At 70.4% G+C, this 54,376-nt stretch carries 55 protein-coding genes and 2 pseudogenes (1 of these 57 cut by a window edge); 33 read left to right on the top strand and 24 right to left on the bottom strand.

Going from position 1 to position 54,376, the window contains the following annotated elements; translation table 11 throughout:
* Together ACZ69Q_RS40515 and ACZ69Q_RS40510 are read right to left on the bottom strand one after the other, a co-directional pair.
* A protein-coding gene (locus tag ACZ69Q_RS40515) for a hypothetical protein (protein ID WP_471052599.1) crosses the window boundary here: on the bottom strand, positions 1–381 show its 5' portion. The gene continues 390 nt to the left of window position 1, outside the view; only the first 381 of its 771 coding nucleotides appear in the window; it begins with the start codon at positions 379–381; its stop codon lies beyond the left edge, outside the window.
* Positions 382–430: 49 nt separating this feature from the next.
* Positions 431–943 (bottom strand): annotated as a pseudogene (locus ACZ69Q_RS40510) (SigE family RNA polymerase sigma factor).
* Positions 944–1,077: 134 nt separating this feature from the next.
* On the opposite strand from ACZ69Q_RS40510, the gene ACZ69Q_RS40505 reads away from it, so the two are divergent.
* On the top strand, positions 1,078–1,491 hold the full coding sequence (locus tag ACZ69Q_RS40505; RefSeq protein ID WP_471052596.1) for a hypothetical protein: 414 nt from the start codon (positions 1,078–1,080) through the stop codon (positions 1,489–1,491).
* 37 nt (positions 1,492–1,528) lie between these two features.
* Here the strand turns inward: ACZ69Q_RS40505 and ACZ69Q_RS40500 are convergent, their stop codons facing one another.
* The gene (locus ACZ69Q_RS40500) at positions 1,529–3,232 is read right to left on the bottom strand and encodes a chitinase (RefSeq protein ID WP_471052593.1); all 1,704 of its coding nucleotides are present in this window, start codon (positions 3,230–3,232) and stop codon (positions 1,529–1,531) included.
* A gap of 275 nt (positions 3,233–3,507) precedes the next feature.
* Here ACZ69Q_RS40500 and ACZ69Q_RS40495 point away from each other — a divergent pair, with 275 nt between their 5' ends.
* The 14 genes from ACZ69Q_RS40495 (at position 3,508) to ACZ69Q_RS40430 (ending at position 14,732) form a co-directional block, all read left to right on the top strand.
* Positions 3,508–4,317 carry a hypothetical protein gene (locus tag ACZ69Q_RS40495; RefSeq protein ID WP_471052862.1) on the top strand — a complete coding sequence of 270 codons (810 nt, stop codon included), beginning with the start codon at positions 3,508–3,510 and terminating at the stop codon, positions 4,315–4,317.
* A gap of 60 nt (positions 4,318–4,377) precedes the next feature.
* Complete coding sequence (cpaB, locus tag ACZ69Q_RS40490) at positions 4,378–5,085, top strand: Flp pilus assembly protein CpaB (RefSeq protein WP_471052592.1); 708 nt, start codon at positions 4,378–4,380, stop codon at positions 5,083–5,085.
* A 9-nt stretch (positions 5,086–5,094) separates the two neighbouring features.
* Positions 5,095–6,363, top strand: a complete 1,269-nt coding sequence (locus ACZ69Q_RS40485; protein ID WP_471052590.1) for an AAA family ATPase — start codon at positions 5,095–5,097, stop codon at positions 6,361–6,363.
* Positions 6,364–6,413: 50 nt separating this feature from the next.
* Positions 6,414–6,734 (top strand): pilus assembly protein, encoded by a 321-nt coding sequence (locus tag ACZ69Q_RS40480; RefSeq protein WP_471052860.1) that lies wholly within the window; start codon positions 6,414–6,416, stop codon positions 6,732–6,734.
* A 1-nt stretch (position 6,735) separates the two neighbouring features.
* Positions 6,736–7,098 carry a TadE/TadG family type IV pilus assembly protein gene (locus ACZ69Q_RS40475; protein WP_471052587.1) on the top strand — a complete coding sequence of 121 codons (363 nt, stop codon included), beginning with the start codon at positions 6,736–6,738 and terminating at the stop codon, positions 7,096–7,098.
* An 11-nt stretch (positions 7,099–7,109) separates the two neighbouring features.
* Positions 7,110–8,447 carry a CpaF family protein gene (locus tag ACZ69Q_RS40470; protein ID WP_471052584.1) on the top strand — a complete coding sequence of 446 codons (1,338 nt, stop codon included), beginning with the start codon at positions 7,110–7,112 and terminating at the stop codon, positions 8,445–8,447.
* Between the two features lie 8 nt (positions 8,448–8,455).
* Positions 8,456–9,403: a type II secretion system F family protein gene (locus ACZ69Q_RS40465; protein WP_471052581.1), complete on the top strand. Its 948-nt coding sequence runs from the start codon at positions 8,456–8,458 to the stop codon at positions 9,401–9,403.
* Between the two features lie 16 nt (positions 9,404–9,419).
* Positions 9,420–10,313 carry a DUF5936 domain-containing protein gene (locus ACZ69Q_RS40460; RefSeq protein WP_471052578.1) on the top strand — a complete coding sequence of 298 codons (894 nt, stop codon included), beginning with the start codon at positions 9,420–9,422 and terminating at the stop codon, positions 10,311–10,313.
* Between the two features lie 20 nt (positions 10,314–10,333).
* Entirely contained in the window at positions 10,334–11,782 is a 1,449-nt protein-coding gene (locus ACZ69Q_RS40455) for a sensor histidine kinase (RefSeq protein ID WP_471052575.1), read from the top strand.
* Positions 11,779–12,528, top strand: a complete 750-nt coding sequence (locus ACZ69Q_RS40450) for a response regulator (protein WP_471052572.1) — start codon at positions 11,779–11,781, stop codon at positions 12,526–12,528. Before ACZ69Q_RS40455 ends, ACZ69Q_RS40450 begins: the two co-directional genes overlap by 4 nt.
* A gap of 133 nt (positions 12,529–12,661) precedes the next feature.
* On the top strand, positions 12,662–12,856 hold the full coding sequence (locus ACZ69Q_RS40445) for a Flp family type IVb pilin (RefSeq protein ID WP_471052569.1): 195 nt from the start codon (positions 12,662–12,664) through the stop codon (positions 12,854–12,856).
* On the top strand, positions 12,853–13,479 hold the full coding sequence (locus ACZ69Q_RS40440) for a pilus assembly protein TadG-related protein (RefSeq protein WP_471052567.1): 627 nt from the start codon (positions 12,853–12,855) through the stop codon (positions 13,477–13,479). Before ACZ69Q_RS40445 ends, ACZ69Q_RS40440 begins: the two co-directional genes overlap by 4 nt.
* Before the next feature lie 34 nt (positions 13,480–13,513).
* Positions 13,514–14,095, top strand: a complete 582-nt coding sequence (locus tag ACZ69Q_RS40435; RefSeq protein WP_471052564.1) for a hypothetical protein — start codon at positions 13,514–13,516, stop codon at positions 14,093–14,095.
* Between the two features lie 7 nt (positions 14,096–14,102).
* The gene (locus ACZ69Q_RS40430; protein WP_471052561.1) at positions 14,103–14,732 is read left to right on the top strand and encodes an OmpA family protein; all 630 of its coding nucleotides are present in this window, start codon (positions 14,103–14,105) and stop codon (positions 14,730–14,732) included.
* 52 nt (positions 14,733–14,784) lie between these two features.
* On the opposite strand, the gene ACZ69Q_RS40425 is transcribed toward ACZ69Q_RS40430, so the two are convergent.
* Entirely contained in the window at positions 14,785–15,150 is a 366-nt protein-coding gene (locus ACZ69Q_RS40425; RefSeq protein ID WP_471052559.1) for a DUF192 domain-containing protein, read from the bottom strand.
* A gap of 60 nt (positions 15,151–15,210) precedes the next feature.
* On the opposite strand from ACZ69Q_RS40425, the gene ACZ69Q_RS40420 reads away from it, so the two are divergent.
* Both ACZ69Q_RS40420 and ACZ69Q_RS40415 read left to right on the top strand, forming a co-directional pair.
* Positions 15,211–16,089 carry an LLM class flavin-dependent oxidoreductase gene (locus ACZ69Q_RS40420; protein WP_471052556.1) on the top strand — a complete coding sequence of 293 codons (879 nt, stop codon included), beginning with the start codon at positions 15,211–15,213 and terminating at the stop codon, positions 16,087–16,089.
* A 67-nt stretch (positions 16,090–16,156) separates the two neighbouring features.
* Positions 16,157–16,633, top strand: coding sequence for a GNAT family N-acetyltransferase (locus tag ACZ69Q_RS40415; protein ID WP_471052554.1), 477 nt, complete (start codon positions 16,157–16,159; stop codon positions 16,631–16,633).
* Here ACZ69Q_RS40415 and ACZ69Q_RS40410 read toward each other — a convergent pair.
* The gene (locus ACZ69Q_RS40410) at positions 16,618–17,115 is read right to left on the bottom strand and encodes a DinB family protein (protein ID WP_471052552.1); all 498 of its coding nucleotides are present in this window, start codon (positions 17,113–17,115) and stop codon (positions 16,618–16,620) included. The two genes, ACZ69Q_RS40415 and ACZ69Q_RS40410, sit on opposite strands and share 16 nt — an antisense overlap.
* 52 nt (positions 17,116–17,167) lie before the next feature.
* Between ACZ69Q_RS40410 and ACZ69Q_RS40405 the strand changes: the two genes are divergently transcribed.
* Positions 17,168–17,953 (top strand): class I SAM-dependent methyltransferase, encoded by a 786-nt coding sequence (locus ACZ69Q_RS40405; RefSeq protein ID WP_471052549.1) that lies wholly within the window; start codon positions 17,168–17,170, stop codon positions 17,951–17,953.
* 360 nt (positions 17,954–18,313) lie between these two features.
* Here the strand turns inward: ACZ69Q_RS40405 and ACZ69Q_RS40400 are convergent, their stop codons facing one another.
* Positions 18,314–19,501, bottom strand: a complete 1,188-nt coding sequence (locus ACZ69Q_RS40400; RefSeq protein WP_471052548.1) for a winged helix DNA-binding domain-containing protein — start codon at positions 19,499–19,501, stop codon at positions 18,314–18,316.
* A gap of 1,032 nt (positions 19,502–20,533) precedes the next feature.
* Between ACZ69Q_RS40400 and ACZ69Q_RS40395 the strand changes: the two genes are divergently transcribed.
* The 4 genes from ACZ69Q_RS40395 to ACZ69Q_RS40380 all read left to right on the top strand — a co-directional run bounded on the left by ACZ69Q_RS40395 (position 20,534) and on the right by ACZ69Q_RS40380 (position 25,673).
* On the top strand, positions 20,534–21,307 hold the full coding sequence (locus ACZ69Q_RS40395) for an isoprenyl transferase (protein ID WP_471052546.1): 774 nt from the start codon (positions 20,534–20,536) through the stop codon (positions 21,305–21,307).
* A 344-nt stretch (positions 21,308–21,651) separates the two neighbouring features.
* Positions 21,652–22,977, top strand: coding sequence for a PhoH family protein (locus ACZ69Q_RS40390; RefSeq protein ID WP_471052543.1), 1,326 nt, complete (start codon positions 21,652–21,654; stop codon positions 22,975–22,977).
* Between the two features lie 401 nt (positions 22,978–23,378).
* Positions 23,379–24,092 carry an aggregation-promoting factor C-terminal-like domain-containing protein gene (locus ACZ69Q_RS40385; RefSeq protein WP_471052540.1) on the top strand — a complete coding sequence of 238 codons (714 nt, stop codon included), beginning with the start codon at positions 23,379–23,381 and terminating at the stop codon, positions 24,090–24,092.
* A 138-nt stretch (positions 24,093–24,230) separates the two neighbouring features.
* On the top strand, positions 24,231–25,673 hold the full coding sequence (locus ACZ69Q_RS40380) for an AI-2E family transporter (protein WP_471052537.1): 1,443 nt from the start codon (positions 24,231–24,233) through the stop codon (positions 25,671–25,673).
* A gap of 24 nt (positions 25,674–25,697) precedes the next feature.
* On the opposite strand, the gene ACZ69Q_RS40375 is transcribed toward ACZ69Q_RS40380, so the two are convergent.
* Positions 25,698–26,237 carry an alkyl hydroperoxide reductase gene (locus tag ACZ69Q_RS40375; RefSeq protein ID WP_471052535.1) on the bottom strand — a complete coding sequence of 180 codons (540 nt, stop codon included), beginning with the start codon at positions 26,235–26,237 and terminating at the stop codon, positions 25,698–25,700.
* A 5-nt stretch (positions 26,238–26,242) separates the two neighbouring features.
* Entirely contained in the window at positions 26,243–26,797 is a 555-nt protein-coding gene (locus ACZ69Q_RS40370; protein WP_471052532.1) for a peroxiredoxin, read from the bottom strand.
* Between the two features lie 135 nt (positions 26,798–26,932).
* On the opposite strand from ACZ69Q_RS40370, the gene ACZ69Q_RS40365 reads away from it, so the two are divergent.
* From ACZ69Q_RS40365 to ACZ69Q_RS40350, 4 genes are all read left to right on the top strand, one after another.
* Positions 26,933–27,934 carry a LysR substrate-binding domain-containing protein gene (locus tag ACZ69Q_RS40365; RefSeq protein ID WP_471052529.1) on the top strand — a complete coding sequence of 334 codons (1,002 nt, stop codon included), beginning with the start codon at positions 26,933–26,935 and terminating at the stop codon, positions 27,932–27,934.
* 154 nt (positions 27,935–28,088) lie between these two features.
* On the top strand, positions 28,089–28,925 hold the full coding sequence (locus ACZ69Q_RS40360) for a MarR family transcriptional regulator (RefSeq protein WP_471052526.1): 837 nt from the start codon (positions 28,089–28,091) through the stop codon (positions 28,923–28,925).
* Positions 28,926–28,977: 52 nt separating this feature from the next.
* Positions 28,978–29,364, top strand: coding sequence for a roadblock/LC7 domain-containing protein (locus ACZ69Q_RS40355; RefSeq protein WP_471052524.1), 387 nt, complete (start codon positions 28,978–28,980; stop codon positions 29,362–29,364).
* 4 nt (positions 29,365–29,368) lie between these two features.
* Positions 29,369–29,797 (top strand): hypothetical protein, encoded by a 429-nt coding sequence (locus tag ACZ69Q_RS40350; protein ID WP_381458435.1) that lies wholly within the window; start codon positions 29,369–29,371, stop codon positions 29,795–29,797.
* Between the two features lie 61 nt (positions 29,798–29,858).
* On the opposite strand, the gene ACZ69Q_RS40345 is transcribed toward ACZ69Q_RS40350, so the two are convergent.
* From ACZ69Q_RS40345 to ACZ69Q_RS40325, 5 genes are all read right to left on the bottom strand, one after another.
* The gene (locus ACZ69Q_RS40345) at positions 29,859–32,192 is read right to left on the bottom strand and encodes an ABC transporter permease (protein ID WP_471052522.1); all 2,334 of its coding nucleotides are present in this window, start codon (positions 32,190–32,192) and stop codon (positions 29,859–29,861) included.
* Positions 32,189–32,878: an ABC transporter ATP-binding protein gene (locus ACZ69Q_RS40340; protein WP_471052518.1), complete on the bottom strand. Its 690-nt coding sequence runs from the start codon at positions 32,876–32,878 to the stop codon at positions 32,189–32,191. The genes ACZ69Q_RS40345 and ACZ69Q_RS40340 overlap by 4 nt, the downstream gene beginning before the upstream one ends.
* Positions 32,875–33,399 (bottom strand): PadR family transcriptional regulator, encoded by a 525-nt coding sequence (locus ACZ69Q_RS40335; RefSeq protein ID WP_471052515.1) that lies wholly within the window; start codon positions 33,397–33,399, stop codon positions 32,875–32,877. The genes ACZ69Q_RS40340 and ACZ69Q_RS40335 overlap by 4 nt, the downstream gene beginning before the upstream one ends.
* Before the next feature lie 105 nt (positions 33,400–33,504).
* Positions 33,505–33,750, bottom strand: coding sequence for a type II toxin-antitoxin system antitoxin (locus ACZ69Q_RS40330; RefSeq protein ID WP_471052512.1), 246 nt, complete (start codon positions 33,748–33,750; stop codon positions 33,505–33,507).
* On the bottom strand, positions 33,747–34,703 hold the full coding sequence (locus ACZ69Q_RS40325) for an SPFH domain-containing protein (RefSeq protein WP_471052510.1): 957 nt from the start codon (positions 34,701–34,703) through the stop codon (positions 33,747–33,749). The genes ACZ69Q_RS40330 and ACZ69Q_RS40325 overlap by 4 nt, the downstream gene beginning before the upstream one ends.
* A 267-nt stretch (positions 34,704–34,970) precedes the next feature.
* Between ACZ69Q_RS40325 and ACZ69Q_RS40320 the strand changes: the two genes are divergently transcribed.
* The gene (locus ACZ69Q_RS40320; RefSeq protein WP_471052507.1) at positions 34,971–37,373 is read left to right on the top strand and encodes a transglycosylase domain-containing protein; all 2,403 of its coding nucleotides are present in this window, start codon (positions 34,971–34,973) and stop codon (positions 37,371–37,373) included.
* Positions 37,374–37,457: 84 nt separating this feature from the next.
* Here the strand turns inward: ACZ69Q_RS40320 and ACZ69Q_RS40315 are convergent, their stop codons facing one another.
* The 4 genes from ACZ69Q_RS40315 to ACZ69Q_RS40300 all read right to left on the bottom strand — a co-directional run bounded on the left by ACZ69Q_RS40315 (position 37,458) and on the right by ACZ69Q_RS40300 (position 43,798).
* The gene (locus ACZ69Q_RS40315; RefSeq protein WP_471052857.1) at positions 37,458–39,587 is read right to left on the bottom strand and encodes a SpoIIE family protein phosphatase; all 2,130 of its coding nucleotides are present in this window, start codon (positions 39,585–39,587) and stop codon (positions 37,458–37,460) included.
* Positions 39,588–39,870: 283 nt separating this feature from the next.
* On the bottom strand, positions 39,871–40,566 hold the full coding sequence (fomD, locus tag ACZ69Q_RS40310; protein ID WP_471052504.1) for a cytidylyl-2-hydroxypropylphosphonate hydrolase: 696 nt from the start codon (positions 40,564–40,566) through the stop codon (positions 39,871–39,873).
* Between the two features lie 72 nt (positions 40,567–40,638).
* Positions 40,639–42,024 (bottom strand): class II fumarate hydratase, encoded by a 1,386-nt coding sequence (locus ACZ69Q_RS40305; RefSeq protein WP_471052501.1) that lies wholly within the window; start codon positions 42,022–42,024, stop codon positions 40,639–40,641.
* 106 nt (positions 42,025–42,130) lie between these two features.
* The gene (locus ACZ69Q_RS40300) at positions 42,131–43,798 is read right to left on the bottom strand and encodes a fumarate hydratase (RefSeq protein WP_471052498.1); all 1,668 of its coding nucleotides are present in this window, start codon (positions 43,796–43,798) and stop codon (positions 42,131–42,133) included.
* Positions 43,799–43,966: 168 nt separating this feature from the next.
* Here ACZ69Q_RS40300 and ACZ69Q_RS40295 point away from each other — a divergent pair, with 168 nt between their 5' ends.
* Together ACZ69Q_RS40295 and ACZ69Q_RS40290 are read left to right on the top strand one after the other, a co-directional pair.
* Positions 43,967–44,650, top strand: coding sequence for a DUF1707 SHOCT-like domain-containing protein (locus ACZ69Q_RS40295; RefSeq protein WP_471052495.1), 684 nt, complete (start codon positions 43,967–43,969; stop codon positions 44,648–44,650).
* 173 nt (positions 44,651–44,823) lie between these two features.
* A complete protein-coding gene (locus ACZ69Q_RS40290; protein ID WP_359096916.1) occupies positions 44,824–45,201 on the top strand; it encodes a WhiB family transcriptional regulator in 378 nt (125 codons plus the stop codon).
* 85 nt (positions 45,202–45,286) lie between these two features.
* Here the strand turns inward: ACZ69Q_RS40290 and glpX are convergent, their stop codons facing one another.
* On the bottom strand, positions 45,287–46,324 hold the full coding sequence (glpX, locus tag ACZ69Q_RS40285; protein ID WP_471052492.1) for a class II fructose-bisphosphatase: 1,038 nt from the start codon (positions 46,322–46,324) through the stop codon (positions 45,287–45,289).
* A 125-nt stretch (positions 46,325–46,449) separates the two neighbouring features.
* Between glpX and ACZ69Q_RS40280 the strand changes: the two genes are divergently transcribed.
* Positions 46,450–46,971 carry a DUF4245 domain-containing protein gene (locus ACZ69Q_RS40280; protein WP_471052489.1) on the top strand — a complete coding sequence of 174 codons (522 nt, stop codon included), beginning with the start codon at positions 46,450–46,452 and terminating at the stop codon, positions 46,969–46,971.
* A 65-nt stretch (positions 46,972–47,036) separates the two neighbouring features.
* On the opposite strand, the gene ACZ69Q_RS40275 is transcribed toward ACZ69Q_RS40280, so the two are convergent.
* The 4 genes from ACZ69Q_RS40275 to ACZ69Q_RS40260 all read right to left on the bottom strand — a co-directional run bounded on the left by ACZ69Q_RS40275 (position 47,037) and on the right by ACZ69Q_RS40260 (position 49,418).
* Positions 47,037–47,627, bottom strand: a complete 591-nt coding sequence (locus ACZ69Q_RS40275; protein ID WP_471052486.1) for a malonic semialdehyde reductase — start codon at positions 47,625–47,627, stop codon at positions 47,037–47,039.
* A gap of 175 nt (positions 47,628–47,802) precedes the next feature.
* Positions 47,803–48,048, bottom strand: a complete 246-nt coding sequence (locus ACZ69Q_RS40270) for an exodeoxyribonuclease VII small subunit (protein ID WP_471052485.1) — start codon at positions 48,046–48,048, stop codon at positions 47,803–47,805.
* Positions 48,049–48,057: 9 nt separating this feature from the next.
* Entirely contained in the window at positions 48,058–49,290 is a 1,233-nt protein-coding gene (gene xseA / locus ACZ69Q_RS40265; protein WP_471052483.1) for an exodeoxyribonuclease VII large subunit, read from the bottom strand.
* Positions 49,281–49,418, bottom strand: coding sequence for a hypothetical protein (locus tag ACZ69Q_RS40260; protein ID WP_471052481.1), 138 nt, complete (start codon positions 49,416–49,418; stop codon positions 49,281–49,283). Before ACZ69Q_RS40260 ends, xseA begins: the two co-directional genes overlap by 10 nt.
* A gap of 108 nt (positions 49,419–49,526) precedes the next feature.
* On the opposite strand from ACZ69Q_RS40260, the gene ACZ69Q_RS40255 reads away from it, so the two are divergent.
* Together ACZ69Q_RS40255 and ppgK are read left to right on the top strand one after the other, a co-directional pair.
* A complete protein-coding gene (locus ACZ69Q_RS40255) occupies positions 49,527–50,543 on the top strand; it encodes a 4-hydroxy-3-methylbut-2-enyl diphosphate reductase (RefSeq protein WP_471052478.1) in 1,017 nt (338 codons plus the stop codon).
* A 29-nt stretch (positions 50,544–50,572) separates the two neighbouring features.
* Positions 50,573–51,322 carry a polyphosphate--glucose phosphotransferase gene (ppgK, locus tag ACZ69Q_RS40250; protein ID WP_471052475.1) on the top strand — a complete coding sequence of 250 codons (750 nt, stop codon included), beginning with the start codon at positions 50,573–50,575 and terminating at the stop codon, positions 51,320–51,322.
* 378 nt (positions 51,323–51,700) lie between these two features.
* Here the strand turns inward: ppgK and ACZ69Q_RS40245 are convergent, their stop codons facing one another.
* Positions 51,701–52,048, bottom strand: a complete 348-nt coding sequence (locus ACZ69Q_RS40245; protein WP_471052473.1) for a DUF6542 domain-containing protein — start codon at positions 52,046–52,048, stop codon at positions 51,701–51,703.
* Positions 52,049–52,939: 891 nt separating this feature from the next.
* On the opposite strand from ACZ69Q_RS40245, the gene ychF reads away from it, so the two are divergent.
* Entirely contained in the window at positions 52,940–54,028 is a 1,089-nt protein-coding gene (gene ychF, locus ACZ69Q_RS40240; RefSeq protein WP_471052470.1) for a redox-regulated ATPase YchF, read from the top strand.
* 132 nt (positions 54,029–54,160) lie between these two features.
* Here the strand turns inward: ychF and ACZ69Q_RS40235 are convergent.
* Positions 54,161–54,376: pseudogene (locus ACZ69Q_RS40235) on the bottom strand (hypothetical protein); the annotation flags it as partial.

Below are 54,376 nucleotides of genomic sequence, written 5' to 3'. Positions count from 1 at the left end.
CGGGCCCTCGTCGGTGCCGCGGGCCTCCTGCGCGCTGAAGTCGCCCTTGGGGAGCAGCCCTTCGAGCGCCTCGATGAGCTCGCGGCCCGTCACCGGATTCGCGGTCGGCGTGCCCGACGGCTGCTCGGCCACGCTGGAACTCGACGGCCGCGGCGCGGGCGTGCCGCCCCAGGGCAGCAGCAGCGCCCCGCCCGCCCCGACCAGCGCGATGCCGGCCGCGCCGCCGGCCGTCGCGGCCCGGCGCCTTAGCCGCAGGCGGCGTCCCCGCACCTGGCCGGCGGCCGCGAGCGCGGCGCGGTCGCCGTCGAAGCGGTCGCCGAGGTCGTGCAGGGCGTGACCGAGCCGCCCCTCGAAGTGCTCCTCGTCGTGTTCCACAGGCATGGCAAACCACCGTTCGTCAGGTCGGGTCGTCGGGAAGGGGGCTGTGGGGTCAGGAGGCCGCGTACTCGCCGAGGTCCTCGCCGAGCAGCTCACGCAACCGTCCGAGCGCCCGGGTGCACCGCGTGCGCACCGCCGCGAAACTGGCGTTCATCGCGTCCGCGGTCTCCTCGACGGACCGGTCCTCCCATTACCGCAGGACGACCACGGCCCGGTCCTTGGCGGGCAGCCGGGCGAGCGCCCGGAGCAGGGTCAGCCGCAGCGGTACGTCACCGGGCCCGCCCTCGGCCGCGTGGTCGGGCAGCACGTCGGTGGCCCGTTCGGTGCTGCTGCGCCGCTGCTGACGGGCGAGGAAGGTCCGGGTGAGGACGGTCTGCGCATAGCCGGCGGGGTTCTCCGCCCGCGAGACGCGCGCCCAGCGGACGTAGAGCCGCCCCAGCGTCTCCTGCACCAGGTCCTCGGCGAGATGGGTGTCCCCGGCGGTCAGCAGACAGGCCGAGCGGTACAGGTGCCCGGCCCTGGCCACCGCGAACTGCGGGTAGTCGTCCGCGCGGGCCTGGCTCATGCGTCCCCCTGCTGCTCTGCGCCGGCTGTAGGTGAGGTCCTCACTTCACTGATGCGGTGGGGCAGGGAGAATGTTTCACCGCAGCACCGAGAAGTTCACCGCGAGCACGAGAACCAGGATCCAGGACCCGACGGATGACCCAGCAGCCACCCCCACCCGGCCCCGGCTTCGGCCCGCCCCCACCGCAGTACGCGCCCGCGCAGCCCCCGTACGCCCCCGCGCCGCCCGCGTACGCCCCGGTCCCGCCGCCAGGAGCTCCGGCACCGGCCGGCCCGGAGTTCCTGGCGGTCGACAAGCGCAACGCGGTCGTCGTCGACGCGTCCGGCGTCGTCTTCGAGATGGCCGGATTCACGATGGAGTTCCGCTGGCCGGAGATCCAGAGCGTCCACTACAAGGCGAGCCCGGACGGCAAGGCCCTGATGGTGGCCGTGGTGCACATGGACGGCCGGTTCCACGAGTGCGTGGTGGAGGCCAAGCCCCGGGCGAGGCTTCAGGAGTGGTTCCCGCAGCTCGCCTGGGTGCTCGGCCACTATCGTCCGATGGGATGAGGCCCCTGGCGCCTACGGCAGCGCGTGCACGCGGCGCCTACGGCAGCGCGTGCACGTGCGGCCCGACCGCGTTCGACCAGGCGTTGCCCGCCGTCGCGTCCCAGTTCGTCGACCAGGTCATCGCGCCCCTGAGGTCGGGATAGGTCCTGGACGGCTTGAACGAGCCGCAGTTGGTGCCCTTGGCCAGGCAGTCCAGGGCGTTGTTCACGACCGACGGCGCCACATACCCGCTGCCCGCGCCCCGGGTCGAGCCCGGCAGACCGAGGCCGACCTGGGACGGGGCAAGGCCGCCCTCGAGCTGGATGCAGGCCAGGGCGGTCAGGAAGTCCACCGAGCCCTGGCTGTAGACCTTGCCGTCACAGCCCAGCATCGAACCGCTGTTGTAGTACTGCATGTTGACGACCGTGAGGATGTCCTTGATGTTCAGGGCCGTCTGGAAGTACGAGTTCGACGTCGACTGCATGTCGATGGTCTGCGGCGCCATCGTGATGATCAGCGACGAGCCCGCCTTCGACGCCAGCGAGCGCAGGGCCTGCGTCATGTAGGTGGCGTTGAGGCCGTTCTCCAGGTCGATGTCGACGCCGTCGAAGCCGTACTCCTGCATCACCGCGTACACCGAGTTCGCGAAGTTCGCGGCCGACGTGGCGTCGTTCACGCTCACCGTGCCGCGCTCGCCGCCCACCGAGACGATGACCTTCTTGCCGGCGGCCTGCTTGGCCCTGATGTCCGCCTTGAACTGGTCGACGGTGTAGCCGCCGAGCCCCGCCGAGTCCAGGTTGAAGGTCACCGCGCCCGGCGTTCCGGTCGCGTCCGCGAAGGCGACCGCGATGATGTCGTACTGCGACTGCACGTCGGCGAGCTTCTGGACCGTGGCCCCGTTGTTGAAGTTCTGCCAGTAGCCGGTCACCGCGTGCCTGGGCAGCGCCGGACCCACCGGGCCCGCCGTGGTCGTGCCCGTGACCGTCGCCGACTTCGGCGACTCACCGGCCGCGTTGGTCGCCGTGACCTGGAAGGAGTACGAGGTGGAGGCCGCGAGCCCGGTCACGGTGGCGGAGGTGCCGGTCACCGCGGTCACCTTGGTGCCGTTGCGGTAGACGTTGTAGCCGGTCGCGCCCGAGACGGTGTTCCAGGCCAGGGAGACCGACGACGAGGACGTGCCCGACACCGCGAGCCCGCCCGGTGTGCCGGGGATCGTGGGGGTGGGGTCGGTGCCCCCGCCGCCGTCGGGGCCGAAGACCGACAGGTCGTCCGCGTAGTAGGCCGCCTGCCCGTACCAGCCGTGCGTGTACACCGTGACCGAGGTCGTCGAGGCGCCGGTGGTGAAGGTGGTCGAGAGCTGCTTCCAGGACGTCGAGTCCGGCGTCCAGGTCGATACGTCGGTCGTGCCCGTACCCGTGACGCCCAGGTAGGTGTAGCCGCCCTGCACCCAGGCGCTCAGCGTGTACGCCGAGTTGGGCTTGACGGCCACGGCCTGGGTGCACCGGGCATTGTCCTGCCCCGCCGGGGTCGCCTTCAGCGCGGTCGCGCCGCCGTGCACCGGGGAGGAGACGGTCGTGCCGCTGTTCGCGGAGCACGTCCAGTTGCTCAGGCCGGCCTCGAAGCCGGCGTTCTTGGCGTTGTTGACGTCCGCGGCGGACGCGTGGCCCGCGCCGAGGAAGGTCAGGGAGAGGGCGGAGGCGACGGCCGCCGCCCAGAGGCGTGCCGGTCGGCCGCGGCGCCCCTGTCGTCTAAGTATGAACATGTCAACCAAGTTGGTCCAGACCAATCCGGGTGTCAAGAGATTCCGGTAGTGGAGAATTGGTGTGCGCAACCTGCCCCGTTTTGGCGTGAGTTGTGCGAGCAGAGTTCCTTCCCGGCTACACAAACGCTGTTCTCCGGCCATCGAGCCGTGGATACAGTGCTGAGATAGTCACGCAATGAAGTCATCTCGGTGCACCGGAGTAACACGAGTGCACCGGACCGGGCGGGAACGGGGAGCGACGCGTGCCAACTGCCATTGCCGTGACCAGTGCCGACATGGCGCTGCCGGCGCAGGACGAGCGAACCGTGCCCGCCGTCGTGCTCCAGGACCTCGACCGCGAGCCGCTGGAACGGTCGCTGGCGGCCATGCAGACGCTCGTCGAGCAGCACGGCCATGTGATCGTCGTCTGCTCGACCGCCGTCTCCCGGGGCGTGCGGCAGCGGCTGCACACCGTACGTTCCCTGCTGGAGAGCGACCGGATCGCCGTGTTCCGTCCCGAACTGCCACCGCTGGGCCTGGCCGTCCTGGCCCGCCAGTTGCGCCAGCTCGCCTCCTGCGACCTCAGCCCCGGCGTCCTAGCCTCGGCCGGCCGGCTGCTCACGCACTACATACACGCAGGGGCGCTCCTCGGCTCCGTCACCCGGCTCGACCGTGTCCCCGTCGACCTCAAGTCGCACGCCAAGTCCTGGATGCCCGGCAGCCAGTTCGGCGTCCTCGCCCACCCGGTCCCGCATCTCGTGCGCATCGCCCCCGCCATCACCCTCCCCGGCCCGGAGTTCGGCACGTCGATGCTGGTCGCGCAGGGGCAGCTCCAGTCCGACTGGGTCACCGCGAACCTGGCCAAGTCCTGGAACGCGCAGGGCCTGCGCGAGGTCGTCCTGCCCGCCGAGTCGGCCACCTGGTGGGGGACCGCCAAGCTCATCGAGTTCTGCGCCTATCTGCCCGACCTGTCGGTGCTTTACCAGCTCGTCACCTCGGTACGGCAGAACTCCTGTCACTGGTGCGGCATCGACGTCATCGGCGACCGCTGCGTCTTCTGCTCCGCCACCCCGCCCACCCACGAGCAACCGGCCCGCGCAGGCTGACCGGACCCGAGCCCCACCCGACCGCCCCCGACCGATTCCCCCAATGAGGTTGCACGGTTCATGAACTCCCGTCAGCGCCGCGGCGTGATACTCCTGCTCCTGTCGATCGTCTGCGCCCTCGGCGCCTTCGCCGGTGTCCTGTCCGTCATCAACGACGTGAAGTCCAAGGTCGGCCCCGAGGTCACGGCGTACCAGCTCAAGAGAGACGTGGCCCCGTACACACCACTCGACGCGGACCAGTTCGAGAAGATCGAGATGCCCGAGCGGTGGCTGTCGAAGAACGCGGTCACCAGCCTCCGCGAGATCCAGGGCAAGATCGCCGTCACGACTCTCAAAGAAGGCTCGCTGCTCCAGAGCGACATGATCGTCGACCAGCCCGCCCTGCAGGCCGGTGAGCAGGAGCTCGCCATCATGATCGACGCGGCGACCGGCGTGGCCGGCAAGATCACCGCCGGTGCCAAGGTCAACGTGTACGCCACCTTCGAGGGCGAACGCGACGGCGACCCCGACCAGTCCCGGCTCATCGTGGAGAACGCCCGGGTCATCGACGTGGGCAGGCTGACCTCGCTCCAGCCCGACGACAAGGACAACGGCCGACGGCCCACCGAGGCCGTCCCGATCACGTTCGCCCTCGACCCGATCGACGCCCAGCGCCTCACCTACGCCGAGTCGTTCGCCGACGAGGTCCGGCTCGCCCTGGTGGCACCCGGCGAGGACTCCGACATCCCCGCGACGAACCGCAGTTACGAACTCGCCAAGGACAAGTGAGAGGCCCCTATGCCCACGAGGATCCTCCCGGCCGTCGGCGACGCGGACGCGGTCCGGTCCCTCACGACGCTGCTCAGCCAACTCCCCGACGCCGAGCCCGTCGCCCCGGTCACCGACTCCACCCAGCTCGTCGACACCCTCGCCCGCCTGGCCGCCGAGTCCATCGACGAGCTGCCCGAGGTCGTCGTCGTCCACGAACGCATCGGTCCCGTCCCGGCCCTGGAGCTCATCCGCGACGTCGCCCTGCGCTTCCCGGCCGTCGGCGTCATCCTCGTCACCTCCGACGCGAGCCCCGGCCTCTTCCAGGCCGCCATGGACTACGGCGCGCGGGGCCTGGTGGCCCTGCCCCTGAGCTACGAGGAACTGGCCAGCCGGGTCAACGCGGTGGCCCAGTGGTCCATGGGCGTACGGCGCCATCTGGGCGCCGGCGGCGATGTGTTCAGCGGGGTCGGCGGCACCGTGGCGACGGTCAGCGGCGCGAAGGGCGGCGTGGGGGCCACCCTCACGGCCATCCAGCTCGCCCTGGCCGCCCAGGCGTCGGGCCGCAGCACGGCGCTGCTCGACATGGACCTGCAGACCGGCGACATCGCCTCCTACCTCGACATCCAGTTCCGCCGCTCGGTCGTCGACCTCGCCGCCATCAGCGACATCACACCGCGCGTCCTCGCGGACGCCGTCTTCCGGCACGACACGGGCGTGGCGCTGCTGCTGGCCCCCGGGGACGGCGAACGCGGCGAGGAGGTCACCGACCGTGCCGCCCGCCACATCGTCGGCGCCCTGCGCTCCCGCTACGAGGTCGTCGTCATCGACTGCGGCTCCCAACTGTCGGGTGCGAGCGCGGCCGCCGTGGAGATGGCCGACACCGCCCTCCTCGTCACCACCCCCGACGTGGTCGCGGTGCGCGGCGCCAAGCGCACGGTGCGGATGTGGGACCGCCTCCAGATCCGCAAGGCGGAGGAGACCATGATCGTCGTCAACCGCCACACGCGCGGTGCGGAGATCCAGCCCGCCCTGATCCAGCGCATCACCGGCACCGGCATCGCCGCCACGACCGTCCCCGCCAACTTCAAGGAGCTCCAGGGCGCCGTCGACTCCGGCCGGGTGCACGAACTGGACCCCAAGAGCACGGTCAAGCAGGCGCTTTGGGGCCTCGCGGGGGAGCTGGGGCTGGTCAAGGGCACCGAGGGGACCCTCCAGCAGAGCCGCGGCGGGCGGGCGCGCGGCGGCGGCGACCGGGCGGCGCTGACGTTCCGCAGGCGGAAGGAAATAGGGCGGTGAAGCGGCGGGGACGGGGGGACAAGGGCCAGGTCGCGGTCGAGTTCCTCGGGATGATGCCGCTGATCATCATCACCTTGGTGCTGATGTGGCAGTTCGTGCTCGTGGGGTACACGTTCACGCTCGCGGGGAATGCTGCGGACGAGGCGGTCAGGGAGGGGACGGCGTCGGAGGGGCAGGCGGGCTGCGAGGAGGCGGGGCTGCAACACCTTCCCCAGGCATGGCAGGGGGACGCCTCGGTGCAGTGCGGGGCGAGCGGCGGCTATGTCACGGCGGATGTGACGCTCCGGGTGCCCGTCCTCTTCCCCGGCGCGATCGGCTTCCCGTTCACGGTCGAGGGCCATGCCGGAGCCGTACAGGAGGAGAAGGACTGAGATGCCGTACCGACTCTTCCCCCGCCGTGCGGGCCGGGACCGCGGCCAGGTCGCCATCGAGTACCTCGGGTTCATCCCGGTCCTGATCCTCGTCGCGATGGCCGGCGTACAGGTCGGGCTGATCGCCTACAGCGCCCAGCAGGCGGGGACGGCGGCCAGGGCGGGGGCGCGGGCCGCCTCCCTCGACGACAGCGCGCAGGACGGGTGCGTGAACGCGATCAGCGACTGGCTGACCGTCTCCTGTTCCGAGGCGCAGGGCGGCGACGAGGTCACGGTCACCGCCACCGTCGACATCCCCTCGATCGTCCCCGGCTGGGACTTCGACCCCGCGCAGAAGACCGCCACCATGCCGCTCGACCACTGAACGAGGTACCCATGAGTCTGCGGTCCCGCATCACCACCCCGGAGGAGAACGCCGGCCGGAGCGAGGACGGCCATCTGGTCGCCTCCTACCGGGCCAAGCTCCTGGAGGAGATCGACCTCGCGGAGATGAGCTCGCTGGCCGCGGCCGAGCGCCGGGCCAGGCTGGAGCGGGTGCTCGGGCACATCATCAGCCGCGAGGGCCCGGTGCTGTCGACCGTCGAGCGCTCGCAACTGATCCGTAGGGTCGTCGACGAGGCACTCGGCCTCGGCATCCTGGAGCCGCTGCTCGAGGACGCCTCGATCACCGAGATCATGGTGAACGGCCCGGACGCGATCTTCGTCGAACGCGCGGGCCGCGTCGAGCAGTTGCCGCTGCGCTTCCCCTCCCACGACCAGCTCATGCAGACCATCGAGCGGATCGTCTCCACGGTGAACCGGCGGGTCGACGAGTCCAACCCGATGGTGGACGCCCGGCTGCCCTCCGGCGAGCGGGTGAACGTCATCATCCCGCCGCTGTCCCTGACCGGCGCGACCCTGACCATCCGCCGCTTCCCCCGCTCCTTCACCCTGCACGAGATGACCGGCCTCGGCTCGCTCGACGAGCCCATGGTGTACCTGCTGGCCGGGCTGGTGCAGGCGAAGTTCAACGTCATCGTCTCGGGTGCGACGGGCACCGGGAAGACGACCCTGCTCAACGCCCTGTCGGGGCTGATCCCCGAGACCGAGCGCATCATCACCATCGAGGACTCCGCCGAACTCCAGCTCCAGCAGTCCCATGTGATCCGGCTGGAGTCCCGCCCGCCGAACGTCGAGGGCAAGGGCCAGGTCACCATCCGCGACCTGGTCCGCAACTCCCTGCGCATGCGCCCCGACCGGATCGTCGTCGGTGAGGTCCGCGGCGGCGAGTCCCTCGACATGCTCCAGGCGATGTCGACCGGCCATGACGGCTCGCTGGCCACCGTGCACGCCAACAGCGCCGAGGACGCCCTGATGCGGCTGAAGACCCTCGCGTCCATGTCGGACGTCACGGTCCCCTTCGAGGCGCTGCACGACCAGATCAACAGCGCGGTCGACGTGCTCATCCAGCTCACCCGGTTCCCGGACGGCGCCCGCAGGATCACCGAGATCGCGATCCTGGACAGCCACGGGGCGGAGCCGTACCGCCTGGCGACGGTCGCCCGCTTCCACGCCCAGCCCATGACGCCCGACGGACGCGTCCACGGCGCCTTCGCGTACTTCCCGCTGCCGCGCCGCACCGCGGACCGCCTCTACATGGCGAGCCAGCCGATCCCCCAGGCCTTCGGCGTTGCCCAGTCACCGCTCGAGCTCGCCACCCGAGAAGCCAGGTAGGACCCCCCATGGACCTCCAGACCCGCATCACGCTCACCACCGGCATCGCGCTGCTGACCTGCGCGCTGGCCGTGGTGGGCGTACACGCCTACGCCGCCGGGCGGGCCCAGCGCCAGGCCCTGGTCGACCGGCTCTCCGCCTCCGGCCAGCTCACCGGGGCCGGTGGCCGGCGACGCCGCTTCGCCGACCTGGACCGGCGCCTGCGCCGTACGCGACTGGGCAAGCAGCTCGAACTGCGGCTGGCGGCGACGGGCCTGGACGTCACCCCCGGCGAGTTCTTCGTCTACATGCTGGCGACGGTGGCGGGCCTGTGGCTGACCGGCCAGGCGGCCCTCGCCCCCTTCTTCGGCCCGATCGCGGGCCTGCTGGGCGTGTGGGCCGCGGTCCAGTTCCTCAACTGGCAGCGCCAGAAGCGCATCGAGCGGTTCATCAACCAACTCCCGGAACTCGCCCGCATCCTCGCCAACGCCGCCCACGCCGGCCTCGCCCTGCGCACCGCGATCGGCCTCGCGGCGGAGGAGCTGGAGGCGCCGGCCGGCGAGGAACTCGCCAAGGTCTCCAACCAACTTGCCCTGGGCGCCTCGATGGACGACGCCCTCGGCGAGCTCGCCGAACGCCTCCCGTCGCGCGAGCTGGTCGTCCTGGTGACCACGCTGGTGCTGTCCAACCGGGCCGGCGGCCAGGTCGTCAGCGCGCTGCGCAACCTCACGGAGACGCTGGAGGAGCGCAAGGAGACCCGGCGCGAGGTCCGCACCCAGCTCTCACAGGTGAGCATGACGTCGTACGCCGTCCCGGTGCTGGGCGTGGGATCGCTGTTCCTGATGAACGGGGTGAAGGACGGCGCCCTGGACCGAATGACCGGCTCACCGCTCGGCCAGGCCGCCGTACTGATCGCGTTCGGGCTGTACGCGGTGGGCTTCATCCTGATCCGCCGCATGTCGCGGATCGACGTCTGAGGGGCGGGTACGGCTGATGGGAATCGGAATCCTCCTCGCGACGGTCATGGCCCTGGGCGTCGGGGGCGTCTTCGCCGCCATCCGCATGTACCGCGCGGAGACCAGGCTGCCCAGCGACCTCGCGCTGGCCCTGGAGGTCGGCGCGACCCGCACCGGCGCCGTGGACTCGCTCATCGACCGCATGGGCATGCGCTACGCGCCCGCCGTGCTGCGCCTGATGGGCCCGAAACTGGTCGCCAAGTACCGCCGCAAGATCGACCTCGCGGGCAACCCCGGCGGTCTGACGATCGACCGCTATGCGGCCAGGCGCGCGGTGTACGGCTTCCTCGGCGCGGTCGGCTTCCTGGTGTTCCTGCTGCGCGGCCAGGTCCTGGTCGCGCTGCTGCTGCTGGCGTTCGGCGCCTTCTGGACGGAGGTCGGCATCTGGTCGGCGATCCGGATCAGGAAGGACGAGATCGAGCGCACCCTGCCGGACTTCCTGGACGTCCTCGCGGTCGTCGTCAGCGCGGGCCTCGGCTTCCGCCAGGCACTCGACCGGGTCGCCTCCAGGTACGAGGGCCCCTGGGCCGACGAACTGCGCATCACCCTGCGCCAGATGGACCTCGGCATGAGCCGCCGCCAGGCCTTCGCGGAACTGCGCCGCAGGAACGACTCCGAACAGGTGGCGATGTTCGTGACGGCGCTCCAGCAGGGCGAGGAGCTGGGCGCGCCGATCGTGGACACGCTGGTCGCCCTGGCCAAGGACATGCGCCGCACCGACGCCCAGAACGCCCGCCGCAAGGCGGCCCGCGCGGTGCCCAGGGCCACGCTGATGATCACGACGTTCATGGTTCCGGCGACGATGATCCTGCTGGGGGCGGGTCTGCTGCTGGGGTCGGGCACGGACTTCGGGTCGCTGACGGGGGAGTAGGGGGTGGGGCCGTGGCGGGCATGCCGTTGAGGATGAGGACCGGGTCGGGAGAGGGGGCGGCGAGGTTCGGTCTGGGGTTCCTGCGCGGGGGGTGGCTGTCCCGGTGGTCTGGGCGGGCTGGGCGGACCGAGGAGGCCGGGCAGGGCGAGGAGGCCGGGCAGGCTGGGCGGAGCGAGCCGGCCGGGCGGGTCGGGCAGTGTGAGCAGGCCAGGCAGGCAGAGTCGGGCGCGACCATACCGCTCCAGGTCAACGCCCTCCAGGCGATGTGCCGCCAGGTCTTCGGCTTTCGGCTCGCCATGATCGCCGTGGCGGCACCCGGGGCCCTGCTGAACGCGGCGCCGGGCCTGGGTACCCGCCTGGTGGGCGCGGCGGTGGTCGTCACCTTCATGGTCTCCTACGCCCTGTTCCGCGACTGGGAACGCTTCGGCCCCCTCCTCCTGCGCCACCCCACCCTCCTGGCCGCGGACACCCTCTTCACCTCCCTCCTGCTCATCTCCGCGGGCCCGGACACGACCTTGGCCTACGTCAGCGTCTGCACCCCGCTCCTGGCCGGCATCGTCTACGGCTACCGGGGCGCGGCGGTCTTCGCGAGCGTGCAGTCCCTGATCCTGCTCCTCGCCTACGCGATCAACACGGACGCGAGGTCGGCGAGCCTGGCGGACAAGCTGCTCCTGCCGGGCCTGTGCGTCATCACGGGCGCGCTGGGCTCGTCCCTGCGCAACCTCATGCTCCGCTTCGGCACGGCCACCCAGGCCCTGACGACGGTCCAGGCACGCCTCGCGGTCACCGAGGCGGTGAGCGCGGAACGGGCCCGGCTGGCCCGCGAGATGCACGACTCGGTGGCGAAGACCCTGCACGGTGTGGCACTGGCGGCGGACGGCCTGGCGGCCTCCGCGGCGACCGCCCCGATGGACCCGGGCCGCATCAGAGAACAGGCGGAACTGGTCGCCCGCTCGGCCCGCAGAGCGGCGGCGGAGTCCCGGGAACTCCTCGCCGACCTGCGCCGCGAGTCCGACCCGGACCGGATGACGGACGTGGCCCCCGAACTGAGGCGGCAGGCGGCCGACTTCACGACCCGCACGGGCCTGGAGGCGACGTACGGCCCCACGGGCGGCGCCCCCGCGCCTCCCGTTCCGCCCGCCGTGGCCCGCCAGCTCCTCACCATCACGGCGGAGGCCATGGAGAACGCCCACCGCCACGCGAACGCGACGAGGGTCGACGTCCGGGCGGGCGTCCGGGGCGAGGTGCTCTGCCTGACGGTCCAGGACGACGGCCGGGGCCTGCCCCCAGACGCGACCCTCGAACACCTCCGCCGAACCGGCCACTTCGGCCTCCTCGGCATGGCCGAACGAGCCGCCTCGATAGGCGCCCGCATCCACTTCGGCAAGGGCCTCCACACCCGTGGCACGCAGGTCCGCCTGGAACTGCCGCTGGCGGCCCTCACGACGACGAAGGCGACCACCCCATGAACACGCCCCAGTCACCCCCGCCCGCCACGCCCCTGCGCCTGGTGGTGGCCGACGACAACCCGGTGGTCCGGGCGGGCCTGACGGCCCTGCTCTCCACCCACGCGGACATAAGGGTCGTGGCCGAGGCGACGAACGGCCACGAGGCCCACGAGGCGGCCCGCCGTCACCGCCCCGACGTGATCCTCCTGGACGTACGGATGCCGGGCACGGACGGCATCACCGCGCTTCCGTATCTCGTGCGGATCGCCCCGGTGATGATGCTGACGTACAGCGGAGAGGCGGAGACGGTCCGCGAGGCCCTGCGGCGAGGCGCCTCCGGTTACCTGGTCCACGGTGAGTTCACGACGGACGAACTGATCGAGGCCGTACGGGAGATCAGGGCGGGCAGGACCCGCCTCACGCCAACGGCGGCGGCTGCGGCAACGGGATCGCTCGCGCAAGCAAACCATGAACTCCCAACTGCTGCAGGCAATTCTGCCGAACTGCTTTCGCAAGTGCAATCAAATGTGGGACAGTCGTCCCCGTACCGGTCACGGTTCCGGCTGAGCAGGAGGGAGGCGGAGATCATGGACCACATCGCGGCGGGCATGAACAACCAGCAGATCGCCGCCACCTGCTTCATCAGCGAGAAGACGGTCAAGAACCACATCAACCGGATCTTCGCCAAACTCCACAGCACCAGCCGTGCGGAAGCCGCCGCCAAGTGGCTGGGCACGGCCCCGGGTTCACACCCAGGACGGAGCTGACGGGCGATGACCGAACGACTGTTTTCGGCCGAGGCCCGGAATTGGGCCCAGGGACCCTCTGGTGTTCGGGGAATTCCCGCTTACTTTTCTCCAGAGACTTCTCGCAGGACTTTGGAGCCCAGAGGGGAACACCATGAGCAACTGGATCAACACCACCGTCGCCTACCTGCGCTCTCGCGCCACGCGCGACGACAAGGGGCAGACGGCGGTGGAGTATCTGGGCATCATCGCGGTGGTGGTGGCGATTGTTCTGGCCATTACGGGGACGGAGATCGGACAGTCGATCTACGACGCCATCGTGGAACAGATCGACGAACTCACCGGATGATCAGGCGCCGCAGGCACGGCGACGCAGGGCAGGCCTTCCCCATCTACATCATGGTGGTGGGGGGCCTGCTCTTTCTCGCGTTCGCCTACCTTGCGGTCGGCCAGGCCGCAGCAAATCGGAACGGCGCCCAGACAGCAGCCGACGCGGCGGCTCTGGCTGCGGCGCAGGAGACCCGGGACCAACTCGCGGGGGACTGGTTGGAAGTCGTCGGCGACCCGACGAAGTGGCAGGACATCCTCGACGGTGACACCGCGTTGTTCGACGGTTGCTGGCGGGCTTCCGAGCTCGCGGCCCAGAACGACGCCGATGTCCAGGCCTGCGGGCAGGAAGGGCTGTTGGGCTACAAGGTCGATGTCGAGACCAACAAGTCCGTCGGCGAATCCATCGTCCCCGGCACCGAGGAATTCAAGTCGAAGGCGTCAGCCACCGCTGTGATCGAGCCTCGCTGTACGTTCGACCTCCCCGGAGAGGACGCCGACGACGGTGACGGTGATGGTGACGGGAACGACACACTGCCACTGCCTCAACTCACCTGCGAGGACACGGACTGGGACCTGGACCCGGACGATCCGGCCACCCTTCCGAACCCCGAGGACCTCTTCGACGTCCACCTGGCCGACTGACAAGCGAACGACGAGTGACGAAGGAAGCAGAGGCATGAGCATTCGGTTCACCACGAAGGCCCGTAGGGGGATGGTCGCGATGACCGTCGCGGCCGGACTGGCCCTCGGCGTGGCCGGCTGCGGAAGCGGGGGCGGCGAGGACAAGAAGCCGGAGACGTCGGCGTCGGCCTCCAAGAGCGGCAAGGGGTCGGACCCGAGTGCCCAGGAGGGAACCGACGAGCTTCTCGCCGAGCTCAAGGGCGAGGACGGCCTGATCCTCAGCATCACCTCTGCTCAGCGTGACTCCGGTGGATTCGTCACCGTGAGCGGCGAGTTGAAGAACGACGGCGACGAAGCCGCCCGCGTGCCGGCTCGCACGTCGGGTGACGAGACCGAGATCATCAGGCACGGAACGTCACTGGGCGGAGCGACCCTCGTCGATTCGGCGAGCAAGAAGCGCTACTACGTGCTGCGGGACACCGACGGCCGCCCCCTGACGACGACGGGCATGCCGCGCATCAAGCCGGGCGACTCCATTCCTGTGTTCATGCAGTTCCCGGCGCCGCCCACCAGTACGAGCGAGGTCAGCTTCCAACTGCCGACGTTCGCCTCCGCCCCCATCACGATCTCCGGGTGAGGCCCAAATGACCCGCACCCCCCGCCTCACCCTGACCCTCACCGCGGCCACGATCATGGTTGCCGCCAACATCCTCGTCGCCACGACCGCCGACGCCGCCGACGACCCCAGCGTCCCGCCCGGTACCGAGGCCACCGCCGCCGCGCCCGTCGAAGTGGACGCCAACGACCCGGACCTGAAGCTCCCCGAGGGCGCGACCCTCGCCGAACCCAAAGTCCTCGACATCAAGCAGGTCGTGGAGGAGCAGGGCGGCGAGGAGCGCCGGGAAGACACCAACGCGGACGTGAAGTTCGCGCTGCAGGCCGAGGTGCTGTTCCCCAAGGACAGCGCGAAGCTGACCGGCGAGGCGAAGGCACGTATCGCCTCGATCGCGGAGGAGATCGGGAAGCAGAACGCCACGCGGATCCGCGTCTTCGGCTTCACCGACAACCTGGGATCCTCGGCCCACGGCGACGTCCTGTCCAGGAAGCGCGCGAACGCCGTGCAGGGAGTCCTGGAGTCGGAGCTGAACGACTCCACGGTCACGTACGAGGTGCGGGGCTACGGCGAGCAGTACCCGATCTCCCCGAACTCGACGGAGGAGGGCCGTAAGAAGAACCGACGGGTGGAGGTGTCCTTCCCGCGCTCGGACGGCTGACCGGCGAAAGAACGGCGAAAGACCGGCGAACGGCCGCCGTACCCCCCGCCCCTCAGCCCACCTCCACGCTCACTCGGACGCCGGCCCGCAGCCCCCACCCCGCCATCGCCCCGGCCTCCGCCTCCACCACATGCCGTGAGCGAAGCCGGGGCAGGCCCAGTCGCCCCGGTTTCATGGTGCGTACGGCGATGACGCGCAGCTTGCGGTCGAGATGGGCGACGTCGATGGGCATGCGCATCCGGAACGTGTGCACCCCGCCGGCGGGCGTGAGCAGCATCGCCCCGTCGATGCCGTCCCGCCCGAGGAGCCCCTTCGTGCGGGCCCGGTACGACGCGGCGATCTCCAGGGGAACCGGCACATCACCGTGCTCCCCGTGAACGACCAGCGCCCCCCGCCCATCACGCAGGCGTCGCCCCATCCTCAGCCACCTCCAGGATTCTCTGTTGTCCGCCGAGTGCTACCCGGGTAGGAAGGCCCCATGACCGGACTCGGCGCAGTATTCCGTCCTCAGCTCGCCCCCGAACGACTCCGATCCATCGCCCGGCTCGCCGACGAGTCGGGACTCGAAGAGCTCTGGCTCTGGGAGGACTGCTTCCGGGAGGGAGGCATCTCCACCGCGGCGGCGGCCCTCGCCTGGACCGAGCGGATCAGAGTCGGCGTCGGACTGTTGCCCGTGCCGCTGCGGAACGTCGCGATCACCGCGATGGAGGCCGCCGGTCTGCACCGGATGTTCCCCGGTCGGCCGATCCTGGCCGTGGGGCACGGCGTGCAGTCGTGGATGGGGCAGGTCGGTGCCCGCGTCGAGTCGCCGGTGACGCTGCTGCGGGAGCATCTCGACGTGCTGCGGGCCCTGTTGCGCGGGGAGAGGGTGACCGTCGAGGGCCGGTACGTCCGGCTCGACGACGTCGCCCTGGACTGGCCGCCCGCCGAGCCGGTGCCGATCATCGCCGGGGTCACCGGGCCCCGCTCGCTGCGGCTGGCCGGAGAGGCGGCCGACGGGACGCTGCTCACCGCGTCGACGCCGCCGGAGGGCGTTCGGGTGGCGCGGCAACTCGTCGACGAGGGCCGGGAGGCGGCCGGACGCAGCGACGCCGAACCGCACGGGATCGTCGTCTATCTGCTCACCGCCACCGGGCCCGACGGGGCCGCCCGGCTGAAGGCCGAACTCGCCGCCGAGGGGGTTGCATCCGTGCCCGACCTCGGTGTCGCCGGGGACGCGGGGACCGTCGCGAAGGCCGTGCAGCGGCTCGCGGACGCCGGCGCGGACACCGTCGTACTCCAGCCGACGGGCGACGAGCCCGATCCGGAAGGGTTCGTTCGGTTCGTGGCGGAGGAAGTACGGCCGCTGGTTCCGTGACCGCGGGCCGTGTCCGGCGCGGGCCGCGCCGGGGGCGTTGTCAGTGGCGCCTGCCAGACTCCGGAAGATGAGCGACGACACCTCCGACGTACGCATCCGGGACGTTGTGGACTCCGACCTGGAGGCGGTCCTCGCCTACGAGCACGACCCGGAGGCGGTCCGGCGGTCGAGGTTCACGCCCCGGCCGCGGGACGCCTTCATGAAGCACTGGCGCACGAGCGTGCTCGGGGACGAGACCTGCCTCGTGCGGACCGTCCTGGCCGGGGACGAGGTGGCCGGCAGCGTCGTCTCCTGGTGGGACGGCGACCGCCGCTTCCTCGGCTACTGGCTGGGGCGGGCCTACTGGGGAAGGGGCGTCGGCACCAGAGCACTGGCCCTCTTCCTCGCCACGGAGCGGACCCGCCCCCTGTACGCCGACCCCTTCCACGCCAACACGGCCTCCGTACGCCTCCTCGAACACCACGGCTTCCAGCGCGCCGGAGTCGTCCACCACGGCGCCGACGAGCATGTGCTGCTCGTGCTCGGCGCTCAGCCCGGCGGCTGATCCCCCGTCGCCCCGTCGAGCAGTTCCCGCAGGATGTCCATGTGGCCCGCGTGCCGTGCCGTCTCCTCGATCATGTGGACCAGCACCCACCGCAGGGACACCTCGGCGTCCCGCCACGCCGGCTGCCCCAGGTCCGTCAGCTCCCGCCCGGCGATCACCCGGTCGGCCGCGGCGCGCGCACGGCCGTAGAACTCGACGATCTGCTGTGTCGTCTCGCCCTGGTCGGCCCGCATGTCCTGGTCGCTGTACGGGTCGAACCACAGCGGCTCCACCTCGCCGCCGAAGCTCGACACGAACCAGCCGTACTCCACCGAGCCGAGGTGCTTGACCAGGCCCAGCAGATTCGTGCCGGACGGGGTCATCGGCCGGCGCAGCCCCTCGTCGTCCAGGCCCTGAAGCTTCCACAGCACCGCGTCCCGGTGCCGGTCCAGGCTCGCCCGGAGCGTTTCCTTCTCACCCGCCGTGTACGTCGAGTTCGTCATGGCGCCGAAAACTAGCAGCGGCCACCGACAGCGCCCTGCGATCATGAGGCGCATGGGACGGGACAGCAGGTCGTTCGAGGAGCTTCTCGCGGAGGGCGCCGCCGTGCCCACCGAGGGCTGGGACTTCTCCTGGTTCGAGGGGCGGGCCACCGAGGCACGGCCGAGCTGGGGGTATGCCGTCTCGCTGGCCGACCGGTTGGCCGGCGCGACCGCCGCGCTCGACCTCCAGACCGGGGGAGGGGAGGTCCTCGACTTCGCCCTCGGCCGGTCCCCGAAGGCCCCCGTGCTCACCGTCGCCACCGAGGGCTGGCCGCCGAACGTCGCCAAGGCCACCGCTCTGCTCGCCGCGCGCGGTGTCGCGGTCGTCGCCTCGCCCGAGAACGCCCCGCTGCCGTTCGCCGACGCCGCGTTCGACCTCGTCACGAGCCGGCACCCGGTTCGGGCCCCCTGGCCGGAGATCGCCCGGGTGCTCCGGCCGGGCGGCACGTACTTCGCCCAGCACGTCGGGCCGCACAGCGTCTTCGAACTCGTCGAGTACTTCCTCGGCCCCCAGCCCGAAGAGGTCCGCAACGGCCGTCACCCCGAGCGTGAGCGGGCCGACGCCGAGGCCGCCGGCCTGGAGATCGTCGACCTGCGTGCCGAGGAGCTCCGCATGGAGTTCCACGACATCGCCGCGGTCGTCCACTTCCTGCGCAAGGTCGTCTGGATGGTCCCCGACTTCACCGTCGAGGCCTACCGGCCCCAACTCCACGCCCTGCACGAACAGATCGAGTCCGACGGCCCCTTCATAGCCCACAGCACCCGCCACCTCTTCGAGGCCCGCAAGCCGTTTGCCTGAGCCTGCGGGCTGGACACCTGAGCCGGCTTGGGGCCCGACGCCTGAGCGTGCGGGCCGAACGCCTCAGCCTGCCGCGGCCGCCGCCTGCCTCCCCGGGCTCTCGCCTGCATCCCGGGAGGGAACTCGCTCGCCTCTGCGGGTTGCCGCCCGCCTCCGCAGGCCACCCGCCCGTGCCCCCACGAGCCGCCGCCCGCCTCCGCAGGCCACCCGCCCGTGCCTCCACGAGCCGCCGCCCGCCTCCGCAGGCCACCTGCCCGTGCCTCCACGAGCCGCCGCCCGCCTCCGCAGGCCCCCGCCCGAACCTCCGCAGGCCCCGCCCGAACCTCCGCGGGCTGCCCCTGCCCCCGCCCGCCCCCGCGTCTACGCGTGCGGGCCGACGGTCACCTTCCCGATCACCAGCTCCGCCTTCGCTTCCAGCACTTCCCCGACCCGCTCCGCCTGCTCGCCCAGCTCCCGCTCCTGCCGCGCCGTCAGCTCCCGTCCGACCAGCTCCACCGTGACGGTCGTACGACGGCCCTGGCGCCGCTGGTGCCAGACCCCGGCGACCACGCCGTCCACCAGCAGTACCGGAAAGTTCCCCGCCTGCCCGCCCGCCAGTGCCCGCTCGTACGCCTCCCCGGGGAACAGCGACCGCCGCGGCTGCGCGGCGATGGCGTACGCGTCGAAGTACGGCAGCAGCCGCACTCCACGCACCCGCCCGCCCGGGAGCTCCGTGTCCCCCGCCGCCACCCAGGCCGCCGCCCCTTCGAAGTCGACCTCCTCGATCTCCCCGGCCCGTGCCAGCTCCGTGAACAGGGAGACCGCCCAACCGGCCGGTGCCGCGAGCCACTTGGCGAAGTGCTGCGCAGTGGCCGGGCCGTACGCGCGCAGGTAGCGTCCGACGAGCTCGCGCAGGGCGGTCTCGCCCGGGACCGGCGCGCCGGCCGGCGGGCGGGTGTAGGTCACCTTCCGGCCCCGGTTCGGGCCGAAGCACAGGGCGCCCGACTGACCGGCCCGGTGCATCACCTGGCGCCAGCGCGGCCACAGGTCCTGGAAGGCGGGCATGACCAGGTCACCGGCCCACGCGCCGGTGCGCGCCACGACCTCCTCGCTCAGCTCCTCCACGGTCAGGCACACGCCGTCGAGGGCGTCCCCGATCGCCGCCACGATCTGCTCGGCCTGTTCCTCCGTGACCCGGACGTCCGGCGGGAAAGGGCTCGGGCCCGTCGGGATCGCCGTCAGCGCCCCGCACCACCGGGGCAGTTCGGCGGCCGGGAGCAGATGCACGGTCCCGCGCGGGCCGAACGTCTTCACCAGCGAACGGTCCTCCCAGAGCGCGGCCCGTACGTCCGCCCGCGTCACCCCGGCGGCCCGCACTCCCACCGACACCTCGGCCGCCGACAGCACCTGGGCGTGCGCGCCCAGCATCGCCCCGACGACCTCGGCGACCGGGGTGCCGGACGCGGCGGGACGGCTCAGGAACTGCCGCTCCAGCCGTCGCGCACTCGCCTCGTCCCAGGTGATCGTGTGGCCCACGCTGCCCGTCCCGCTGCTCGACCTCGCTGTCATGGAGCGACGGTAGGACGCATATAGGTCAGAACCTGTCCGCTGACCCGCATCAGCGCGCCCTCAGGGTGCAAACCGTGCATCCGTCAGCGAACGCCCCGGAGTCCCTGCGCATCCAAGGGAAGCTCACCTTTTCCACATTGTTATGGCGGCCGACTCGATTTCCCCCCATCCGTCACGTAAGTTCAGACCAAGGTAATTCGCGTACGCAAAGCTGCGCGGCGGCACCGCGCGGCGGAGGGGGCTGCGCGGTGCCATGCCCTCGGCCGGCTTCCTGCTGGACGCGCGTCGCGGTGAATCCGCTTTCCCGTCGCCGACTCCCTCGGGCCGTCAAGGGGGCGTTCGCGGTCGGGGTCACCCGGGCGGGGGACGCGCGGACAAGTCGCCAGGCAGGCCCCAAGAAGCGGCAAAACCTCCGGATCCGGCGCTATCCCCCGCGTTTCCCCTGGAAATCCGGCCCGATCTCGCCACGAATCCGCCATGAAGGGGCCCTCTCACGGCCACCGGCCCGTCGCCGAGCGACTTCGGAGAGTAGTTGTGGCACGCCGATGCACGCAGCATCACTTACGAAGGGTTATGGTGGAAACCCCCCCTCGGGCCGGTCCGTCTCCCCCCCACGGACCGGCCCGTTTTATTGCCCACACCAGGCACACACGAGCCAGGCGACTGCACCCCTTCTCCAGGGCGCACACGAGCAAGGGCGACCGCACCCCTTCTCCGGGGCACAAGCGAGCAACGGGACCGCAACCCCCTCAGGGGCGCGGGGAACTGCGCGACCAGCCCCCACCGGCCCGCACTCGCCAAACCACACCGCACACCCCCACCCAGGGCGCCCCCACCGGCCCGCACTCGCCAAACCACACCGCACACCCCTACCCCAGGCGCCAACACCCACCGCACCCCACAGCCACGGCCCAAGCCCCGCAGGGGTAGGCTTCGCCCCCGGGGACCGCCATACGGACAGGAAGCGCCCTCGACTGCACCGCACGCAGCGTCGCGCGCCTGTCCGATCCGTACGGAGGGGCTGACGAACACGTGAACCTGCGCGACAAGCTGCGCGGCCTGCTGGTCAGGCTGTACGCACGCCGGGTGGAAGGCCACCTGGACCACGCTCAGGTGCCCAAGCACATCGGCGTCATCATGGACGGCAACCGGCGCTGGGCGAAGGCCGCGGGTTCGACCACCATGCACGGTCACCGCGCGGGTGCCGAGAACATCGAGGAATTCCTCGGCTGGTGCACCGAGACCGACGTCGAGGTCGTCACCCTGTGGCTGCTGTCGACCGACAACTTCGACCGGCCGCAGGAGGAACTCGGCCCGCTCCTCGGGATCATCGAGGACGTCGTGCGCTCCCTGGCCGCCGACGGCCGCTGGCGGGTGCACCACGTCGGCACCCCCGACCTGCTGCCCTCCCCGATGCAGATGGCGCTGAAGGAGGCCGAGGAGTCCACGGCGCACATCGACGGGATACTGGTCAACGTCGCCATCGGCTACGGCGGCCGCCAGGAGATCGCCGACGCCGTGCGCTCCATGATCGTCGATGCCCACGACAAGGGCACCTCGATGGAGGACCTCGCCGACTCCGTCAGCGTCGAGCTGATCGGACGCCACCTCTACACCGGCGATCAGCCCGACCCCGACCTCGTGATCCGCACCAGCGGCGAGCAGCGGCTGTCCGGATTCATGCTGTGGCAGACGGCCCACTCGGAGTACTACTTCTGCGAGGTCTTCTGGCCGGCCTTCCGCAAGGTGGACTTCCTGCGGGCCCTTCGCGACTACGCCGCGCGGCACCGGCGCTACGGCGGCTGAGCCCCCTCCGGCGCTGTCGCGGCCGTATACCGGCGCGACAAAACCGACCCTCTCCGGGACGGAAGTAACAAGGAGTTCACCAGCGCGCCGTCATATGCGCTGGCATGGCACCGCATGTTCGAGGGCATAAGCCAAGCAGGTCGACACCCGAACCACGGGTGTCGTATCTCAGCGGGCGGCGCCGGAGCCGTCCGCCCGGGAGGCCCTTTGCACCAGCCCCACCGTGCGGTCACGGCACGGAAGAAGACGCGGGGGGCCGGTTTTCGGCCCGTGCACAGCGGCCGACGACCGGTCCAGCCCCACTCCGTCGCTCCCCGACCTCATCCGAGGGGGTACGTCCTTCCGTGGTGACCAGCACAAAGCGCCACAAGCCAGACCGGCGCACCTACGTTCTCGACACCAGCGTCCTGCTGGCCGACCCGAACGCCCTGAACCGCTTCGACGAGCACGAGGTCGTGCTCCCCATCGTCGTGGTGACGGAACTGGAGGCCAAGCGGCATCATCCCGAACTCGGCTACTTCGCCCGGCAGGCGCTGCGCCTGCTCGACGAGTTCCGGGTGAAGCATGGCCGTCTCGATGCCCCCATTCCGATCGGGGATCTCGGCGGGACCGTCCGTGTCGAGCTCAACCACTCGGACCCCAGCGTTCTGCCGACCGGCTACCGCCTGGGGGACAACGACTCCCGCATCCTCGCGGTCGCCCGCAATCTGCAGGCCGAGGGATTCGACGTCACCGTCGTCTCGAAGGACCTGCCGCTCAGGATCAAGGCCTCGTCCGTCGGTCTCCTCGCCGAGGAGTACCGCGCCGAACTCGCCATCACGGACTCCTCCGGCTGGACCGGAATGTCCGAACTGACCCTGCCGGGCGAACAGGTGGACATCCTCTTCGAGGAGGGGCATGTCTATGTCCCCGAGGCCGCCGACATGCCCGTGCACACCGGGCTGACGATCCACTCCGAGCGCGGCAAGGCGCTGGGCCGGATCACGCCCGAGGGCAACGTCCGGGTGGTGCGCGGCGATCGGGAGGCCTTCGGCATCAAGGGCCGCAGTGCCGAGCAGCGGATCGCGCTCGACCTGCTGCTCGACCCGGACATCGGGATCGTGTCGATGGGCGGCCGGGCCGGCACCGGCAAGTCGGCGCTCGCGCTGTGCGCGGGTCTGGAGGCGGTGCTCGAGCGCCGTCAGCACCAGAAGGTGATGGTCTTCCGGCCGCTGTACGCGGTGGGCGGGCAGGAGCTCGGCTATCTGCCCGGCAGCGAGGCCGAGAAGATGAGCCCCTGGGCGCAGGCGGTCTTCGACACGCTGTCCGCGGTCACCAGCCGCGAGGTCATCGAAGAGGTCACCGCGCGCGGCATGCTGGAGGTGCTGCCCCTCACCCACATCCGCGGGCGCTCGCTGCACGACGCGTTCGTGATCGTGGACGAGGCGCAGTCCCTGGAAAGGAACGTCCTGCTGACCGTTCTGTCCCGAATCGGCGCGAATTCAAGGGTCGTTCTGACCCATGACGTTGCCCAGCGGGACAATCTGCGGGTCGGGCGCTACGACGGTGTCGTGGCCGTCGTGGAGAAGCTGAAGGGACATCCGCTCTTCGCCCATGTCACTCTGACGCGGTCCGAGAGGTCCCAGATCGCGGCCCTTGTGACCGAAATGCTGGAGGACGGGCAGATCTGACCCAAGTGCTCAACTTGCGGTAGCTACTCGTTGGTTGGCGCCGTTCGGAAAGGCAGTGAGCCTATCCGGGCGGCGCCTTGGCGTGTGCGGCTTTCCGGAAAACCCTAGGGACAAACAAGGTGTGAGCTTTCACACGCAACACAGAATTGCCTTGCGGTGTCCGGGTGCGGCAGAGTCTCACTCCTGTCAGGCCCCGCATACGACACACCTGTACCCCCAGCGGTACGGCACCACAGCAGCAACACCATCAACTGCATAGCGAAGTCGTATGCCGCCCGAGTCATCACGCGGCACTCCTCTTGCGGGAGTTGCCCACCGGGTCCGCGCCTCCCGTGACCCCGCAGTTGGGAGGCCAGAGCCAAGGGGCACGATTGCGTCCGCCAGGGTCACCGAAGCGGGCGATGCTGGAAGGAAACCGTGTGAGTCCGATTTCGGTCAGGGGATTCGCAGTGGCCTCTGCCACCGCGGTCACCGCTGTCGGAAGCGTCGTCGGCGTTGCCTCGGGCAGCACCGCGCAGAGCAACGACGCCGAGGCGACGGCAGCCGATTCGACGCTCCTCGCGGACATACCCGCGGGCCAGCAGGCCCAGGTGCAGACCGAGTCCCTGTCGGCGCAGGCGGATGTCCAGGCCATCGCTGCCGACGTGAGCGCAAAGAAGGACGCCGAGGAGGCGGCCCGCAAGGCTGCCGCCCAGAGCGCGATCGAGAAGAAGGAAGCCGCCGAGAAGGCAGAGAAGGCGGCGCAGGAAGCCAAGGAGCGCGAAGAGGCCGAGGCGAAGGCCTCCCGGTCCTCCGCTGCCGACTTCCCGGTCCAGAGCTCGTACAGCACCTCGCAGATCCAGGCGATGGCGCGTTCCATGGTGCCGAGCGACCAGTTCCAGTGCTTCAGCAACATCGTGGACCACGAGTCCGACTGGAACTACCAGGCCGTGAACCCCTCTTCCGGTGCCTACGGCCTCTTCCAGGCCCTGCCCGGATCCAAGATGTCGTCGGTCGGCGCCGACTGGCAGACGAACCCCGCCACGCAGATCAAGTGGGGCCTGAACTACATGAACGACCGCTACGGCAGCCCCTGCGGCGCCTGGGACTTCTGGCAGGCCAATAGCTGGTACTGAGCCCGCGCTCAACCCTGTGGAGCCCCTCACCGTCCTTCGGTGAGGGGCTTTCGCTGTTCTCTGACCGGCGCCATGTACGGTCGGAATCAACGACTCCAGGGGGGAGTGGTGGGGAGAGACGGGGGAAGAGGGCGGATCATGTCGCGAGTGCCAGGGTGGCTGGGCCGGGTCGGTGCCGGTCTGACCGAGATGAGTGAGCGGTTGGACGAGCGCCGGGCCGCCGTGGAACGAGAGAGCACCGAACCCGACCCGGTGGGACGGACCGCCGTCGCCACCGAACCGCCCCCGGGTGAGGACCCGCCGCCCGTCGACCACGTCCCGCGGCCCCCGGACTACGCGCCCGCGACCCCGGCGCCGCGCCCCGATCCCGCACAGGTCGTGCCGTGGGGTGTACGGGTGGCCGCGGAGGCCGGCTGGCGGCTGCTGGTGCTGGCCGGCACCGTCTGGGTGCTGATGCGCGTCATCAGCGCCGTCCAACTCGTCGTGCTGGCCTTCGTCATCGCCCTGCTGCTCACCGCGCTGATGCAGCCCTCGGTGGCCTGGCTGACCCGGCGGGGCGTGCCGCGCGGGCCCGCGACCGCGCTGACCGCGATCCTCGGGTTCGTCGTCATCGGGCTGATGGGCTGGTTCGTGACCTGGCAGGTCATGGAGAACATCGACAACCTCTCCGACCAGGTCCAGGACGGTATCGACGAGCTGCGCAACTGGCTGCTCAACAGCCCCTTCCACGTCACCGACAAGCAGATCAACGAGATCGCCGAGAACCTTCGGGAGGCGATCGGCGCCAACACCGACGAGATCACCTCGGCCGGCCTCGAAGGCGTCACCGTCATCGTCGAGGCGCTCACCGGCATCCTGCTGGCGGCCTTCTCGACGCTGTTCCTGCTCTACGACGGCAAGCGGATCTGGCAGTGGACCCTCAAGCTGGTCCCGGCCGCCGCCCGTCCGGGAGTCGCGGGCGCCGGGCCGCGGGCCTGGGCGACGCTCACGGCGTATGTGCGCGGCACGGTGGTGGTCGCCCTGATCGACGCCGTGTTCATCGGCATCGGCATCTACTTCCTTGACGTCCCCATGGCCGTCCCGCTCGCCGTCTTCATCTTCCTGTTCTCCTTCATCCCCCTCGTCGGCGCGGTGGCCTCCGGCGCGCTGGCGGTCGTGGTGGCGCTGGTGACGCAGGGCGTCTTCACCGCGGTCATGACCCTCGCCGTCGTCCTCGCCGTCCAGCAGATCGAGGGCCACATCCTGCAGCCGTTCATCCTCGGGCGCGCGGTCCGCGTGCATCCGCTGGCGGTCGTGCTGTCGGTGGCGGCCGGCGGCATGGTGGCCGGGATCGGCGGCGCGGTGGTGGCGGTGCCGCTGGTGGCGGTGTCGAACACGATCGTCGGGTATCTGAAGGCGTACTCGCAGGAGGCGGAAGCGCGCAGACTGCTGCCGGGTGCGGCACTTCCGAGCGCCGGTCGGCATCAGCCGGCCCGTCCGGCGTTCGAGGACGAGGCCGTTCAGGCCGAAGGGGGGTCCGGGGACGCAGCCCCCAGGGATGCGGCCCGCGACAACGCCGAAGACCCCGCCCACCGAGGGTGAGCGGGGTCCGCGGAGCAACAGCGCCTACTCGACGTCGGCCAGCACGGCCTCGGCCTCCAGCGTGGCGCCCACGGCCTGGATCACCGACGCGATCTTGAACGCCTCCTGGACCGTCTCCCGGTCCACACCGGCCTTGCGCAGCACCTGCTCGTGCGAGTCGAGGCACAGCCCGCAGCCGTTGATGGCGGACACCGCGAACGACCACAGCTCGAAGTCGACCTTGTCGACGCCGGGGTTGCCGATGACGTTCATCCGCAGGCCCGCGCGCAGGCTGCCGTACTCGTGGTCGGACAGCAGGTGCCGGGTCCGGTAGAAGACGTTGTTCATCGCCATCACGGCGGCCGCGGACTTCGCCGCGGTGTACGCCTCCGGCGAGAGGTTCGCCTTCGCCTCCGGCGCCAGCTCGCGAAGCACGATCGGGGAGCGCGCGGCGATCGCCGTGGCGAGCACCGTGCCCCAGAGCTGCTGCGCCGGGAGGTCCGAATTGCCGATGACCGAGCCCAGGTTGAGCTTCAGGTCCTTGGCGTAGTCCGGTATGCGGGACTTCAGGGAGTCGAGCGACATGTGGGTCACTCTCCCGCGAGCAACTTGACCGGGTCCAGGGTGTCCTCGCCCTTGCTCCAGTTGCACGGGCACAGCTCGTCCGTCTGGAGGGCGTCCAGGACCCGCAGGACCTCCTTGGGGTTACGACCGACGGAGCCGGCGGTCACCATGGAGAACTGGATCTCGTTGTTCTGGTCGACGATGAAGACGGCACGCTTGGCGAAGCCGTCCTCGCCCTCGATGCCGAGGTCGCGCATCAGCTCGTGCTTGGAGTCGGCCATCATCGGGAACGGCAGGTCCCGCAGGTCGTCGTGGTCCTTGCGCCAGGCGTGGTGGACGAACTCCGAGTCGCCGGAGAAGCCGAGGACCTGGGCGTCACGGTCGGCGAACTCCTCGTTCAGCTTGCCGAAGGCCGCGATCTCGGTCGGGCAGACGAAGGTGAAGTCCTTCGGCCAGGCGAAGACGATCTTCCACTTGCCCTCGTAGGTCTTGTGGTGGATCGTCTCGAACTCCTTGCCCTTCTCCAGCGAGACGCAGGCGGTCAGTTCGAACTCGGGGAACTTGTCACCGACAGTGAGCACACGCTCTCCTTGCAGCGAGGAGACACCGGATCGGTACAGGTGTCTCCCTTGGGTTGGACCTTACCGATCCTGGCACAGGCTGCATTGATACGGGAAATAGCTACACTCGGTCAGGTTGATCGGAGAGTGCTATCAGTGACCGTGAGTAAGAGGAGACAGCCCAGTCTCGCCCAGTTGCGGGCCTTCGCGGCCGTCGCCGAGCACCTTCATTTCCGGGATGCCGCCGCCGCGATCGGCATGAGCCAGCCCGCCCTTTCCGGTGCCGTCTCCGCCCTGGAGAAGTCACTGGGAGTGACGCTGCTGGAGCGCACCACCCGCAAGGTGCTGCTGTCGCCCGCCGGTGAGCGGCTCGCCGTACGCGCGAAGGCCGTGCTGGCGGAGGTCGGGGCGCTGATGGAGGAGGCCGAGGCGGTGCGGGCCCCGTTCACCGGCGCCCTCCGCCTCGGTGTCATCCCGACCGTGGCGCCGTACCTCCTGCCCACCGTGCTGCGGCTCGTCCACGACCGGTATCCGCACCTCGACCTCCAGGTGCACGAGGAGCAGACGGCGAGCCTGGCCGACGGACTCGCCAGGGGCCGCCTGGACCTGCTCCTGCTCGCGGTGCCTCTCGGGATGCCCCAGATCGCCGAACTCCCGCTCTTCGACGAGGACTTCGTGCTCGTCACCCCGCCGGACCACCGGCTCGGCGGCCGCGAGGGCATCCCGCGCGAGGAGCTCAAGGCGCTCAACCTGCTGCTCCTGGACGAGGGGCACTGCCTGCGCGACCAGGCGCTCGACATCTGCCGGGAGGCCGGCCGCGAAATGAAAGGGGTGGGGCGAAGCCCTTCGGTTGAGGGTGGTGGCGGGAGACGGGAGGGCGCCCCGGTGACCACGACGGCCGCCGGGCTGTCCACGCTCGTGCAGCTCGTCGCGGGCGGCCTCGGCTGCACGCTGCTCCCGCGCACCGCCCTGGACGTGGAGACGACCCGCAGCAGTCGGCTGCTCACCGGCTACTTCGCCGACCCCGCCCCCACCCGCCGTATCGCCCTCGCGATGCGGGCGGGAGCCGCGCGGGGAGCGGAGTACGAGGAGCTGGCGGCGGCCCTTCGGGAGGCGCTGCGCCCGTTGCCCGTATCCGTGTGCCAATCGGTCAAATGAGCGCCGAACACAGTTCTTTGAGTCGCGCGGAAACTCAACTTCCGTCAACTAGCGACAGGTCGGATATCCCTCTCCGGAATATGCGCGCGGACTGATACACATTCCCCCCTCAGCGCTATGCGTCAGGCGTGTGTGCGAAACGACGAGGGGTGTGATGTCGGGCTACGAACACCTGGCACGGGCCCTGGCCGTCTGCGCGCGTGACGGCTTCACCGGAGAGCTCAGGGTCAGCGGAACGCCGGGCGGCACCTTCCACCTCGGCGACGGCCGGGTGGTCGCCGCCGAGTCCCCCGGCGCCCCCGGACCCGAGGCCCTGCTGCTGCGCTCCGGGCGGGTCAGCGGCGAGCAGTGGGCCGAGCTGATGCGGGAGTCCGGGGGCTCGCGCTGGCCGGCGACCGCCCTCATCGCGCGCGGGTACGCGGGGGCCGCGCAGTTGCGGGTCGTGTGCGCGATGGCGCTGCACGACGCCGCCTTCGCGATCGCCGCCGGCCGGGTCGACGAGTGCGAACGCGTCCCCACCACGGAGCCGTTCGCGCAGGTCCCCGTGGGGGAACCGCCGCTGGGCCTGCTCCAGGGATCGGTCCGCAGACTCGCCGCGCTCACCGCGCTGCCGCACCCCGTCCACCCCGACCGCGAGCGGCCCGTGCCCGCACCGGCGCCCGTCGACACGGACACCCCGCTCACCGCCCTGCGGTGCGAGCTGCTCGCCCACGCCGACGGCCGCCGTACCGCCCGGGACCTCGCCTTCCGGGTCGGGCGGGGCGTCTACGCCGTGACGGTCGAAGTCGCGCGGATGCTCGGCGACGGGCTGCTGGTCTGCGCCGAGTCGCCCGCGCCGATCCCCGTGCGCCCCTTTCCGGACGGCCACGCACTGCGCCCGAGGGAACCGGCGCCCGTCGAGCCGCCGCCGCCCCCGCCTTCGACCCCGACATCCCTGCCCCGCCGAAAACCCGGCAGCTTCTTCCGCCTGCGGAACGGAATTACGAGATGAGTCCGAAATGAAGCAGCCGATTGCTGTGAAAAGAAATAGGAGAGTCGCGTACATGGATCACAAGGCCCTGGCACTGGAAATGCGTGGCCTGCGCGAACAGGTCACCGGAATCACCGACACCGCGGTCGCCGCCGCCGACGGCCTGCTCATCGCCGCGGACACCGCCGACTCCATCGACCCGGAGGGCCTCGCCGCCCTCGCCGCGGCGGGTCTCGGTCTCGCCAGGCGTACCGCCGACGCCACCGCCCGCGGCACCCTGCGCCGGACGGTGACGTACGGCAGCCATGGCTGTGCCGCCTTCTACGCCGTCGGTGACACCGCGCTGATGGTCGTGCTCGGCGACGAGGGCATGGACGTGGACCACCTGAACCGGGCGACGCAGTCCGCCCTGCAACGCATCGATCTGATCCTCACCGACAAGGCACCAGAGGGAGTTTGAAGGGATGGCGACGAAGCGCATGACCTCAGGTTTCTCCGACCAGGTGATGAGCCTGGTCAAGCACCTTCGCACCGACGCACCGGACTGCGTGGCCTCCGGCGTGGTCGACATGTCCACCGGAATGCTGCTGTCGTACGAGACCGTCGAGACCCATCCGCCGGAGGTCCTGGACCTGCTGGCGGGCGCGACGCTCGACCTGTTCCAGGGGCGCACGGTCGTGATGATCGAGGACGTGTTCAAGGAGCGCCGCGGGATCTCCAGCGACAACCACTTCTTCCAGGAGATCCTGGTCAACAGTGAGAACCTCACGCACCTGTTCGTGCGGCTGACCGAGCAGCAGGACGTGGTGGCCGTCGTCGTCTGCCGCAAGTCCGTCAACGTGGGCATGCTGTTCGCCCAGGTCCGGCGGGTCGTCCGGGAGTACAGCCTCTGAACGCGACGGCGGTGGGGCTCCCCGCAGGGAACCCCACCGCCCGTGCGACACGCGGTCCGTCCTACTCGGTGCGCAGCCCGTCCGGCCGCATCAGCCGCAGCAGCGGCGGCAGGCTGAGCAACGTCACCGCGAGGACGACGCCGGCGCCGATGCCGGTCATCGACAGCACGCTCGCCCAGTCCACGCTCACGGTGGCGTCGACCATCTTCAGCAGCACGGCGCCCAGTGTCAGTCCCACCGCCGACGCCAGCACCAGCCCCAGCGCGATCGGGATCGCCGTCTGCCACAGCACCGACAGGCTCAGCGTGCGGCGCCGGGTGCCGAAGGCGACCAGGGACGACAGCAGCTTCTTGCGCTCGCGCAACTGCTCGAGCTGCGAGACCAGCAGGCTCGCGCCGATCAGCATCAGGACACAGGTGGCGCCGACGAACAGCCCGTTGCGGATGGCGCGGAAATCCTCGTTCTGCCGACTGGAGACCAGGGCGTTCACGCTCGTCAGCGGATCGATCCGGGCGGCGGTGTTGCGCGCGAGCTCGGCGGCGTCCGGCACCGACATGTCCAGCGAGAGGTACACCTTCTCGAACATGCCGGCCTCCGCGCCCTTGGGCAGTGCGCCCGGAGTGAACAGCAGGCCGCCGCGCGCGTAGCCGGTCGGATCCTCGCGCGGCCCCGCCGTCTTGATGTCGCCGGGCACCTTCCAGGGCGTCGTGTGGCTCGTCGTCCCGGAATAGGCCGGGTCGAAGTACATGGTTTCGCCCCGCTCGGTGACCTTCTCCGTGCCCTCGTCGAACTCGCTGCCCACGATCCGGAAGGTGTCGCCGTCCCGGCAGGACTTCAGACGCGCCACCTCGCGCAACTCGGCGCAGTTGCCGACGGCCACCTCCACCGAGTTCTCGGGCTCCTTGGCCCGGTCGCCGAGCGTGCCCTCGGACAGGGCCGTCGCGTGGCGCACGCCCTCGGTGCGCGCCAACTGCCCGGCGACCTCGCTCAGCGAGACCTCGTCCCGTACGTACATGGTCAGTTGGGCCCGGCTCGGGTCGTTGCCCGTGTCCGCGGTGTAGCCGGACTCGACCCCGGCGAACAGCATCTGGAGGGCGATCGCCCCGGCCACCGCGACCGCGATGCCGTTGACCATGCGGGCCGCCGATCCGCTGCTCAACTGCAGCCTGCGCACGGCGAGCTGCCAGGAGACCGAGCCCGAGTTCAGCCGGGCCACCACGGCCTCGACGAGCCACGGCAGCAGTGCGGTGACACCGACCAGCAGCAGTACGGTGCCGCCGATCACCATCCACTCGTTGAAGTTCCCGTTGTCGCCGCCCTGACCCGTCATCGGGTACAGCAGCGCGAGGCCGGCCAGCGGCAGCAGCAGCCGCCACCACAGCCGACGGCGCGGGGGCTTCGCCGTACGGACCACGCCGAGGGGCTCGATGACGACCCCGCGCAGCGCGAACAGTGTCACGAGCACGGCCGCGGCCGGTACGGCGAGGGCGACCAGCAGTACGAGTGTGGGAGACGGATTGAGGTCGCTCGGGAACACGCTGATGTTGCGCACCTTCAGCAGAGCCGCCAGTTGACGCCCCGCCAGGAAGAATCCGGTGCCGAGGACGAGCCCGAGCAGTGCCCCGGCGAGGGCCTCGCCGCCCGCGACCCGGCGTGCCATGCCCCCGTCCGCGCCGACCAGCCTGAGCGCCGCGAGCCGGCGGTCCCGGCGCTCGCCGCCGAAGCGCACGGCCGCTGCGATGAACACGCCGACCGGCAGCAGCAGCACCACAAAGATGATCATGACGAGCAGGATCAGGATCGGATCCAGCCCGTCATCGACCGCACCTGCAGAGGGCCCGAAGTAGTCGATGCGTTCGATGGAGCCGTTGCTCAGATGGCTCGCCATCCCCGAGCCGCCCGCGTAGAAGGCGAGTTCGGCGGGCCCGATGAGTCCGGATTGCTGGATGGTGCCGGTGATCCGGTAGGGGAAGCGTTCGCGCAGCAGTTGGCCCGAGTCGGACTCCAACAGGCGCTTCAGCGCGGGCGAGGCGAGCATCTCGCCCTTCGCGGGGAACTTCTCGACACCCGGCGGCCGGGGAGCCCGCGAGCCTTCGGGCTCCAGGAGCCGGCCGCGGATGTCCTCGCCGTGGAAGGTCGTGTCGACATCCGCGATGATCAGCGTGTTGTCCGCCTTCGGCAGCACCTCGCCGTTGTACGTGAAGTCGTCCCGGGCGGCGCTGCGGTGTTCGCGCTCGGTCAGCGCACTCGGCACGGCGGTCGTCAGCAGCAGCAACGCCACCCCGAGACCGACCCCGACGGCCGTCAGCAGGGCCCGGACCCACCCCTCGCGTCCGCCGGCGAAGGCGAACCGGACCCCCAGACCGAGATCCTTCGCCCACTGACCCACGTTCATACGACCCGCTCCATGTCCCGGGACTTGCCGTCGCGTACGACGATCTCGCGGTCGGAGTAGGCGGCCACCCGTGCCTCGTGCGTGACGAGGACGACGGCGGCGTTGGTGGAGCGGGCGGCGTCCGTGAGCAGTTCCATCACGCGCTCGCCGTTGAGGGAGTCCAGCGCGCCGGTCGGCTCGTCGGCGAACAGCACGCGCGGGCTGGTGACCAGCGCACGGGCGACGGCGACGCGCTGCCCCTGACCGCCGGAGACCTCGCCGGGCCGCTTCTTGCGCAGGTCGTCGACCTCCAGTCGCTCCATCCAGGACAGGGCGGTGCGCTCGGCCTCCTTGCGGGAGGTGCCGTTCAGCCGCAGCGGCAGGGCGACGTTCTCCACGCAGGTCAGCTCCGGCACGAGCTGCCCGAACTGGAAGACGAACCCGAACTCCGAGCGCCTGAGGGCACTGCGCTGGGCGTCGCCCATGGTGGCCAGCTCGCGCCCGTTGTAGGTGATGGAGCCCGAGTCGGGCGGCACGATGCCCGCGAGACAGTGCAGCAGCGTGGACTTGCCGGAGCCGGACGGCCCCATGACGGCGACGACCTCGCCGGGGTGGATGGAGAACTCGGCGCCGTCGAGGGCGAGGGTCGGGCCGTAGGCCTTGCGCAGGTTCTCGGCCGTGAGCAGGGAGCCGGGAGGCGGAGTCACTTGGTCACCACCTCGGCCAGCTTGTCGAGACGCGCGGCGGTGAGTTCCAGCCAGCGCAGGTCGGCCTCGAGGTGGAACAGGGCGTGGTCGCAGATGAGCTGGTCGGCCAGGTCCCCCTTGCGCTTGCGGTCCGTGAGGATGCGCATACTGCGCAGGTGCTCGGCGCGCTGGGTGTCGAGGATGTCGGCCGCGTTGCGTCGCGTGAGCAGCGCGAGGACGACCTTGGTGTACAGCGTCGACTGGAGGTAGGGCTCCGGCTTCTCGGGTGTCGCGAGCCACGTCTGTACGTCGGTTATCCCGGCGTCGGTGATCGCGTACCGCTTGCGCTCGGGCCCGCCGCCGGGCTCGATCCCGTCGACCTCGACGAGGCCGTTCTTCAGCAGCCGGGACATCGTCGAGTAGACCTGGCCGTAGTGCAGCGGCCGGTCGTGACCGAACTTCTCGTCGAAGGCCCGCTTGAGGTCGTAGCCGTGGCGGGGGCCCGACTCCAGGAGCCCTAGAAGGGTGTGACCGATGGACATGCCGAGGACTCTACACGGGGTGTATACGCCTCATGTATACGCGGCGTGTGTAGATCATTGCGGGCCGTGTGAAGGCCCAGGCAGGGGCCGATTGTCACGGTTCTGCTACTGCGACTCGGGCGGCTTCGCGGGCGGGCGCCCCCGGCGCGGAATCGGCTTGGTGTCGCCCGGCAGCCGTCCCGCCTCCGCGAGCGCGCGGCGCAGCAGGAACTCGATCTGCGCGTTGGCCGAGCGCAGTTCGTCGCCCGCCCATCGCGCCAACGCCTCGTACACGGCCGGGTCGAGCCGCAGCAGCACCTGCTTGCGCTGCGGCCGACCTTGAGGGGCTCGGCCCTCGGAGGGAACCGTCACTGGTAGAGGGTCCCGGTGTTGAGGACCGGCTGCGGGGCCCTGTCGCCGCACAGCACCACCATCAGGTTCGACACCATCGCCGCCTTGCGCTCCTCGTCCAGCTCCACGATGTCCCGCTCGGAGATCCGGGCGAGCGCCGCCTCGACCATGCCCACCGCACCGTCGACGATCTGCCGCCGGGCCGCGACGACCGCTCCGGCCTGCTGGCGCTGGAGCATCGCGGAGGCGATCTCGGGAGCGTACGCGAGATGCGTGAAGCGCGACTCGATGATCTGCACTCCGGCCGCCTCCACTCGCGCGTGCAGTTCGACGGCGAGCTTCTCGGTGATCTCCTCGGCGTTGCCGCGCAGCGAGAGGCCGCTCTCGTCATGGGCGTCGTAGGGGTACTCGATGGCGATGTGCCGCACGGCCGCCTCGGTCTGGGTGGCCACGAACGCGAGGTAGTTGTCCACCTCGAACGTCGCCTGCGCGGTGTCCTCGACCTTCCACACCACGACCGCGGCGAGCTCGATCGGGTTGCCGTAGGCGTCGTTGACCTTCAGTACGGCCGTCTCGTGGTTGCGGACCCGGGTCGAGATCTTCGTGCGGGACGTCAGAGGGTTCACCCAGCGCAGTCCGTCCTGCCGGATCGTCCCCCGGTACCGCCCGAAGAGCTGGATGACCCGCGCCTCGCCCGGCGCGACCATGTTCAGCCCGCACATCGCCAGCACGGCGGAGACGAAGACCAGGATGCCGGTGATGATCAGCGCTGCCTTGCCGCCGGCCCCGGAGACCGCCCCGGCACTGACGAGCAGCCCCGCCCCGAGCAGCAGCCCGCCGAGGCCGAGCAGCAGGGCGAGCCCGCCGCTGATGCTGCGCGCCGTGAACTCCCGCACCTGTGGCGCGGGCATCTCCGGTATGTCGGCGGTGGCGGATGCGGCGTCGGTCTTGGCGCCGGTCTTGTCGTTCGGCATGGGTGATATCCCCCGTTTTCTTCGGAAGCTGCAGTGGATCCCACTAGCTTCGGTCTAGCTAAGTGATATCACTTTACCCCGGACGGGCAACCCTATGCGCCGCTGAGTCGTCGGTTCCGGTGGGACAGGTGCTGATTGTCACGTCCGTAAAAGACCGGATCGGCCGGGCTTTGTCACATCTTCCGGTGTTAGCTTTCTGAGCTGACCTGAGCGGCGAACCTGTGTGACAACAGCGCACACAAGAACGAAGCGGAGCGGAACGGACCCATGGGACGAGCGGAAGAGAGACGAGCACGGCAGCGCGGTGGCCGCCGCGCGGCGCCCCGGCGTTCGTCCGGGACGCCGTCGAACACGGGGGCCGGCGAGTCGACCACCGTCATCGGCGCCCCCTCGGCCGCCGCCGGCGGCCGGGCCGCGGCCCGTCGGGCGGCCAAGGGCGGGGGCAAGGGCGGTGACGGCAAGGGCCGAATACGGCGGCTGTTCACCTGGAAGAAGATCCTCGGCACGTTCCTCGGCTTCTGCCTGCTCGCCATCGGCGCCTTCATCGCGCTCTACCTCGCGGTGGACGTGCCCACGGACAACGCCGCCGCCCAGGCCGCGCAGCGCCAGAGCAACGTCTACAAGTACAGCGACGGCACCACCACCCTGGCCCGCGACGGCGAGGTCAACCGCGAGATCGTCGACCTGTCCAAGGTGCCCAAGAAGGTCCAGTACACCTTCGTCGCCGCCGAGAACAAGACGTTCTACGACGACCACGGCATCGATCTGAAGGGCACCGCCCGCGGCGTGCTCAACACCCTGATGGGCAAGGGCGCGCAGGGTGGTTCGACCATCACCCAGCAGTACGTCAAGAACTACTACCTCAGCCAGGAACAGACGGTCAGCCGCAAGCTCAAGGAGATGGTCATCTCCCTGAAGGTCGACCGCCAGATGTCCAAGGACGACATCCTCGCCGGCTACATCAACACCAGCTACTACGGCCGCGGCGCCTACGGCATCCAGGCCGCCGCCCAGGCGTACTACCGCATCGACGCCGACAAGCTCAGTGTGGCGCAGGGTGCGTACCTCGCCGCGCTGCTCCAGGCGCCGAGCCAGTACGACTGGCAGGCCGCGACCGAAACCGGCAAAAGGCTGGTCACCAACCGCTGGAACTACGTCCTGGACAACATGGTCGAGGAAGGCTGGCTGGACAAGGCCGAGCGCCAGGGCATGACGAAGCTCCCGGAGCCGAAGGAGCCCAAGCCCGCCGCCGGCCGGGAGGGCCAGAAGGGCTATCTGATCGAGCTCGCCAACCGTCAGCTCGAGGACCAGCTCATGAAGGAGAAGGGCCTCACCCGCTCCCAGGCCGAGGCCGCGGTCGTGGACCAGGGGTGGACCATCACCCTGAACATCGACAAGAAGAAGCAGAGCGAGCTGGAGAAGGCGGTCAAGGCCCAACTGACCAGCAAGCTCGACAAGAAGAAGCGCAAGGTCGACGCGAACATCCAGGCCGGCGCGGTCTCCGTCGATCCCGAGACGGGGAAGATCGTCGCCCTGTACGGCGGTGTGGACTACTTCAAGCACTACACCAGCAACGCGACCCGCCCCGACTACCAGCCCGCCTCCACCTTCAAGCCGGTGATCCTGGCCGCCGCCCTGGAGGAGAGCGCCCAGACCCGGTCCGGCAAACCGATCTCCGCGAGCACGATCTACGACGGCACGAGCAAGCGGCAGGTCCTGGACGCGAACGGCGACAAGGTCGGCTTCGCGCCGGAGAACGAGGACGACCGGAACTACGGCGACATCACCGTCCAGACGGCGATGAACAAGTCCGTCAACTCCGTCTTCGCGCAGATGGGCGTCGACGTCGGCATGAAGAACGTCATGGACGTGGCCGCCAAGCTCGGCATGAACACCGAGGACGAGCAGGCCGTCCCGGCGCAGACCCTGGGCACCATGGGCGCGAGCCCGCTGCAGATGGCCGGGGTGTACGCCACCCTGGACAACCACGGCAAGAAGGTCACGCCCGGCATCCTCAAGAAGGCCGAGCACAACAGCACCACGGTCGCCATCCCCGACCCGATCGGCGAGCAGGTCATCAGCCCCGAGGCCGCGGACACGGTCACCTCGGTCCTGACCGGCGTGGTCGACGACGGCACCGCGCAGCAGTCCGTGGCGAACAACCCCAAGCGCAACGGCCAGAAGGTCGCCGGCAAGACGGGTACCTCCGACGACAACAAGTCGGCCTGGTTCACCGGCTACACGCCCGACCTGGTCACGTCGGTGGGCCTGTTCGGCGAGGACGCCAAGACCCACGCCCAGACCAAGATGTACGGCGCCGGCGGCTTCGACCGCGTCAACGGCGGTGGCTTCCCGGCGCAGATCTGGGCGGCGTACATGTTCGGGGTGACGGACCCGGACGCCAGGTTCGACCTCGACACCGACCAGGGCGCGGCCGTCCAGCCGACGTGGACCCCCACCCCGACCGAGGAGCCGACGACTCAGGAGCCCACGGAGGAGCCGACGACGAAAGAGCCGACGGAGGAGCCTACGACTCAGGAGCCGACCGAGGAGCCGACGACGAAGGAGCCGACGGAGGAGCCTACGACTCAGGAGCCCACGACGCCTCCGACGGACGAACCGACGGGCGGGATCACCCTGGACCCGGCCAGACCCGGAGACGAGCAGTAGCACAGCGCCCCATGGGGGCGCGGGGAACTGCGCGATCAGCCACCGTGCATCCGCACTCGGCGACGCGCAGTTCCCTTTTGGTGCTCAGCCGCGATTCAACTCGAACCAGACGACCTTGCCGGTGCTCAACCGCGTGGCCCCCCACCGCCGGGCGAGCCGGTTGACGAGGTACAGCCCCCGCCCGCCCTCATCCGTGGCCCGGGCCTGCCGCAGCCGCGGCAACTGCGGTACGTCGTCGCCGACCTCGCACCGGAGCACATCGGTGCGCAGCAGCCGCAGGGTCACCGGCCGGGTGGCGTACCGCACCGCGTTCGTCACGACCTCGCTGACCAACAGCTCGACCGAGTCGGTGAGTTCCTCCAGCCCCCAGCGGGCCAGCGCACGCCGCGCCAGCCGCCGGGCACGACCCGGCGCCGCGTCCTCGGGCTCCAGGAACCAGTACGCCACATCGCTCGGGGCGATGCCGTCGAAGCGGGCGGCGAGCAGCGCGATGTCGTCGTCCCGGTCGCCCGGGCCGAGCATGTCGAGGACCTCGTCGCACAGGGCTTCCAGCGGCGGCGGATGGTCGGGGCCGGTGAGCTGGGCGGTCGCGGCGAGCTTCTCGCGGAGCTGTTCTATGCCGGTCCACACGTCGCGCAGCCGGGACTCGACCAGGCCGTCGGTGTAGAGCAGCAGGGTCGCCCCGGCCGGTGCGTCCAGTTCGACGGCCTCGAAGTCGACGCCGCCCACGCCGATCGGCGCGCCCGCGGGCACCCGGAGCACCTCCGCCCGGCCGCCCAGGTGCAGCAGGACGGGCGGCGGATGGCCGGCGTTGGCGATGGTGATGCGGTGCGAGACCGGGTCGTAGACCGCGTAGAGGCAGGTCGCCATGCGGTCGGTGCCCAGGCGCTGGGCCTGTTCGTCGAGGTGGTGCAGGACCTCCTGCGGCGGCAGGTCGAGGCCGGCGAGGGTCTGGGCCGTCGTCCGTAGCTGGCCCATGATCGCGGCCGAGGTCATGGAGTGGCCCATGACGTCGCCGACCACCAGTGCCACGCGGCTGCCCGGCAGCGGGATCGCGTCGTACCAGTCGCCGCCCACCCGGGCCGTCTCGGCCGCCGGGAGATAGCGGGAGGCCAGTCGCACACCGGTCGGGCGGGGGAGTGTCTCCGGCAGCATGGTGCGCTGGAGCTCGTCGGCGATGTACGCCTCACGGCCGTACAGCACGGCCTTGTCGATGCCGAGCGCGCTGTGCGTGGCGAGCTGGGCGGCGACGAGGAGGTCGTCCGGCTCGAAGGCGAGGCGCTCCGGGCGGCGCAGGAAGACCGCGGCGCCGATGACCCGGCGGCGGCCGCGCAGCGGGGCGAGGATCGCGCGCTGGCCGTCGGGGATGATCAACTGGCCGTCGTCGCCGAGCAGTTCCGGCAGGGCGGCGCGGGCGGCGGGCGCGTCGGCGAAGACGGGACGTACCCCGCGCAGCACCTCGGCGAGCGCGCCGCCGGGACGCACCTCGCACAGTTCGGCGGTCAGGGAGGACAGTTCGGCGAGCTCGGTCGGCTCCGACTGCTGCTGGGCAGGCAGGAAGCCGTTCTCGCTGTCCCGCTCCTCCGGGATGCGGTCGGTGCGGCGCAGCCGCAGCACGACGGGCCCGGTGGGGCGCTCGTCGCCGACCGGCAGGGGATCGCGCAGATAGACGAGGATCGCGTCGGAGAAGGTCGGCACGGTCGCCCGGCACAGCCCCATCACGATCTCGTCCAGGTCGATGCCGCGGGCGATGCGCCGGGTGGCGGCGCCCACGAAGCGCAGCCGGTCGCCGTCGCGCCGCATGGGCGTCGGCCGGCCGGGCTGCACGCCGCCCTGTCCGGTGCGCCGCTCGGCGGACGCCGGTGGCTGCTCGGTGCCCGGCTGGGGCGGGATGGCCTCCGGAACGGGCCGCGGCCGGTGTGTGTCGGGCTCGGCGGCGACGGAGGGCTGTGAGTGCTCGGGGCCGTTGCCGGCGATGACTGGGGGCTCCTTGCTCGGGCCGGACGGGGCGGTGGTGCCCGGCGTGGAGGGGGTCTCTCCGGTGCGCGCCTGCGCGGGTAAGGCGGTGCCGCCGCCGGGGGTGGGGGGCGGCGTGGAGTGCGTCGTCGACGGTGTCGAGGTACGCACGAGCGCCCCGCGGGACTCCGCGGGGTCGACGCCCGTCTCGGGGCGCTCGAAGGAGGTCGGCTGCTCCGTCACGCCTTTCGAATCCATCCGTCCGGGGCTGCGCGCCACGCGTGCAGTGTGTCCCGCCGAAACTCCGATACCCGGAATACGTGCCCCAGGAACGGAATTCCCGCGTGGCCAGAGGCAGTTCCTGTGCCACCGGTGCAGGACCGTCTCAGGTCCGCACCGGCATTGCCCTGGTAACCCTCGCTCACGTCCTGCCGCCCCTCGGTGACGATCGGTCAAGCCCGGCGCGCACTCCGGTAGTTGCCCTTGCGCGCCCTTGCGGAGGACGATCCTACGTTTGTTGCCCGGGGGCGCATCAAGGGTCTCACGAGGACATGTGCGCGGGCGTGCGATCCCAGTCCTCAGGCAAAGAAGGTACAGCCCAGGTGGGGTCCGGGCGCCAGTGCTGCCATCCGTCGCAGAACGGCGGCCCCCAGTCGCGGATCACCTGCACCGCGTCGTGGCCCGCCCGGCGCACCCGCGCGGCCTGCTGTTCGTCCATCAGTCCGTCCCGCCGGGCCTGCGCGAACTCGTCCTCGTCCCGCCAGTGCCAACTGCGGTCCGGATGCACGGAGATGTCGAGGAAGTGGTCCTCGGAATCCACCCCGCCCGCCCAACGGGCCAGCGGCTCCTCAAGATTCACGTACCAGTTCTTGAACCGCCATCCCGGCTCCCAGAACAGCCACACCGACCACGGCTCACCGGGCCGAGCGAGCTTGAGCACACCCGTCCCGAACCACCGGTCGCGCTGGACGGAACGCGGCTTGGTGTACCGGGTCTCCAGGGGCTCCTGGTGCACGGGCGTCCCGTCGGCGAGCACCGGCTTCACGCACTCCGTGCCCGGAGCCAGCCATACGGCGAGGATCTCCTCGTCGTCGCGGACGACGGTGACCGGGCGCGCGATGTGGAAGCGACGGCCGGCGTTCTCCCGGTACCGCCACAGGATCTGCGTCCCGGGCGCCCAGTAGCCCGTCGATCCGCCCGCTTCCACTTCCGTCGTCATCGCTCCACCGTCCGCCATGAACAGATATTAGGTGCCACAGGCATACGACGCTGCGGCGCCCGTCACGGTTCACGCGGCCGTGATCATCGGTTACGGCCGCGTCATCCGCAGGACGTCCAGGGCCTCGTCCAACTGCTCCGAAGTGAGGTCGCCCCGCTCCACGTACCCGCTCTCCAGGACGACTTGGCGAATGGTCTTCCGTTCCGCGAGGGCCTTCTTGGCGACCTTCGCGGCCTCCTCGTACCCGATGTACTTGTTCAGCGGTGTGACCACGGAGGGTGAGGACTCGGCGTACTCGCGGGCCCGCTCGCGGTTCGCGGTGATGCCGTCCACGGTCTTGTCGGCGAGGAGCCGGGAGACGTTCGCGAGCAGCCGGATCGACTCCAGGACGTTCTTGGCGATGACCGGCAGCATCACGTTGAGCTCGAAGTTGCCGGCCGCGCCGGCGGTGGCGACGGTGGCGTCGTTGCCGGTGACCTGGGCGGCGACCATGAGCACGGCCTCGGGGATGACCGGGTTGACCTTGCCGGGCATGATCGACGAACCGGGCTGGAGGTCGGGCAGGTTGATCTCGGCGAGCCCGGTGCGCGGCCCGGATGCCGCCCACCGCAGATCATTGGCGATCTTGGTCAGCCCCACGGCGATGGTCCTGAGCTGCCCGCTGGTCTCGACGATCCCGTCCCGCGCGCCCTGCGCCTCGAAGTGGTCGCGGGCCTCGGTCAGCGGCAGCCCCGTGACGCGGGCGACCTCCTCGATGACGGCGGCGGAGAAGCCGGGCGGGGTGTTGATGCCGGTGCCGACGGCGGTGCCGCCCAGCGGCAGCTCGGCGAGCCGGGGGAGGGAGGCGTACAGCCGCTCGACGCCGTACCGGATCTGGGCGGCGTAACCGCCGAACTCCTGCCCCAGCGTCACGGGCGTGGCGTCCATGAGATGGGTGCGCCCCGACTTCACCACGTCGGCGAACTCCTCGGACTTGCGCTCCAGGGAGGCGGCGAGGTGCTCAAGGGCCGGGATGAGGTCCCGGGTGACCGCGGCGGTGGCGGCGATGTGGATCGAGGACGGGAAGACGTCGTTGGACGACTGCGAGGCGTTGACGTGGTCGTTCGGGTGGACGTCCCGGCCGAGCCGCTCGGTCGCGAGCGTGGCCACGACCTCGTTGGTGTTCATGTTCGACGAGGTGCCCGAACCGGTCTGGAAGACGTCGATCGGGAAGTGCGCGTCCCACTCCCCGCGGGCGACCTCACCGGCCGCCTCCTGGATCGCCTCGGCGATGTCCTTGTCGAGCACCCCCAGCCGCGCGTTCACCTTGGCCGCGGCGCCCTTGATGCGCGCGAGCGCCTCGATGTGGGCCCGCTCGATGCGCTGGCCGGAGATCGGGAAGTTCTCGACGGCACGCTGGGTCTGGGCCCGCCACTTGGCGTCCGCCGGAACGCGGACCTCGCCCATGGAGTCGTGCTCGATGCGGTAGTCGCTCATGCCCGGTACAGCGACCGGGAGGGCTCGGATGTTCCGGACCTCGCGCCGATCACGCGATCGGGTGTCCAGGGGGCGTGCGGCCCCCTGGACGGTGAGGCGTACCGGGCTACGACAGCCCGGGCCCCCGGACCGGGATCGACGTGAACGTCGGCTGCGGGGCCGGGTCCTGGAAGAAGTCGTTGCCCTTGTCGTCGACCACGATGAACGCCGGGAAGTCCTCGACCTCGATCTTCCAGACGGCCTCCATGCCGAGCTCCTCGTACTCGACGACCTCGACCTTCTTGATGCAGTCCTGGGCGAGGCGGGCGGCGGGGCCGCCGATGGAGCCGAGGTAGAAGCCGCCGTGCGCGTCGCAGGCGTCGGTGACCTGCTTGCTCCGGTTGCCCTTCGCGAGCATCACCTTGGAGCCGCCCGCGGCCTGGAACTGCTCGACGTAGGAGTCCATGCGGCCGGCCGTCGTCGGACCGAAGGAACCGGACGCGTAGCCCTCGGGCGTCTTCGCGGGACCGGCGTAGTACACCGGGTGGTCCTTCAGGTACTGCGGCATCTCCTCACCCGCGTCGAGGCGCTCCTTGATCTTGGCGTGCGCGATGTCACGGGCGACGACCAGCGGGCCGGTGAGCGAAAGCCGGGTCTTGACCGGGTACTTGGTCAGCTCGGCGAGGATGTCGTCCATCGGCTGGTTCAGGTCGATCTTGACGACGTCGCCGTCGGTCTCCAGGTGCTCGTCCGTCGTCTCCGGCAGGAACCGCGCCGGGTCCGTCTCGAGCTGCTCCAGGAAGACGCCCTCGGCGGTGATCTTCGCGACGGCCTGCCGGTCGGCGGAGCAGGAGACGGCGATGGCGACCGGGCAGGAGGCGCCGTGCCGCGGCAGGCGCACCACGCGCACGTCGTGGCAGAAGTACTTGCCGCCGAACTGCGCCCCGATGCCGATCTTCTGCGTCAGCTCGAAGACCTTCTCCTCCAGCTCCTTGTCACGGAAGCCGTGCCCGAGCGGCGAGCCCTCGGCCGGGATCTCGTCCAGGTAGTGCGCGGAGGCGTACTTGGCGGTCTTCAGCGCGTACTCGGCGGACGTGCCGCCGACGACGATCGCGAGGTGGTACGGCGGGCAGGCGGCCGTACCGAGCGAGCGGATCTTCTCCTCCAGGAACTTCATCATGGAGGACTCGTTCAGGACCGCCTTGGTCTCCTGGTAGAGGAAGGACTTGTTGGCGGAGCCGCCGCCCTTCGCCATGAACAGGAACTTGTAGGCGCCGCCGTCGGTGGCGTACAGCTCGATCTGCGCCGGCAGGTTGGAGCCGGTGTTCTTCTCCTCCCACATGGTGAGCGGAGCCATCTGCGAGTACCGCAGGTTGAGGTTGAGGTACGCGTCGTAGATGCCGCGGCTGAGGGCCTGCTCGTCGGCGCCCTCGGTCAGCACGTTCTGGCCGCGCTTGCCCATCACGATCGCCGTGCCGGTGTCCTGGCACATGGGCAGGACGCCCGCGGCCGCGATGTTGGCGTTCTTCAGCAGGTCCAGCGCCACGAACTTGTCGTTGCTCGACGCCTCGGGGTCGTCGATGATCCGGCGGAGCTGGGCCAGGTGGGCCGGGCGGAGGTAGTGCTGGATGTCGTGGATGGCCTCCTCGGCCAGCTTGCGCAGCGCCTCCGGCTCCACCTTGAGGAACGTCCGCCCGTCGGCCTCGAAGGTGGAGACACCCTCGGAGGTCACCAGCCGGTACGGGGTGGTGTCCTCTCCCATGGGGAGCAGATCGGTGTACGCGAACTCAGGCATGTCGCCCATTCCTCACTCGACAGACAGCGCGGCTGACCTCCATTGGCAGCGTCCACCAGCGTAGGACCTGCCTCCGGCGGCGAGCTTGTGAGGTAAGGCTCAGTTCGACGGCCGTCGAAGGATTTTCAGGGGCTATCGCGATCTATCGTGTTTGGGTACGCTGCTGCCGTGGACCTTCAGAAGCGCACCGCACCCGCTGCCGCCACCGAGTTCCGGGCCTCCGACGCCGATCGCGACCGGATCGCCGACATCCTGCGCGACGCCCTGGCTGAAGGGCGCCTCACCGCCGATGAGCACGCCGAGCGGGTCGAGGGTGCCCTGGCGGCCAAGACGGTCGGTGAACTGGAGGTGTTCATCAGGGACCTGCCCGCCGCACAGCGGCGCCGCGATCCCTATGTCCCGGCCCCCAGCCGCCCGGCCCCGGGCGCGATCCCGGCCGAACCCGACGACAACGTGGTCGCGGTCTTCAGCAGCGCCGTCCGCAAGGGCCGCTGGCGCGCGGGCCGCCGCATCCACGCGTACGCGGTCTTCGGCAGCGTGGAGATAGACCTCAGCGAGGCGCTCTTCCAGTACCAGCATGTGATGATCCGGGCGATCTCGGTCTTCGGCAACGTCGAGGTCCGAGTCCCGGAGAACGTCTCGCTGCGCGGCGCCGGCGGCGGTGTGCTCGGCAACTTCGAGGTGGACCACCTCGACGCGGAGGACCCCGAGGCGCCGGTCGTCCATGTCGACGGCTGGGCCGTGCTGGGCAATATCGAAGGCAGGCCGAAACGGGGCAAGCTCGTCGAGGACATACTCGATCGCGTTCAGCGCAAGGTCGACAAGAGTTTGCGCAAGCATCTGGATCGTTGACGGTCGCGAATCGGACCGCCCTACTCCGGCTCCGCGGCCGGTGAAGGGCCGCCCGGCGACGCGCAGGACCACCCGAAATCCAGCGGTTCGGAACTCACTGCATAGGCGCGCGCACAGCGGGTAGACCTTGCTGCATCGTCTCTCGCTCGCGAAGCCGTCGTCAGGAGTAGACCGTGCTGCAACCGCCGCATTCGTCCCTGCAGGTAGCTGCCGTTCCGGCCCAGCGGGTGCCAGCGCGCGACAGGGACCAGGACGCCCCGTGGCATACGGAGGCCGTGTGCCGCCGCGACGAGGCGGGCCTGTTCTTCGCCCCCTCCAAAGAGCCCACCGCCGCCCGCCTCTCCCGTGAGGAGGCGGCCAAGCGGGTCTGCGCCCGCTGTCCCGTCATGGTCGAGTGCCGCGAACACGCCCTCCTCCAGCCAGAGCCGTACGGCGTCTGGGGCGGCCTCACCGCGGCGGAGCGCCGCGTGGTCCTGGCCAGGCGCCGCCGCCGCGACATGGAGCTGAAGAAGACGGCGCGAGCGGCGAACCGGATAGCGCAGGCGGGCTGACAAGCGAGAAACAGGGCGCCCCCTCCGCACCGGGGGCGCCCTGTTGGCTGCGCGGTTCAGCAAGGGGCGTGCGAACGCCCCGGGTTCACTTCGCCCTGTCGAAGTCGATCGCGCTGTAGGCCCGCAGCTTGCTCAGCCGGTGCTCGGAGTCGATCCGCCGCACCGTCCCCGACTTCGACCGCATCACGATCGAGTCGGTCGTGGCGTTCTCCGACCGGTAGCGCACGCCGCGCAGCAGCTCCCCGTCCGTGATGCCGGTCGCGACGAAGAACACGTTGTCCCCGGACACCAGGTCGTCGGTCATCAGCACCCGGTCCAGGTCGTGCCCGGCGTCGATCGCCCGCTGCCGCTCCGCGTCGTCCTTCGGCCAGAGCTTGCCCTGGATGGTGCCGCCGAGGCACTTCACGGCACAGGCCGAGATGATCCCCTCGGGCGTACCGCCGATGCCGAGCAGCATGTCGACGCCGGTGCCCTCGCGCAGCGCGTAGATCGACCCCGCGACATCGCCGTCGGAGATCAGCTTGATGCGCGCGCCGGCGTCCCGGATCTCCTTGATGATGCCCTCGTGCCGGGGCCGGTCCAGGATGACGACGGTGACGTCCTCGGGCGTGGACCGCTTCGCCTTCGCGACCCGCCGGATGTTCACGGCAACGGGCGCGTCGATGTCGACGAAGTCGGCCGCCTCGGGACCGGTGACCAGCTTGTCCATGTAGAACACGGCGGACGGGTCGAACATGGATCCCCGGTCGGCCGCGGCCAGCACCGAGATCGCGTTGGGCATGCCCTTCGCGGTCAGCGTGGTCCCGTCGATCGGGTCGACGGCGATGTCGACCTCGGCCCCGGTTCCGTCGCCGACCCGCTCCCCGTTGAAGAGCATCGGCGCCTCGTCCTTCTCGCCCTCACCGATGACGACGACGCCGTTCATCGACACGGTGTGGACGAGGGTCCGCATGGCGCGCACCGCGGCGCCGTCGGCGCCGTTCTTGTCGCCGCGTCCCACCCAGCGGCCGGCGGCCATCGCGGCCGCCTCGGTCACACGGACCAGCTCCAGGGCGAGGTTGCGGTCGGGGGCTTCGCTGGGTACTTCGAGCTCGGACGGCAGATGATGATGATTCTCGGTCATCGAGGCGCACCTTTCTGATACGACGACGGCCGGATGAGGGTTCGGACCTGACTCTATCCTCGGGCGCGCAGTATGAGCAGGGGGGCCCACGGATGAGCAGGCAGGGCACCTGCGACGATAGGGGCGTGGCAGGTTCGAACGGTAAGCAGAAGTCGGTCCGCAACATGGTGCTCTCGCTCGGAGTGACCGTGCTCGCGGCAGGAGTCATCTATCTCTTCGTCCCCCGTGACGACAGCGCTCCCGACCTCCCGCGGATCGACTACCGGGTCGAGTTGCTCACGGCCCGGCGTGCGGCGTCCTACCCGGTGGCCGCACCCGAGGGCCTGCCCGAGAGCTGGAAGGCGACCTCCGTGCGCTTCAAGGGCGACGACTTCGACGCCTGGCATCTCGGCTTCCACACCGCCGGCGGCGACTACCTCCAGGTCGAGCAGTCGGCCGAGAAGCCGGCGACGTTCCTGGAGAGGGCCACCCAGGGCGGACGGGCGAGCGAGGTCACCGAGAAGATCGGCGACCGGACCTGGACGCGGTACACGGGCGGCCGGTACGACGCGCTGGTGCACCAGGAGAAGGGTGCGACGACCGTGGTGGCGGGCACGGGTTCCTTCGAGCAGCTCACGCAGATGGCGAAGGCCCTCAAGGCGCAGTGACGTCCCGCGCATGACGAAGGGCCCCCGGCCGGGAAGCCGGGGGCCCTTGATCATGCGCGGTCGGTTCAGACCGTGGTGACGACCTGCTCGAAGGCCAGACGCGGGGAGCGCGGGTACCAGGCGTCGGCGCCCGGCTTGCCGATGTTGACGACCATCAGCGGCGTGTGGTCGTCGTCCAGGAACTCCTTGCGCACGCCCTCGAAGTCGAAGCCGGTCATCGGGCCGGCGGCCAGCCCCGCGGCGCGGACGCCGACGATGAAGTAAGCGGCCTGGAGGGCGGCGTTCAGCCCGGCGGCGTTCTCACGGGCCCCACGCTCGCTGAAGAAGACGTCCTTGGCCTGCGGGAACGCCGGGAACAGGCTCGGCAGCTCCTCGTGGAACTCGTTGTCCGCGGAGAGGATGGCGACCAGCGGGGCGCTCGCCGTCTTGGCCTGGTTGCCCTCGGCCATGTGCTGCACCAGGCGCTCACGGGCCTCGGCGGAGCGGACCAGGGTGATGCGCAGCGGGGTCTGGTTGAAGGCGGTGGGGCCGTACTTGACCAGGTCGTAGATCGCCTGGACCTGCTCCTCGGTCACCGGCTCGTCGGTGAAGGTGTTCGCGGTGCGGGCCTCGCGGAACAGCAGGTCCTGGGCGGCGGGGTCAAGAACGAGAGACATGCGTGCACCTTCTCGGTTGTGCGTGTGCGTCGTGGAGGGTAAACGGACCGGGGCCCGCTTACGGCACGACAGTACGCCAGACAAGTTCAAAGTTCAACGAAAACTGGGGTGTGGTGATCCGCTTCACAGCCCGATCAGGTGTGACGGCCCCGGCTCGCCGGCCGGCCGGCCGGCCCTAGGACCCGTCCCCGGCGTTCTCCTGCACGGCCTCTGCCTCGGCCTCCTCGGCCAGGGCCGCGTCCAGCCGTGCCCGCGCCCCGTCCAGCCAGCGCCGGCAGACCTTGGCCAGCTCCTCGCCCCGCTCCCAGAGCGCGAGCGACTCCTCCAGCGTCGTACCGCCCGCCTCCAGCCGCCGGACGACCTCGATCAGCTCGTCCCGGGCCTGCTCGTACCCGAGCGCTTCTTCCACCTTGCCGGTCATTCGCCCACCCTATGCATCGGCTTGTGCGTCGACATGAGCGTCGACCCGTACGGAGAACTCGCCCTCGGCGACCCGCGCCCGCAGCGCCTCGTCCGCGGTCACCTCGCCGGGGTCGCGGACCACATGGCCGTCGGCCCGCTGGAGCACCGCGTACCCCCGCTTCAGGGTCGCGGCGGGGGAGAGGGCCACCACGCGCGCGTGCGTGTGCGTCAGTTCGGACGCGGCGCGGTCGAGGTGGTGGCCGAGGCAGCGGCGGCCGCGGTCGAGCAGGGACGCCACATGGTCGGCCCGCTCGTCGATCATCCGGTGCGGATCCTGTATCGACGGCCGCGCCAGGGCATGCGCGAGCCCGCGCTCCTCGCGGTCGACGAACGCCTCGACGCACCGCCGAGCCCGGTCGCGCAGCATCCGCACGCGCTCGTACTCCTCGCCCACGTCCGGTACGACCTTCTTGGCGGCGTCGGTCGGGGTGGACGCGCGCAGGTCGGCGACATGGTCGAGGAGGGGGTTGTCGGGCTCGTGCCCGATGGCGGACACCACCGGCGTACGACATGCGGCGACGGCCCGCACGAGCTGCTCGTCGGAGAAAGGCAGCAGGTCCTCCACGCTGCCCCCGCCGCGCGCGACGATGATCACATCCACGTCGTCGATGTCGTCGAGCTCCTTGACCGCCTGCACGACCTGCGGCACCGCGTGCACGCCCTGTACGGCGACGTTGCGCACCTCGAAGCGGACGGCGGGCCAGCGGTGGCGGGCGTTCTCCAGGACGTCCCGCTCGGCGGCGGAGGCCCGTCCGCAGACGAGGCCGATGAGCTGCGGAAGGAAGGGAAGCGCCTTCTTCCGCTCCGGCGCGAACAGCCCCTCGGCGGCGAGGGACTTCTTCAGCATCTCCAGCCGGGCGAGGAGCTCGCCGACACCGACCGGCTTTATCTCGGTGGCGCGCAGGGAGAGCTGGCCGCGCGGGGCGTACCACTCGGGCTTGGCGAGCACCACGACCCGGGCGCCCTCGCTCACGACGTCGGCGACGGCGTCGAAGACCTGCCGGTAGCAGGTCACGCTCACGGAGATGTCGTACGACGGGTCGCGCAGCGTCAGGAACACGACGCCGGCGCCCGGCCGCCGCGACAACTGCGTGATCTGCCCCTCGACCCACACCGCCCCGAGCCGGTCGATCCACCCCCCGATGAGCCGCGACACCTCACCGACGGGCAGGGGGGACTCCGGGGTCGTGTTCACAGCCATGCGGCGAGCGTAACGGCCGCCACCGACAACACCGGCCAGCCGGACGGGTCGGTGCGCGGACGGTCCTGGCCGCGTGCCCTCCGTCGTCCGGCGTAGGTGTCGTGGTCCCGCTGCGCGACCTCGCGCATCCGCCCGCCCCGCCCAACGTCCAGTTCCCCACCCTTCACAACCCGGTGCCGGTCTCCTCGTCAACCCGTCACCCTCGTGATCTCCGAGCCCCCGAACGCACCCTTACGATGGGACGCATGACTGCTTCGCCTGGCCGCCGTGTCCTGCTCGCCGCCCCCCGTGGCTACTGCGCGGGTGTGGACCGCGCCGTGATCGCCGTCGAGAAAGCCCTGGAGCAGTACGGCGCTCCGGTGTACGTCCGGCACGAGATCGTCCACAACAAGTACGTCGTGCAGACCCTGGAGAAGAAGGGCGCCATCTTCGTCGAGCAGACGGAGGAGGTGCCGCCGGGCAACATCGTGATGTTCTCGGCGCACGGCGTCGCCCCCGTCGTCCACGAGGAGGCCGCGCGCGGCAAGCTCGCCACCATCGACGCGACCTGCCCGCTGGTCACCAAGGTCCACAAGGAAGCCGTCCGCTTCGCGAACGACGACTACGACATCCTCCTGATCGGGCACGAGGGCCACGAAGAGGTCATCGGTACGTCCGGTGAGGCCCCCGACCACATCACCCTGGTCGACGGGCCCGCCGACGTCGCCAAGGTCGAGGTCCGCGACGAGTCGAAGGTCGTCTGGCTCTCCCAGACCACGCTCTCCGTCGACGAGACCATGGAGACCGTCGACGCGCTGAAGGAGAAGTTCCCGCAGCTCATCTCCCCGCCCAGCGACGACATCTGCTACGCCACGCAGAACCGTCAGCTCGCGGTGAAGCAGATGGGCGCCGAGGCCGAGTTGGTCATCGTGGTCGGCTCGCGCAACTCCTCCAACTCCAAGCGGCTGGTCGAGGTCGCCAAGCTGGCCGGCTCGCGCGAGGCCTACCTCGTGGACTTCGCCAGCGAGATCGACGAGGCCTGGCTGGAGGGCGTGACCACGGTCGGCGTCACCTCCGGCGCCTCCGTACCGGAGGTCCTCGTCGAGGAGGTCCTGGAGTGGCTCACCCAGCGCGGCTACGGGGACGTCGAGCTCGTCAAGGCGGCCGAGGAGTCGATCACCTTCTCGCTGCCCAAGGAACTCCGCCGTGACCTGCGCGAGGAGGCGGCGGCACTGATCGCCGAGCGCACCGGGGCGGGCGACTCCGGGGAGTGACCGTCAGTCGTCCGTCGTAACGTAGGGCCATGCAGATCTTCGGCTTGGACATCGGTGGATCCGGGATCAAGGGTGCCCCGGTGGATCTGGACAGGGGCGACCTGGCGGAGGAGCGCTTCAAGGTGCTCACTCCGCACCCGGCGACACCCGACGGCGTCGCCGACGGCGTGAAGCAGGTCGTCGAGCACTACGGCTGGACGGGCCCGGTCGGGCTCACCTTCCCCGGCGTGGTCACCGACGGCTCCACGATCCGTACGGCGGCCAACGTCGACAAGGGCTGGATCGACACGGACGCGCGCACGCTGTTCAGCGACCGCCTCGGCGGCCACCCGGTGACGGTGGTCAACGACGCGGACGCCGCCGGCGTCGCCGAGATGCACTTCGGCGCGGGCCGCGGCCGCAAAGGCACCGTGATCCTCCTCACTTTCGGCACCGGCATCGGCAGTGCCCTGTTCATCGACGGCCGCCTGGTTCCCAACACCGAGCTGGGCCACCTCGAACTCCACGGCCACGACGCCGAGAAGCGCGCCTCCAGCAAGGCCAAGGAGGACGAGGAGCTGTCCTGGGAGCACTGGGCGCACCGCGTCCGGAAGTACCTCGCCCATGTCGAGATGCTGTTCTCGCCCGAGCTGTTCATCATCGGCGGCGGGGTGAGCCGCAAGTCCCAGAAGTTCCTGCACTACATCGAAGGCATCAAGGCGGAGATCGTGCCCGCCCAGCTCCAGAACAACGCCGGGATCGTCGGCGCGGCGATGCACGCGGCGGAGAGTGACGGCTAGGCCTGTCCGGCGGATAGGGCCGGCTGAGAGAAACAGTTCGGACCGGCCGAGCCGAGGGGCGCTGGGGCGTGCGGTTGCGGCGAGGGCCCTCGTGTGACTGCGGTGAGCGCCCTCGTGGCGGTTCAGCGAGGGCCCGCGTGCGGCTGCAGGGCGGAGGGTGACGGCGACGCGGAGCGCCGGTTACCTGGGACAACGCGGTGGATGCGCGTGCCGGCGCCCGCGACGCCGGCTGTACGGCGTCGGCCACCGGCGACAACGCGGCAGATGCGCGTGCCGGCGCCCGCGACGTCGGCTGTACGGCGTCGGCCACCGGCGACAACGCGGCAGATGCGTGTGCCATCGCCCGCGACGCCGGCATGATCCGCCGGCCGGACAGGCCTAGCCGCCGCTCGCACTCGTCCGGCGGCGGGCCGCTGCCCGGCGGGCGACCAGGCGGACTCTCCGGACGAGCACCACGAGACCGGCGATCAGCGTCCCCCCGTACAGCCAGCCCGCCTCCGTGGCGAGGGCGGTCACCAGGCCCATCAGGTGCCCGCTGAACCCGCCTCCGCTGTCGGCCACCGGAAACAGCCCCATGGCGAACGCGATCGGCACGACCACCGGCGCGGTCAGCAGATCGCCCTCGCGCACCCAGACGGCGGTCAGCGCGCACACCGGCAGGAACAGCACGCTGTACAGCGTCAGCGACCCGAACAGCAGCGTGTCCAGGTACCCGAGCACCAGCATCACGGCCCCGCAGAACAGACCGCTGCCGAGTCCGGTGAGCCGGGGGTCGGGAAACCGGCGTACGGGCTGTGGCGCCGGGGCCGGCCCGGGACGCCGTACCGCCGCGGCGGCCTGCTCCGAAGCCGGCCGGCGCTGCGGGCCGGGGCGGGTGGAGCGGACGGGCCGGGGGGACGCGGCGCTTCGGGACGCCCGAGCCTTCGCGAGCCGCGCGGCTTTGGCGGCTCTGGCGGCCTTGGCGGCATTGGCTGACGCTTCGGCGTCATCGGCCGGTGCGGCGGCCCGAGACGCCCGAGACGGTCGGGCGGGCCAGGCACCGGCCCGCCCCGAGCCGCTCCCACCACGCGGAGCGCCCCCGCTGTTCCCGGCGTTTCCGCCGGTCCCGGCGTGCCCGCCGTTCCTACCGCTTCCGCCGTTCCCGGCGTGCCCGCCGTTCCTAGCGTTTCCGCCGTTCCCGGCGTTTCCGCTGCTGCCCTCCCGCAGGAATTGGCCCTCGCCACGCCTCGTACGACTCTCGCCCCGCTCCACACTGTCCCCGTCCGGCGGAAGACCGCCATCGCCCGGCGCGAACCGGCGCCGCCCTCGCGCGAACCGGCCCTCACCCCGCGCGCCCCCGCTCCCGCTCCGCTGTGCGATGCGTGGCAGGCAGGCCGCGCCCTGTCTTGCTCCACTGGACCAACCTAGGTCGGTTTATGTGGCGAATCGGGCCTCAGACACGCCCGGGGGCGGACCTTGGCCAGGTGTTCGACGGGGCGCCGGGGCCGGGCCCGGTACGCCGTAGACTGGTGGATCGGCCCGTGCATCTACACCGAAGATCGATCTGCATCGAAGATCGAAGAAGGACCGGGCCCCAGCCCAGCCCCAGAAGTCCTCTCACGTACGGGAAGTCGCAACGTGTCGCTCACGATCGGAATCGTCGGTCTGCCGAATGTCGGCAAGTCGACCCTGTTCAACGCCCTGACCAAGAACGACGTGCTGGCGGCCAACTACCCGTTCGCCACGATTGAGCCCAACGTGGGCGTGGTCGGCGTCCCCGACGCGCGCCTCACCAAGCTGGCCGAGATCTTCTCCTCGCAGCGCGTCCTCCCGGCGACCGTGGACTTCGTCGACATCGCCGGCATCGTGCGCGGCGCCTCCGAGGGCGAGGGCCTGGGCAACAAGTTCCTCGCGAACATCCGTGAGTCCGACGCGATCTGCCAGGTCATCCGGGCCTTCAAGGACGAGAACGTCGTGCACGTCGACGGCAAGGTCTCGCCGAAGGACGACATCGAGACGATCAACACCGAGCTGATCCTCGCCGACCTCCAGACCATCGAGAAGGTCCTGCCCCGGCTCCAGAAGGAGTCGCGGATCAAGAAGGAAGTGGCGGCGAAGGTCGCGGCCGTCGAATCGGCGAAGGAGATCCTGGACAAGGGCGACACGCTGTTCTCCGCGGGCATCGTCCAGGGCTCCGGCAACGAGGAGCTCCTGCACGACCTGCACCTCCTGACGACGAAGCCCTTCCTCTACGTCTTCAACGTGGACGAGGACGAGCTGGTCGACGAGGACTTCAAGAACGAGCAGCGCGCTCTGGTCGCCCCCGCCGAGGCGATCTTCCTCAACGCCAAGCTGGAGCAGGACCTCGCCGAGCTGGACGAGGAAGACGCGATGGAGCTCCTCGAGTCGGTCGGCGCCGAGGAACCCGGCCTCGCCACCCTCGCCCGCGTCGGCTTCAACACCCTCGGCCTGCAGACCTACCTCACGGCCGGCCCCAAGGAATCCCGCGCCTGGACGATCAAGAAGGGCGCCACCGCCCCCGAGGCGGCCGGCGTCATCCACACCGACTTCCAGAAGGGCTTCATCAAGGCCGAGGTCATCTCCTTCGCCGACCTGGTGGAGACGGGTTCGGTCGCCGAGGCCCGCGCCAAGGGCAAGGCGCGGATGGAAGGCAAGGACTATGTGATGCAGGACGGGGATGTCGTGGAGTTCCGCTTCAACGTGTAGCGGCTGACCGATCGCCACGTCACTGATCTGGCGAACATACAGGTCAGAAGGGGTCCGACTCTTTGGGGTCGGGCCCCTCGTTTTTCCCGTGCCGTGCCCACCACGACTAGGGCGTGTATCGAGTCGCGATCATCATCCGGTCCGGGTGAGGTCTTTGAGCCAGATCATTGAGGCGCGCAGATGGAGGCCGGCGAGGTGGCTGTCTGGGGTCTTGTCGTACCGGGTGGCGATGCCTCGCCAGGCCTTGAGCTTGTTAGACGTCATTTCAATTGGTGTGATCTTGCGGCAGTCTGGGGCGATGACTGCTGCGCTTGTCGAGCGGATGGCGCCGGAGGACCTGTGGGAACT

It is taken from the genome of Streptomyces sp. NPDC036764 (genome assembly GCF_055609385.1).
This window is presented reverse-complemented; position numbering and strand designations above follow the sequence as displayed.

Bases quoted from the DNA above. Each gene is read 5' to 3' on its own strand.
- ACZ69Q_RS40505 (WP_471052596.1), top strand. From the start codon at position 1,078: ATGACCCAGCAGCCACCCCCACCCGGCCCCGGCTTCGGCCCGCCCCCA.
- ACZ69Q_RS40500 (WP_471052593.1), bottom strand. From the start codon at position 3,232: ATGTTCATACTTAGACGACAGGGGCGCCGCGGCCGACCGGCACGCCTC.
- ACZ69Q_RS40495 (WP_471052862.1), top strand. From the start codon at position 3,508: ATGGCGCTGCCGGCGCAGGACGAGCGAACCGTGCCCGCCGTCGTGCTC.
- cpaB (WP_471052592.1), top strand. From the start codon at position 4,378: ATGAACTCCCGTCAGCGCCGCGGCGTGATACTCCTGCTCCTGTCGATC.
- ACZ69Q_RS40485 (WP_471052590.1), top strand. From the start codon at position 5,095: ATGCCCACGAGGATCCTCCCGGCCGTCGGCGACGCGGACGCGGTCCGG.
- ACZ69Q_RS40480 (WP_471052860.1), top strand. From the start codon at position 6,414: ATGATGCCGCTGATCATCATCACCTTGGTGCTGATGTGGCAGTTCGTG.
- ACZ69Q_RS40475 (WP_471052587.1), top strand. From the start codon at position 6,736: ATGCCGTACCGACTCTTCCCCCGCCGTGCGGGCCGGGACCGCGGCCAG.
- ACZ69Q_RS40470 (WP_471052584.1), top strand. From the start codon at position 7,110: ATGAGTCTGCGGTCCCGCATCACCACCCCGGAGGAGAACGCCGGCCGG.
- ACZ69Q_RS40465 (WP_471052581.1), top strand. From the start codon at position 8,456: ATGGACCTCCAGACCCGCATCACGCTCACCACCGGCATCGCGCTGCTG.
- ACZ69Q_RS40460 (WP_471052578.1), top strand. From the start codon at position 9,420: ATGGGAATCGGAATCCTCCTCGCGACGGTCATGGCCCTGGGCGTCGGG.
- ACZ69Q_RS40455 (WP_471052575.1), top strand. From the start codon at position 10,334: ATGCCGTTGAGGATGAGGACCGGGTCGGGAGAGGGGGCGGCGAGGTTC.
- ACZ69Q_RS40450 (WP_471052572.1), top strand. From the start codon at position 11,779: ATGAACACGCCCCAGTCACCCCCGCCCGCCACGCCCCTGCGCCTGGTG.
- ACZ69Q_RS40445 (WP_471052569.1), top strand. From the start codon at position 12,662: ATGAGCAACTGGATCAACACCACCGTCGCCTACCTGCGCTCTCGCGCC.
- ACZ69Q_RS40440 (WP_471052567.1), top strand. From the start codon at position 12,853: ATGATCAGGCGCCGCAGGCACGGCGACGCAGGGCAGGCCTTCCCCATC.
- ACZ69Q_RS40435 (WP_471052564.1), top strand. From the start codon at position 13,514: ATGAGCATTCGGTTCACCACGAAGGCCCGTAGGGGGATGGTCGCGATG.
- ACZ69Q_RS40430 (WP_471052561.1), top strand. From the start codon at position 14,103: ATGACCCGCACCCCCCGCCTCACCCTGACCCTCACCGCGGCCACGATC.
- ACZ69Q_RS40425 (WP_471052559.1), bottom strand. From the start codon at position 15,150: ATGGGGCGACGCCTGCGTGATGGGCGGGGGGCGCTGGTCGTTCACGGG.
- ACZ69Q_RS40420 (WP_471052556.1), top strand. From the start codon at position 15,211: ATGACCGGACTCGGCGCAGTATTCCGTCCTCAGCTCGCCCCCGAACGA.
- ACZ69Q_RS40415 (WP_471052554.1), top strand. From the start codon at position 16,157: ATGAGCGACGACACCTCCGACGTACGCATCCGGGACGTTGTGGACTCC.
- ACZ69Q_RS40410 (WP_471052552.1), bottom strand. From the start codon at position 17,115: ATGACGAACTCGACGTACACGGCGGGTGAGAAGGAAACGCTCCGGGCG.
- ACZ69Q_RS40405 (WP_471052549.1), top strand. From the start codon at position 17,168: ATGGGACGGGACAGCAGGTCGTTCGAGGAGCTTCTCGCGGAGGGCGCC.
- ACZ69Q_RS40400 (WP_471052548.1), bottom strand. From the start codon at position 19,501: ATGACAGCGAGGTCGAGCAGCGGGACGGGCAGCGTGGGCCACACGATC.
- ACZ69Q_RS40385 (WP_471052540.1), top strand. From the start codon at position 23,379: ATGCTGGAAGGAAACCGTGTGAGTCCGATTTCGGTCAGGGGATTCGCA.
- ACZ69Q_RS40380 (WP_471052537.1), top strand. From the start codon at position 24,231: ATGTCGCGAGTGCCAGGGTGGCTGGGCCGGGTCGGTGCCGGTCTGACC.
- ACZ69Q_RS40375 (WP_471052535.1), bottom strand. From the start codon at position 26,237: ATGTCGCTCGACTCCCTGAAGTCCCGCATACCGGACTACGCCAAGGAC.
- ACZ69Q_RS40360 (WP_471052526.1), top strand. From the start codon at position 28,089: ATGTCGGGCTACGAACACCTGGCACGGGCCCTGGCCGTCTGCGCGCGT.
- ACZ69Q_RS40355 (WP_471052524.1), top strand. From the start codon at position 28,978: ATGGATCACAAGGCCCTGGCACTGGAAATGCGTGGCCTGCGCGAACAG.
- ACZ69Q_RS40350 (WP_381458435.1), top strand. From the start codon at position 29,369: ATGGCGACGAAGCGCATGACCTCAGGTTTCTCCGACCAGGTGATGAGC.
- ACZ69Q_RS40345 (WP_471052522.1), bottom strand. From the start codon at position 32,192: ATGAACGTGGGTCAGTGGGCGAAGGATCTCGGTCTGGGGGTCCGGTTC.
- ACZ69Q_RS40335 (WP_471052515.1), bottom strand. From the start codon at position 33,399: ATGTCCATCGGTCACACCCTTCTAGGGCTCCTGGAGTCGGGCCCCCGC.
- ACZ69Q_RS40325 (WP_471052510.1), bottom strand. From the start codon at position 34,703: ATGCCGAACGACAAGACCGGCGCCAAGACCGACGCCGCATCCGCCACC.
- ACZ69Q_RS40320 (WP_471052507.1), top strand. From the start codon at position 34,971: ATGGGACGAGCGGAAGAGAGACGAGCACGGCAGCGCGGTGGCCGCCGC.
- ACZ69Q_RS40315 (WP_471052857.1), bottom strand. From the start codon at position 39,587: ATGGATTCGAAAGGCGTGACGGAGCAGCCGACCTCCTTCGAGCGCCCC.
- fomD (WP_471052504.1), bottom strand. From the start codon at position 40,566: ATGGCGGACGGTGGAGCGATGACGACGGAAGTGGAAGCGGGCGGATCG.
- ACZ69Q_RS40305 (WP_471052501.1), bottom strand. From the start codon at position 42,024: ATGAGCGACTACCGCATCGAGCACGACTCCATGGGCGAGGTCCGCGTT.
- ACZ69Q_RS40300 (WP_471052498.1), bottom strand. From the start codon at position 43,798: ATGCCTGAGTTCGCGTACACCGATCTGCTCCCCATGGGAGAGGACACC.
- glpX (WP_471052492.1), bottom strand. From the start codon at position 46,324: ATGACCGAGAATCATCATCATCTGCCGTCCGAGCTCGAAGTACCCAGC.
- ACZ69Q_RS40275 (WP_471052486.1), bottom strand. From the start codon at position 47,627: ATGTCTCTCGTTCTTGACCCCGCCGCCCAGGACCTGCTGTTCCGCGAG.
- ACZ69Q_RS40270 (WP_471052485.1), bottom strand. From the start codon at position 48,048: ATGACCGGCAAGGTGGAAGAAGCGCTCGGGTACGAGCAGGCCCGGGAC.
- xseA (WP_471052483.1), bottom strand. From the start codon at position 49,290: ATGGCTGTGAACACGACCCCGGAGTCCCCCCTGCCCGTCGGTGAGGTG.
- ACZ69Q_RS40260 (WP_471052481.1), bottom strand. From the start codon at position 49,418: ATGCGCGAGGTCGCGCAGCGGGACCACGACACCTACGCCGGACGACGG.
- ACZ69Q_RS40255 (WP_471052478.1), top strand. From the start codon at position 49,527: ATGGGACGCATGACTGCTTCGCCTGGCCGCCGTGTCCTGCTCGCCGCC.
- ppgK (WP_471052475.1), top strand. From the start codon at position 50,573: ATGCAGATCTTCGGCTTGGACATCGGTGGATCCGGGATCAAGGGTGCC.
- ACZ69Q_RS40245 (WP_471052473.1), bottom strand. From the start codon at position 52,048: ATGCTGGTGCTCGGGTACCTGGACACGCTGCTGTTCGGGTCGCTGACG.